Below are 57671 nucleotides of genomic sequence, written 5' to 3'. Positions count from 1 at the left end.
GGTGACCTCGATGCCGCCCTTGCGCAGCCGGGCCCGCATGTTGTTGCCCATCTTGCCGAGACCGACGAGACCGATGTGGCTGACCATGCTGACTCCTTGCGTGCGACGTGCTGTGGTGACGGCCGGGCGACGACCCGACCGGTTCCCGCCCCGGTCGGGGGCGGTGCGGGCTCGTGGTGCCCGCGGGAGACGCCGGGCTCAGCCGGCGAAGCGGATGGGGACCAACAGGTAGCGGTACTCCGAGGAGTCCTCGCCGTCCAGCGACTCCTGGCCGGTGAACTCGACGGGCTTGTTCGGGTGCGTGAACGACAGGCGCGTGAAGTCCGTCCCCAGGGCCGTGAGCCCGTCGAGCAGGAACTGCGGGTTGAACGCCACGGTGATGTCCTCGCCCACGAGCACGGCCTCGAGCGCCTCGGACGCCTGCGCGTCGTCGCCCTGGCCGGCGTCGAGCACCACCTGGCCGTCGGTGAAGGCGAGCCGGATGGGCGTGTTGCGCTCCGCGACCAGCGCGACGCGGCGGGCTGCGTCGATCAGCGCCTGCGTCGGCACGACGGCGTGGATCGGCGTCGCGTCGGGGAACAGGCGACGCACGGCGGGGTAGTCCCCGTCGACGAGCTGGGACGTCGTGTGGCGACCCCCCGCCTCGAAGCCGATGAGGTCCAGGCCGTTGCCCGTGGACAGGCCGATGTTGACCAGGCCGCCGCCGCTGCCGAGCGACTTGGCGACGTCCGTGAGGGTGCGGGCCTTGACCAGCGCGACCGCGGAGAAGTCCGGCGTCGTGGGCGTCCAGGTCAGCTCGCGCAGCGCGAGGCGGTAGCGGTCGGTCGACAGGAGCGTGATGCGCTCCCCCTCGATCTCCATGCGGACACCGGTCAGCAGCGGGAGCGTCTCGTCGCGGCTGGCAGCCACGGACACCTGCGCGACGGCGTGGGTCAGGGCGTCGCCCGAGACGGTGCCCGACAGCTCGGGCATCTGCGGCAGCGTCGGGTAGTCCTCGACGGGCATCGTCAGCAGCGTGAACCGCGAGGCACCGCAGGTCACCACGACCTTGGTGCCCTCCAGCGTGACGTCCACAGGCTTGTGGGGGAGCGCACGGGCGATCTCCGCGAGGAGGCGGCCCGAGACGAGGACCGTGCCGGGCTCGGCGACCTCTGCCGGGATCTCCGAGCGTGCGGAGACCTCGTAGTCGAAGCTCGAGAGGCCGATGACTCCTGACGGGTCCGCCTCGATCCGGACGCCGGCGAGGACGGGAGCTGGCGGGCGCGTGGGGAGGGTGCGTGCGGTCCAGGTCACGGCATCGGCCAGGACGTCACGCTCAACCCGGAACTTCATCCCACTCCCTCAGGTCTCAAGGCACGTCGGACGACGGCGGACAGACCGAACCCTACGCGAGTCGAGCGTGAGGCGGCACGTCGACTCGGCTGTCCACATCTCGGCTCACATCTGAGCGTGGTCAGGGCGGACGGAGCGAGCGGGAGAGCGTCTGGGCTCGGGGTGCGCACCGCAGCGGCCGGTCGGCCTGATGAAGGTGTGTGAATTCCCTTCTTCGAGATCAGTCGTCATCTTCTTCGGTGCTGTGGAACATGGGGAAATCGGGTGTTCGTGCAGGTCAGAGCCCAATTCCGCATGTGGATGCGCTGGGGGTGAGGTTGTGGGTGAGCTGGGGACCTCTGTGGACGGGGCTCGTCGTGCCCACAGCCGTCCACCGTCTGTACACCTGCAGTCCACAGAGATGGGCAGGTGTGTCCACACCTGTCCACAGGGTTGTCCACATGTGTGTACGGCGACCGCGTCGCGGGGCTCTGAGATTTCCACATCTGCTGTCCACACCTGTGGGGACAGCGTCGAGGGATCGGCGCACTGACGTGGTTCGGCAGGCTCCTCGTTGTGTACAAGGGTGTGGATCGGCACTTGTGCACAGATGTCCGCACCGCGCCGGGCGTCCCCACAGGGCGCTCCAGGGAGGGCAAAGCCCCCGTCGGAAGGTCTCCGGCGGGGGCTTCACGGGTCGCACGATCAGCCGCGGTGCTGCTGCCGGATACGGCTCGTCAGCTCCGTGACCTGGTTGTAGGTCGACCGGCGCTCGGCCATCTGACCGGCGATCTTCTTGTTGGCGTGCATCACCGTGGTGTGGTCACGACCACCGAACTGCTGCCCGATCTTCGGCAACGACAGGTCCGTCAGCTCGCGGCACAGGTACATCGCGATCTGCCGCGCGGTCACCAGCACCCTCGAGCGAGAGGTGCCGCACAGGTCCTCGATCGTGAGGCCGAAGTACGCCGCCGTCTGGGCGATCACCATGGCCGGTGTCACCTCGGTCGTGTCGTCGTCCGTGATGAGGTCGCGCAGCACGATCTCCGCCAGCGGCAGGTCTACCTGCTGCCGGTTGAGGTTCGCGAACGCCGTCACGCGGATCAGGGCGCCCTCGAGCTCACGGATGTTCGTCGAGATGCGTGACCCGATGTAGCTGAGCACCTCGTTCGGGGCGTCGAGCCGCTCGCTGGCCGCCTTCTTGCGGAGGATCGCGATGCGCGTCTCCAGGTCCGGCGGCTGGACGTCGGTGATCAGTCCCCACTCGAAGCGCGACCGTAGCCGGTCCTCGAACCCGTTGAGCTGCTTGGGCGGGACGTCGGAGGTGATCACCACCTGCTTGTTCGCGTTGTGGAGCGCGTTGAAGGTGTGGAAGAACTCCTCCATCGTCTGTTCCTTGCCCTGGAGGAACTGGATGTCGTCGATGAGGAGCACGTCGACGTCGCGGTAGCGGCGCTGGAACGCGCCCGCCTTGCCCTCGCCGATGCTGTTGATGAAGTCGTTGGTGAACTCCTCGGAGTTCACGTAGCGCACACGCACGTGCGGGTACAGGTTGTGGGCGTAGTGCCCGATGGCGTGCAGCAGGTGCGTCTTGCCCAGGCCCGAGTCGCCGTAGATGAACAGCGGGTTGTAGGCCTTGGCGGGCGCCTCGGCCACGGCGACCGCGGCGGCGTGCGCGAACCGGTTGGACGAACCGATGACGAAGGTCTCGAAGATGTACTTCGGGTTGAGCCGGGTGGGCTCGGCCGACGGGCGGGGCTGGCGAGGGAGGACGGGCGCGGGGATCTCCGCGACGACGTCGTCCTCGTCCTCCTCCGGCTCGATGTAGTCCTGCGACGGGCCGGTGAGGCTCTCCGCGCTGAGCTCCGGGTCCACGGTGATACCGAACCGGACGTCCCTGCCGAGCACCGAGGACATCGCCGAGATGAGCTGCTCGCGCACGCTCGTCTCCAGGTACGTGCGGGTCTGCTCGTGGGGGACGGCGATGAAGGCGTTGCCGTCCACCACCGCCATCGGCTTGGCGAGACGGATGAAGGCGAGCTGGCGGGCCGTCATGTCGGGCCGTTGCTCCAGCACCTCGAGGGTCTGGGCCCAGACCTTGTTGATGTCCTCGTCCGCCACCGCCGGCGCTCCTTCGTCTCGCTGTGTGCTCGTCTGGTCGTCCTGCGCCGTGGTCCGGTGGCCGGCCCGGGGCTCGGGTGCGCACGGCAGGTGAGACTGGGAGTGTGTCACGCCGGGCAGCTACCCGACATCTTCGTCCACAAAGTTCTCCACAACCTGTGGAATCTGCCGATCAGGAGAGTGACGTGCATCCTCTTCTGCGGCGGGGGCCCCGCGGACACGCCGCGGCGGCTGCGACGTGGCGCGTCCGGTGCGTGCCATCGTAGGCAGACTCGACCGGGTTTGACCTCACGGCCTCCCATCGCGTAACGTCATACAGCCGTTCCAGGTACTTTCGCGCGCCCTCGACCGGGCGCCGGAAACCTCGGAGCGCACGGCCGGTCCTCCGCTCGGGCGCCAAGCTCAGGAAGCCGGTCACCAGGACCTGCACAGTCGACCCGCGTCGGGCGGCGTGCCCCCCGACCCGACGTTTCTTGGAGCACCTCGTGAGCAAGCGGACCTTCCAGCCGAACAACCGCCGTCGTGCGAAGACCCACGGCTTCCGGCTGCGCATGCGCACCCGCGCCGGCCGCGCCATCCTGGCGGCCCGCCGCCGCAAGGGTCGCGTCGAGCTGTCGGCCTGACGCAGCCACCTGACTGACACGTGCTGCCAGCGGCGCACCGTCTGCGTCGTCCCGTCGAGTTCGAACGGACGGTGCGCCGCGGCGCGCGTGCAGGACGATCGACCGTGGTGGTCCACCTTCTCGTCGACGACGAGGGGGATGCGCCACCGCAGGTCGGTCTTGTCGTATCCAAGGCCGTGGGGAATGCCGTGCAGCGGAACCTGGTGAAGCGTCGCCTGCGGGCGCTGGTGCGCTCGCACGTGCTCGACGCCGCAGGATCCCTGCCGCCCCGCACCCGCGTCGTCGTGCGTGCGCTGCCGCCCGCGGCGTCCGCCACCTACGCGGAGCTCGGCCGCGACGTCTCCGGTGCGCTCGGCAAGGCCGCGCGCCGCGCGGCTGGCGACAGCACCTCCCCGCGCACCGCGAGCCCGGTATGAGGCTCGAGACCATCCGCGAGATCCCCGCCAGCGTGCTGGTGGGGATCATCCGCGTCTACCAGGTCGTGGTCTCCCCGATGACGGGCCCCACCTGCAAGTACTACCCCTCCTGCTCCCACTACGCCGTGCAGGCGCTGCGCACCCACGGTGCGCTGCGAGGGACGGGCCTGGCGCTCTGGCGCATCCTCCGCTGCAACCCCTGGAGCCTCGGCGGCGTGGACGACGTCCCGCCAGCCAGGCCGCGCACCCGCGGCGCCGACGACGGCGCGTCGCGGGCGACCGCGGCCGCTCAGGGCGCCGGCGACGACGTGCGCGACCACGCGCACCAGCACTGACCTCCCGGCCCGCGCCACCGGGTCCCCTGCAGACTTCCCTACCGAGGAGCCAAACCTGATGGACGGCGGGATCTTCGCACTTCTGTATCCGATCGAGTGGGCCGTGGCATGGGTCATGACCGGCTCGCACGCCCTCTTCACCACGCTCGGCCTGCCCGACGGCCCGGGGATCGCCTGGGTGCTGTCGATCGTCGCCCTGGTGATCGTCATCCGTATCGTCCTGATCCCGCTGTTCTTCAAGCAGATCAAGGCGTCCCGAGGCATGCAGCTCATGCAGCCCGAGATGCAGGCGATCCAGAAGAAGTACAAGGGCAAGACCGACCCGGCGTCCCGCGAGGCGATGACCCGCGAGACGATGGAGCTCTACCGCAAGCACGGGACGAACCCGTTCGCCTCCTGCCTGCCGATCCTGCTGCAGTCGCCGATCTTCTTCGCGCTGTTCCGGGTGCTCAACAACCTCGAGCGGATCTCGACGGGCGCGCACGCGCCCATCGGCCCCATCGACCAGCACGTCGCCGCCGACATCGAGTCCTCGACCCTGTTCGGCGCCCAGCTCTCCGACGTCTTCCGCACCACGGACTCGACCGTGTCCCGCCTCGTGGTGATCGGCCTGATCATCGCGATGTCCGCGACCACGTTCTTCACGCAGCGTCAGCTCACGATGAAGAACATGCCGAAGGCCGCGCTCGAAGGCCCGATGGCCAGCACGCAGAAGATGATGCTGTACATGCTGCCGCTGATCTTCGCGATCTCGGGCGTGAACTTCCCGGTGGGTGTGCTCATCTACTGGACGGTCACCAACATCTGGTCGATGGGGCAGCAGTTCTACACGATCAAGCGCATGCCGGCCCCCGGCTCCGAGGCCGAGCGCGTCCTCAACGAGAAGCGTGCCCGCAAGGCTGCTGCCAAGGGGATCGTCGCCGAGGAGACGCCGGACGAGCAGCCGGAGCAGCCGCGCGGCCAGCGCGTGCAGCCGCAGCGCAAGAACCGCAAGAAGAAGGGCTGAGCCATGACTGTGCACGAGGGTGACGTCAACCCGACCACGCAGCTCGAGGAAGAGGGCGAGGTCGCGGCCGACTACCTCGAGGAGCTCCTCGACATCGCCGACCTCGACGGCGACATCGACATCGACGTACGGCACGGCCGGGCGGCCGTCGAGATCGTTGCCGAGGAGGAGGCGTCCCTCGACCACCTCGTCGGTGATGACGGCGAGGTGCTGGAGGCGCTCCAGGACCTGACCAGGCTCGCTGTCCAGGCCCGCACCGGTGAGCGCAGCCGGCTCATGCTCGACATCGCCGGGTTCCGTGCCCAGCGGCGCGTGGAGCTGACCGAGATCGCCGAGGCAGCCGTGGCGAAGGTCAAGGAGTCGGGTACCGAGGTGGAGCTCGAACCGCTCAACGCGTTCGAGCGCAAGGTGGTGCACGACGTCGTCGCTGCCGCAGGTCTTGCGAGCGACTCGCGCGGTGTCGAGCCTGAGCGGTACGTCGTGGTGCAGCCGGTGGCCGGCTGAGGTCGCAGCTCAGGACAGCGCAGTCTGACGGTGGCGGGTGTCGGCAGGGCCGGCACCCGCCACCTGCATGACCGGGGTGCTGCAGCACCACCAGTCGGCCGGTGACATGCTGTGCCCCAGGACGACGATGTGTGGAAGCGCCCCGAGGGGCGAGCAGTGCGGCGAGAGGCTCGCCGTCTCACGGAGAACGAAGGACTGACAGGTGGCAGACCAGCGCAGCGCGATCTCGAGCGACGCCCAGGATCCCGCAGGCGGCGGTGCCGACGAGATCGTCGACGACACCGCTGACCGTGCGCTCGGCGAGAGCGAGCAGGTCCGAGCCTTCCTGGGCGACGCGTACGAGCGGGTCGCAGGGTTCGGGGACCTCCTCCGTGAGCAGGGCGAGCTGCGCGGTCTCATCGGCCCCCGTGAGGTCGGCCGGTTGTGGGAGCGCCACCTCCTCAACTCCGCGGCCGTGGTGCCCTACCTGCCGGCCAGGGGGACGCTGGTCGACGTGGGTTCCGGCGCCGGACTGCCCGGCATCGTGGTCGCGATGATGCGGCCCGAGCTCGACGTCCTCCTGATCGAGCCGATGGAGCGGCGCACCACCTGGCTGTCCGAGGTGGTGGAGCGCTTCGGACTCGGCAACGTCCAGGTGAAGCGTGGGCGGGCCGAGGAGTACCACGGTGCCTTCGAGGCCGACGTTCTCACTGCCCGTGCGGTCGCAAACCTCGCAAAGCTCGCTCGCCTGAGCATGCCGCTGCTGCGTCACGGTGGCGAGATGGTGATCCTCAAGGGCCGAAACGTGGCTCAGGAGATCGACCCCGCGCGCAAGGTGCTGCGGGCCTACAAGGCGTCTGAGCCGGAGATCCTCTCTGGCACGACCGTGGCAGGCGTCGAACCGACGACGATCCTGCGGGTCCGGCGCGGCTGACGGGTGTTCTGAGGGCGCGGTCCGAGCGTCGCTGGTCTGTCGCGGGCTGGTTGTGATGCTCGTGCGGGCGCCCGGGATCGACAGTTCCCCCCACCCGACGTTTCACGTGAAACAGGGCGTCCTCAAGGTGGCGGGCGCCCCACACTGAGGCAGGGTCCGGCAGCACGGCAGCACGGCGGCACGGCGGCGTGCCGGGGTGCGCTGCGTTCGGGGGGCCTCGGGGTACCGGCCGCAGCCGCCCGTAGTGCGGGCGCGCCGGTGTTTCACGTGAAACGGCCTTCCGTCCGCGCCCTCCGGCTGCCCTGGAGTGTTGTCGCGTGACATCACGATGCTGTGTGGCGTCGCGGGCTCGGCGCGGCGAGGCCGTAGGCTGTGGCTGGTCGTGTGCGGCGCCGTCTACCGGTCCCATCCGCAGCATCGGGCGCGTGCGCGACGCCAGGGAGACGTCGTCGACGAGAGGGACGTGAGCATGGCAACGGACGAGCGCAGGTGGCCGTGGAACCGCGTGGCCGCGCCGGCCGCCGATGACGCGCAGTCCGTGCCGGAGCCCGGCCCCACCAGCGGGTTCGCCGGAGCCGAGGGCACGTCTGTCCCACCTCAGGCTCGTCCCTCCGGCCCCTCCCCGGAGCCAGCACGAGTGACGTGGGTTGCGGAGGACGCGCAGCGCGCCGCGCTCATGGACAGCATCCCCGAGGTCGACGAGGACACGCCCCTCGCCGCCCAGCTTGCCTTCGATGCTCGGCGGCGCATCGAGCTGCAGGGTCGCCGATTCCCCAAGCCGGCCTCGACCCGCATCCTGACGGTGGCGAACCAGAAGGGTGGCGTCGGCAAGACGACGACCACCGTGAACCTCGCCGCAGGGCTGGCGCTCGCCGGGCTCAACGTGCTCGTCATCGACAACGACCCGCAGGGCAACGCATCGACAGCGCTCGGTCTGGAGCATCGTGCGGGCACGCAGTCGATCTATGAGGTGCTCGTCGAGGACGCGCCGCTCTCCAGCGCGATCCAGGCGTGCCCCGACATCCCCAGGCTGTGGGGCGTTCCCGCGACCATCGATCTGTCGGGGGCCGAGATCGAGCTCGTCTCCCTCGTTTCACGTGAAACACGCCTTCGGCGCGCGGTGGACGCGTACCTGCAGGAGCGGGTGGAGAAGGGGGAGGAGCCGATCGACTACGTGCTGGTCGACTGCCCGCCCAGTCTCGGTCTCCTCACCGTGAACGCCTTCGTGGTCGGCCGCGAGGTTCTCATCCCGATCCAGTGCGAGTACTACGCGCTCGAAGGCCTGACGCAGCTCCTCAAGACCATCGACCTGATCCGGGCACACCTGAACCCAGGCTTGTCGGTGTCCACGATCCTCCTGACGATGTACGACGGCCGTACCAACCTCGCGCAGCAGGTCGCCCAGGAGGTGCGATCTCACTTCCCGGAGCAGACCCTGCGGACCACCGTCCCGCGCTCCGTGCGCATCTCCGAAGCTCCGAGCCACGGCCAGTCGGTGATGACGTACGACCCGACCTCCACCGGTGCGCTCGCCTATCTTGAGGCTGCACGGGAGCTGGCCGAGCGCGCTTTCCAACGCGCTGACCTGCGGTGATGCGCGTAGTCTCGAACAGAGACGTCCGGGGGGCGGCGGTGCCGCGACCCGCTGAGACCCGCGTCGGAGGGCCCGACGAGCCTGCCGACAGACCACGACGATCACGAACACGAGTGTTGGAGCGAGGCGAGGAGGCGCGATGAGTGCTCAGAAGAGGCGCGGCCTCGGGCGGGGGCTGGGTGCACTGATCCCCTCCGGTCCGGAGGGGGAACGGCCTGTCGACGTGTTCTTCCCCGCAGGGGAGAAGGCGCCTGCGGGCGAGGAGCCGGCAGAGGAGAAGGAGGCGACGGAGCCGTCCGGTGCGGCTGCCTCGGGCAGCGCGCGGTCGACGTCATGGGACGCGGCGATGTCCAGCGGCCGGCTGGCCATCCGGTCGAGCGCTGCGCGAGGTGCGGACCGCACGGCTGCCAACGAGGCGTCGACGGACAGCCTCGAGCTCCCGCAGGTCGACGCGAGCGAGAGCCCGTCAGCGATCGACGGTCTCACCAGCGGCCCGAGCGACCTGGCCACCGTCACACCGATCGGTGGGGTACGGGTGCCGCACGATGCGCTCGCGAGCAAGGGTGCGGCGAACGCGGTGGTCGACGCAGCGTTCGCGGGCATCGGCGATGGCACGCCCGCGGGGGAGGCCGGGGCCTCGACCGGGAGCTCGGGCGGTTCCGACACGGACCTGGTGCCCGTCCCCGGCGCCAGCTTTGCGGAGATCCCCGTCTCGTCCATCCGGCCGAACACCTGGCAGCCACGCACCGTCTTCGACGAGGCGGACCTGGACGAGCTCGTGGAGTCGATCAAGGAGATCGGCGTCCTGCAGCCGATCGTCGTCCGGCCGGATCGCTCTGAGACAGGACGTTTCGAGCTGATCATGGGCGAGCGACGCTGGCGTGCGTCGCAGCTCGCCGAGATGGAGACCATTCCCGCGATCATCCGGGAGACCGACGACGCGGACATGCTCCGCGACGCGCTTCTGGAGAACCTGCATCGGGCTCAGCTCAACCCCCTCGAGGAGGCTGCCGCCTATCGTCAGCTCCTCGACGACTTCGGCTGCACGCACGAAGAGCTTGCGGCACGGATCGCCCGGAGCCGTCCGCAGATCTCGAACACGCTGCGGCTCCTGAAGTTGCCGCCCCTGGTCCAGCGCCGAGTGGCGGCAGGCATTCTCTCCGCAGGACATGCGCGCGCGCTCCTCGGCCTCACGGACGGCGCCGAGATCGAGCGGCTCGCGCAGCGCATCGTCTCCGAAGGACTTTCGGTGCGCGCCACCGAGGAGATCGTCACGATGATGACGGCGGGTGGCGAGGAGAGCAAGCGTCGTGCACCCCGGGCGGGGCAGAGGAGTGCCGCTGCGGACGAGCTCGCGGGGCGGCTCTCCGACCGGTTCGAGACGCGTGTGAAGATCCAGGTGGGTAAGTCGAAGGGGCGGCTCACGGTCGAGTTCGCCTCCGTCGAGGACCTCAACCGGATCCTCGCTGTCATGGCTCCGGACGACCCAGGGCTGCTCAAGTCCTGATCCGTGCCTCCCACGGGCCCCTGTTTCACGTGAAACAGGGGCCCGTGGTCGTTGGCGGCATGACACTCCGGTGGGGCGGCGCCGTGGTCACCGACCTGCGCGGAGTCCTGCGGTTGCCCTCTCACGAGGGCTCGGTCATACCTCCCGCTGGAGCACGACCGGGAGCGAGGCGACGCGCGGCGACGAACTGTGGCGGCCGGTGACGCACCGGATTGGTTCAGGGCGCCTGCCAGGGGGCGTCCGCGGGCGTCGGAGCTGATGTGACGGCTTCACGTGACAGGCGGACGACACGGATCAAGGGCCAGGGCATGTCGTGCTCACGTGCGAGGCGCAGCACCGGAGGGGGAGCGCGCGTCGGGATACCGGATGCGCAGGGGGCGCGGTGCTGTGAGGTAGCACTGACGGCGGCCGGGCACTGCGCCGTCCGTCAGGAGGTTCGCCTGGCCGTAGGGAGCAGGGGCCATGGGCATGGGACGGGAGGCGGGCCTCAGATGACGGCATCGAGGCATCGCGGATGGTCCGGTGCTTCCTGGGTACTCCTTGGCGGCTCGGCGCCGGCCCGTAGAGGGCACTGCGTGCGCTGAGGACGGATGGACGGGCGCGGCGAACGGCGTCAGGTCCGGGCGGGGGCAGTGCAGGTAGCCGAGCGCGGCACCCCACGACTCTGGTGCTGGACGACCCGGTGGGAGCCGCACCACGACGCTGCGGTACCGGTGTCCCGTGTAGTTGCACGTGGTCGCCTGTGCAATCAGTCGCGGTACGAAGGAACCGCGTCGTTTCACGTGAAACGCAACTGGCTTCACCGAGGGATGGATACGGAGCGAGCCTCGGGAATCAGGCAGGGAGACAGGTCTGACTGCACGAGGCGGTTGCCGCAGGGCGGGTGGCCGCACGATCGGACATCCTCTCAGCCAGCGGGGGATCCGAGGAGAGAGCCGGAGGAGCACTCGTCCGGCCCGGGCGACGCCCTCGCGGGGGCCGGGCTCGCGCACCCGAAGCGCCAGGGCCGAGTGGTTGACCTGCCGCCGGGGCAGAACCGGTCGGCCGAGCGGAACAGGCCCCGCAGCGGTGTTTCACGTGAAACGAGACCGCCCGACAAGACGGGTGTCGTGTCAGGTCTCGCAGGCGACGGCACGGCCTGCTCGGGCAGCGGCGTGAAGGCGCCACCTCGATGCGGGACGTGGCGGGGCAGCCGTCCGTCGACGGAGGGGCGCCTCCACTGGCACTGCACGACCCACCAGGAGAGGCCGTCGGTGTGATCGCGCTGCCAGAGTCGGACTCGGGAGACAGGGCTGGATATGGGTGCGTGGATGGGGGCATCGGAACTGCCGCGGTTCGGGTGTAGCCAGCCTGAGGGACGTACAGCACCTCCAGACGAGCGGTCGATGCCGGATGCGGCCCGAGCTGCCGACCGAACATGAGCGCCGGGCTCGGCACTGAACCCGGCCCAGGTACTGGTCCGGGCGGGGTTGTTTCACGTGCAACAACCAGCCATAGCGAGCCCCGTCGGCTCAGCCCCCACCAAGAGCACCGTGCCTGACAAGGAGTGGTGGGCTCGCAGTGAGGCGTCGCCTCCGACCGTTCGTCTGGCGGGTGACCTACCTGGAACCCTTCACCTCGGCCCTGCACCGCTCGGATCCCTCCTGGGGACGGCCATTCGCCGGTTCTCGGGAGACAGATGGTCGGGCCACCAAGGGCACCGACAGGTGGGCCAGAGACCAGCCAGAGACCAGCCAGAGCGAGCGATGACAGCGCCGCAGTGCCGCACCGGGCCCCGACCGTTTCACGTGAAACGACCACACCCAGAGCTCCGTCAGGGCCTGCCCGCCATCAACGGCGATCCGGGGCGGGTAGGGCCGTGAGTACCGCACCGACCCACCATGCCGGCACGGGGAGGCCGCGGTCGTTTCACGTGAAACGACCCTCAAGGTCGACCCGAACGCAGTGCCCCGGACGCCTAGCGACGCACGGAGGTCAGCGCCTGCTCCGCGATGGAGCGATACAGCGCCGGGACGTCGTGCCCAGCAGCGACGACGGCCTGGGGGAACAGCGAGGTCTCGGTCATGCCGGGAGCGACGTTCACCTCCAGCACGGTGGGTGCGCCGTCGGGTCGAACGATCATGTCCGTGCGGGACAGGTGCCGCAGGTCGAGCGCTCGGTGAGCGGCGACGGCGTCGGTCGCCACCTGCCTGGCGACGTGGTCGTCGAGGCGGGCAGGGGCGAAGTACTCGACTCGACCGGCGTTGTAGCGGGCGTCGTAGTCGTAGGTGCCGTCGACGACGATCTCGACAGGGGGGAGGGCTGTGGGGCCGGTGGGGCTGTCGATGACGGAGACGGCGACCTCGATGCCGTCGACAGCCTGCTCGATGAGCGCGCTGCCGCCGTACGCGAAGCAGTCGACCATCGCTCGGGCGAGGTCTTCCCGGCGCTGCACGCGGGTGACCCCGAGCGCGGACCCGCCCCGGGTGGGCTTGACCACGACGGGAAGGCCGAAGCGCTCGACCACCGCGTCGAGGACGGCGGCGGCTCCAAGGTCGCGGAAGAGCTCCTGGGGGAGCGTGAGCCATTCGGGCGTCGTGAGGCCGGCCTGCTGGAGTCGCTCCTTGGCGATGGGCTTGTCCCAGGCGGCACGGCTCGCGCGAGGGCCGGTACCCACATAGGGGACGCCGGCGAGCTCGAGCACGTCGCGCAGCGACCCGTCCTCACCCCCGGCGCCGTGGAGGAGCGGCCAGACCACGTCGGGACGGGTGGTGCGCAGGAAGCCGAGGAGATCGGCGTCGACGTCGTGCAACCGCACGTCGACGCCGGCGGCGCGCAGGGCTTCGGCGACGCGACGCCCGGAGCGGAGCGACACGTCACGCTCGTGGGAGAGGCCGCCGGCGAGCACGGCCACGGAGAGGTCGGTGCCGTGAGCGGGTGCGGTGCTGGAGGTGCCCGTGAGGCCGGGGGCGACGACGTCGGGCGCCGCAGGCGTGGTGGCGGGGGTGGGAGGAGTCATGGGTGCGTCACCTGTCGCGAGGGCTGGCGGTCTCAGGCCAGGTTGGGGGAGGGGTGCTCGGCGTCGCGGGGGTCGTCGTCGGGCTCGGCGTGCGTGCCGAAGAGCCGCACGAGATCGGCCTCGCTGTTGACGACGGAGGCGAGGCGGCGCACGCCTTCGCGGATGCGTTCCGGCGTGGGGTAGCAGAAGGAGAGGCGCATGTGGTCGGCGCCTTGACCGTCGTAGAAGAACGCGGTCCCGGGCACGTAGGCGACGCGTTCGGTCACGGCACGCGGCAGCATGGAACGGGCGTCGAGGCCGTCGGGCAGCCGGACCCAGACGTAGAAGCCGCCGTCCGGCACGTTCCAGCTGGCGGAGGGCAGGTGCTCGGACAGCGCCCCGACCATGGCGTCGCGACGCTCGCGGTACATCTCCCGGTACGCCTTGATCTGGCCACGCCAGTCGCAGGTGGCCAGGTAGGTGGTGATGGCCATCTGCGAGGCGTTCGACGGCGAGAGGATTGACGACTCGCTGGCGAGCACGAGCTTCTCCCGCACGGCGTGGGGAGCGATGACCCAGCCGACGCGGTACCCGGGGGCGAACGTCTTGGAGAACGAGCCGAGGTAGACGACGCCCTCGTCGTCGAAGGCGCGCAGGGCGGGGAGCGGCTCGCGGTCGAACCCGAGCAGGCCGTACGGGTTGTCCTCGATGATGAGCACGCCGTGCCGCTTGCAGATCTCCAGGACCCGCTGGCGGCGCTCGAGGCTGAGCGTCACACCGGCGGGGTTGTGGTAGTTGGGGATGGTGTAGAGGAACTTGACGCGCTGCCCGGCTGAGCGCGCCTGGACGATGGCCCTCTCGAGGGCCTCGGGCACCAGGCCGTCGGCGTCGAGGGGGACGTGCTGCACCTGTGCCTCGTAGGAGCGGAACACACCGAGCGCGCCCACGTACGAGGGCGCCTCGGCGAGGACGACGTCACCAGGGTCGACGAAGATCCGTGTCACGAGGTCGAGACCCTGCTGGGATCCGGTGGTGACGACGACGTCGTCGGGGTGGGCGTCGGTGATGCCCTCGAGGGCGACGATCTCGAGGATGCGCTCGCGCAGCTCCTCGTCGCCCTGGCCGGAGCCGTACTGGAGGGCGGTGGTGCCCTTGGTGGCGATGAGACGCTGCACGGCCTCGCCGATCACGTCCAGGGGGAGGCCCTCGATGAACGGCATGCCGCCGGCGAGCGAGACGACCTCGGGCCGGTTGGCGACGGCGAAGAGCGCGCGGATCTCTGAGGCGCGCATGCCGTGGGCGCGGGCGGCGTACGAGCCGAACCAGGGGTCGAGACGCGTGCCCGCGCCGCCCGCGGCTGTTGCCGAGGCCGCAGGGCCGCCGGGCGGGGCGGGCGCGGCGGCCGCGCTGGGCGCCGGAGTCGTGGCGGGCTGCGTGGGCGTCGTGTCGTGCGTCATCGAGGCCTCCGGCTCTCGGACGATCCCGGTGTCGACTCCGGGGCGGGCGGGGACGAGCAGCCAGCCTTGCGCGGGCTGGTAGTCGATGACCTGGCCGGCCTCGCGCAGCGTGCGCTCGACGTGCTCGAGGTTGCGGCGTTCCTCGCCGGTGAGGGTGCGGCCCTGGGCGCGCCGGTGGTAGGCGAGGATGGCGCGCCGGTATCCGCTGGAGCGGTGCTCCGGGCGCACGTCCCAGGGGACGACGCGCCGGGTGGAGTGCTGGGGCGGGACGTCGGTGTGGCGCTGGCGGAAGGTGGAGATGGCCTGGGGCGAGACCTCGATGCCTTCGTGCTCTCGCAGGTGCTCCACGATGGCGCGCGGACCCATGCCTTCGCGGAGGAGGCGGGTGACGAGCTCGGCGGGCAGCTTGCGCGGCATGCGAGGCACGCTACACCACACAGATCAGTCACAAGAAGAACGTGACACGCCCCAGCGCCGTACGTGATTGTGCTGTGAACCATGTGCGTGGGTCCATGCCGGGCCATCGCCGCAGGTCAGCGCGTCGGAGAGCGCAAGAGGCCGGCAACCCTCCGCGGGCTGCCGGCCTCCGGCGACACGGCGTGCGCGACGGCACGCCGTCCCAGCTGTCAGGACAGGACGGGCTCGATCTCCTCGAGCAGCGCCTTCTTCGGGCGGGCGCCCACGATGGACTTCACGAGCTCGCCGCCCTTGTAGATGTTGAGCGTCGGGATCGACACGATGCCGTACGCCATGGTCGTCGCCTGGTTGGCGTCCGTGTCGAGCTTGGCCACCTTGAGACGCCCGGCGTACTCGTCGGCGATCTCCTCGAGGATCGGGGCCACCATGCGGCACGGGCCGCACCAGGTGGCCCAGAAGTCGACCACGACGGGGATGTCGGAGTCGAGCACCTCGGCCTTGAACGTGTCGTCCGTGACGGCGACCGTGCTGCGCGTGGTCTCGTCGGTCATGCGGTTGCTCCTTCGCGGGGACGACGTCGGGACGGGCCCGTCGTCAGGAACGGGACGGGTGGCGATCAGCCGACCTGCTCGAGAGCGGCCGGCAGCCCGTCGGGGTTGGGCACCTGCGGCGTGCCGGCGAGGTCTGCCTCGCCCTCGTCGTCGGCCAGCGCCGTCAGGTAGTGCTGGGCGTCGAGCGCGGCCGAGCAGCCCGAGCCGGCGGCGGTGATCGCCTGCCGGTAGGTGTGGTCGACGACGTCACCGCAGGCGAACACGCCGGGCAGGTTGGTACGGGTCGAACGACCCTCGACCACGATGTAGCCCTCGTCGTCGAGCTCCACCTGACCCTTGACGAGCGCGGTGCGCGGCTCGTGGCCGATCGCCACGAACAGCCCGGTCACGGGCAGCTCGCGGGTCTCGCCCGTCACGGTGTCGCGCAGCGTGATCGCCGAGACCTGGTTCTCGCCCGTGATGCCGGCGACCTCGCTGTTCCAGGCCATCTCGATCTTCGGGTTCGACAGGGCGCGCTCAGCCATGATCTTCGACGCACGCAGCGAGTCGCGGCGGTGCACCAGGGTCACCTTGGAGGCGAACCGCGTGAGGAACGTGGCCTCCTCCATGGCGGAGTCCCCGCCACCGACGACGGCGATGTGCTGGTCGCGGAAGAAGAACCCGTCGCAGGTGGCGCACCAGGAGACACCGCGGCCCGACAGCCGCTTCTCGTCCTCCAGGCCCAGCTCGCGGTAGGCGGAGCCGGTGGCGAGGATGACGGCGCGGGCGCGGTACGTCTCGCCGCCGCCCGTGACGATCGTCTTGACGTCGCCCGCGAGCTCGACCTGCTCGGCGTCGTCCCACACGACCTGGGCACCGAACTTCTCGGCCTGCTCCCGCATCTTGTCCATGAGGTCGGGCCCCATGACGGCGTCGGGGAACCCGGGGAAGTTCTCCACCTCGGTCGTGTTCATCAGGGAGCCGCCCGCGGTGACCGAGCCGGCGAGCACGACGGGCGCGAGGCCGGCGCGTGCGGCGTAGACCGCTGCGGTGTAGCCCGCGGGGCCCGAGCCGATGATGACGACGTCGTGCACGGTGGTCACTGCGGTGTCAGCGGCCTGGTCAGTCACGTTCTCTCCTTCTCGCACGGCTCACCGGCTCGTCGTCAGGCCGACGACGGCTGCGGTGCACCGCCTGCGTAACACGTACGGTGGCGTCGATGTTCCGCCCTGGAGCCGTGCGGTGGCGCCAGGGCGGTGGGGGTGTCACTGGGGCAGGATCTCGTTCAGCTCGAGCCGGAACCTGCCCTGGGTGCTGGGCAGCTCGCTGATCCACAGGACGAACTGGTCGCCCACGACCGGCTCGTCGAAGGTGAGCTCGGTGGTGGGGCTGAACGCACCCGAGGCGAGGACGGGGCCCTCGGTGGGGTTGTCCGGCGTGGTCTGGCGGACCTCGACGTGGCCACCCTCGCTGTTGGTCGTGAGGGTGATCGCGGTGACGGGGGCCGGCTCGCGCAGCGTGATGGCGTAGCCGACGCCCGGCTTGAGCCGGCCGAACTCCGCGCTGTTGTAGGTGAAGGTGTACCAGAACGTGGACGGGTCGCCGTCGACGGCCAGCGCCTCGAACTCCGGCTTCTCGGGCTGCCCGGTGGGGCTGACCTGCTGGCCGCTCGCGATGACGGGTCGCGCCTCGGGCGTGGGCTGCTCTTCCGGCGTGGGGGCGCTGTCGCCGCCCGACGCGGCCCCGCCATCACCCTCGGCGGGCGCGCTGGCCGTGGGGCTGGCGTCGACGATCGCCGGCTCGAGCGGTGAGAACGCCTTCGACACGGCCCACCCGGCGCCCAGGACGACGCCCAGCACCACGATGGTCAGCACGATGGGCGTGGGGTTGACCCCGCGCCGCGGGGACGGCTCGGACGCGAACCCCTGCGGGGCGGCGCCGGGCGGAGCGGGAGGTGGCACCGCGGGGCCCTGGGGCACCTGCCCCTGCGGGTAGCCCTGGGGCTGCCCCTGCTGCCCGAAGCCGTACGCGTACTGCGCGGTCGCCTGCGGGTCCTGCGGGACGGGGTTCTGCGCGGCAGGCGCTCCCTGCCACCCGTTGTCCCAGCCCGCCTGTGGTGCCGGTGCGGGGTAGGCCTGGGTCGGTGCGCCGTAACCGTACGGCGTGGCGGGCGGGGGCGGTGGCGGGACCGCCGCGGTCTGGGCGGCGGCGCTGCCCGCGCCGGCGCCCACGGCGCCCGCACCGACGGCGCCGACGCTGCCAGCCCGCGCGATGCGACCGGTGGTGCGCCGCACGGGTGCGCCGGGAGCCGCCTGCGCAGCCGCGCCGCGCACCGACTGGCGCACGGGCGCGCCGCCGACGGCCGTGCGCTGTGCCGTCTCCGCGGTCGCTGCCGTGAGCGAGACCTCGTCCCACGGCTTGAGCGCGTCGGCCACGGCCGCCGGCGAAGCGGGTGCGTCGTCGTCACCGCCGAGGGTGCGGCGCACCAGCTGGTCGAGCACCGGGTCGACGTGCGGCACGAGCATCGCGAGCGGCACGACGTCGCCGTGCTCGTCCTGCTGCGCCGGTAGCGGCAGCACGGTGTGCGGGGCGATCCACGGCTCGTCGAGGCTGTCGCCCGCCCAGCGCGCGGTGAGGGCGTAGTAGGCGAGCGCGGCGAGGTCGCGCGCGTCGGAGGCCGCGCCGTCCTCCCCGGTGGCGTCGACGCCCGCGAGACCGGCGTCCAGCCCCAGCCCGGTGACGACGACGCGGCGGCCGTCCACGCGCACGGCGTCCGGACGCAGGGCCAGGTGGTGCACGCCGCGGCCAGCGGCGGCGTCGAGCGCCGTGGCAGCCTCCCCGACGACGGCGCGGACCTGCTGGGCGTCGACCAGCCCGTTCGAGACGATCTCCGTCAGCGTGGAGCCGGTGTACGGCTCCGTGATGACGTACGGCAGCTCGACACCGCGCAGCGTGGTCCGGCCGACGTCGAGCACCCGCGCCAGGCGCGGGTCCGACACCAGGGCGGCCCGGCGGGCCGCGTCGAGCGCCTGGGAGGCGTGCACGCCGCCCAGGAACGTCACCCGGACCGGCTTGTCCAGGATCTGGTCGCGCGCCTGCCAGACGACGGCGTCGGCGAGGTCGCTCGTGGTGGGGTGCTCGAGGCGGTATCGGTCGACCAGCACGGCCCCCGCCTCCATGACTGCAGGCACGGGGCCCTCGGCAGCGGGCGTCGTGCCGCCGGGCGGTACGGTGCTCACCAGGCCTCCTCGTTCGCGTGTCGGTGGGCGTGAGCCCTGACGGGTCCATTCAACCGGACGTCGGGCGGACCCTCGGTCTCTCGTCGCAGTCCGTTCATCGTAGGGGTGCGGCACCTGGCCGGTCCCGCACCGGGGGCGCGGCACCGGGCGACGGCCACGGCACCTTCACCCGTCGTGCACCTCTCGTCGCGCTCCGCCGGTCCGTGCGCACCGCCACGGCAGGGCGCTACCGCCGCCGCACCCGGCGCAGCACCGGGCCCAGGGCGTCGTCGAGCTCCCGCACCCGCAGCGCCTTGAGCAGCACCCCGTAGACGGCGACCATGACCACCCCGACCACGGCGGTGACGAGCACCGCGTGCCCCCAGGTCAGGGCGGCGTCTGCACCGAGGAGGCGCATCGTCCCCCACCCCGCCAGGCCGGCCACGGTGGCCGAGATCCCGGCGCGGACGTACAGGCGCAGCACGCGGGCGCCGTCGATCCCGTGGAGCTTGCGCCGCATGCCGCGCACGCGCAGCAGCACCGAGATCCACGTCGACAGCGCGTACGCGCCGCCCGCGGCCACGGCCCAGCGCTCCACCGGCAGCAGCACGGTCGCCGCCCACAGCGCCAGCACCATGCTCACCGTGGCGAAGATCTGGATGACGAAGATGCTGCGCCCGTCCTCGAACGCGAAGTACATGCGCCGCACCATGACCGTCGCGCCCAGCGCCACCAGGCCCAGCGCCATCGCCCGCAGCACCGGCGCACCGGCGTCGACCATCTCGGGGCTCGCCGTCGGCAGCAGCGCCTTGGTGAGCGGTGCGGCCAGCACCAGCATCACCGCCGCGGAGAACACGGAGAAGACGCCCGCGGACCTCAGCCCCAGGGACATGTCGCGGCGCACGCCGTCCAGGTCGCCCTCGGCCACCGCCGCGCTCATGCGGGGGAACAGCGCGGTGATGATCGAGACCACCACGAGGGAGTGCGGCAGCAGGTAGATCGTCATCGCGTTCGTGTAGGCCGCGTTGCCCGCCGCGAACTCGCCGGCCGCGGCGGCCGCCTGGCCCGCCGCACCCGTGACGTTCTTGAGGTACGTGACCCCCACCTGCTCGAGGACCACCGCGCCGAGCGTCCAGCCCACCACCTTGCCGGCCGAGCGCAGCCCGATGCCCCGCAGGCCGAGCCGGAAGCGCCAGCGGAACCCCGACCGGCGCAGCGGGACGATCAGCAGGAGCGCCTGGGCGGCGATGCCCAGCGTCGCCGTCCCCGCCAGCACGGCGGTCTGCGCCGTCGTCCACCCCGCGACGTCGCTGATGCCGCGGTCGGGAGCCGTGCCCCACACCAGGAGGAAGACGCCGAAGCCGACCAGGGAGACGACGTTGTTCGCCACGGGCGCCCATCCGTACGCCCCGAACTGGCCGCGGGCGTTGAGCACCTGGCCCAGCAGCGTGAACAGGCCGTAGAAGAAGACCTGCGGCACGCACCACAGGGCGAAGACGAGGGCGAGGTGGCGGTTCTGGTCCGTCCACTGGTCGCTGAGCGTCATCAGGTGGACGATCCACGGCATCAGCGCCGCCAGCACCACCGTGACCGCCAGGATGCCCAGCCCGGAGAGCGTCAGGAGCTTGTCCAGCCGCTCCTGGGCGTTCTCCGCCTTCATCGCACGGAGGATCTGCGGCACGAGCACCGCCTGGAGCACCCCGGCCGCGATGAGGGCGAAGAGGATGTTGGGCAGCGTGTTGCCGATGTCGAACGCGTCGGCGACCACGCCGCCCGTGCCGATCGCGCCGACCAGCAGCATGGTGCGCACCTGGCCCGAGGCGCGCGACGCCGCGGTGCCGAGCGTCATGAGGATCGAGCCGCGGCGCAGGTTCGCGCTCTTCGCCCCCGGCGCCCCCTGGCCCGTACCGGGCCCGCCGGCAGACCCGGGGCTGGTACGGGCGCCCGTGGTGTCGGGCGCGACGGCGGGGTCGGGGACCCCAGGGGTGCCCGGGGGCCGCGCCGCCCCCGGGACGGCCCCGGTGACGTCCTCGGCGGGGACCCCCGGCGTGGTGCTGTCGCTCATGCCTGCCTCTCGGCGTCGGTGGACCCCACCGCCTGGGCGTCGGCGGGGTTGACGGGTGCGGGGACGTCGGTGGTGGTGCGCCGTGGGGAGCGGCCCCGCCGCACGGTGCGCCAGATGCCCACCAGGAACAGCAGCCCCACGCCCGCGGCGACGACGACGGTGCCCGCCGTCTCCCAGCCCGCCCGCACGCGCACCTCGAGCGACGCGGGCTCCGCGGCCTGGAACCCCGTGGGGGTGAGCACCTGGATCTCGATCTCGACGTCGCCCGAGGCGATGGCGCGCACCGGCACGTTGACGGTGGCCGCGCCGTTCGCGGGCACGGTGGCGGTAGGCCACGCGTCGACCACGAGCCGTGGGTCGTCCGGCCGCAGCACCACCGTCACCGTGGCGTCCGTGGGCAGGTCGTTGCGGACCACCACGGGCAGGTCGCCAGCGGCGCTGATCAGGGAGAGCACCGTGCGGGGCACCACCGTGACGGAGCGGCGCTGGGCCGCCGCGACGTCGAGCGCCACGGTCACCGCGGCGTCGCGGGCCTGCGGCACCGACCGCCACGCCACCGACAGCGGAGCGACGACGGAGGGCAGCGTCTGGGACGTCACCGCCTGCGGGTCGGGGGAGACGGTCGCCAGCTCCGTCAGCTCGGCCCGTGCCGCGTCCAGGCGCCGGACGGCGTCGGGGGACAGCTCGGCGGGCTGCGGTGCCAGGTCGTCGATCCCCGCCCGGACGACGTCCGCCGTGGGCGTCGAGAGCAGCTCGTTCAGGGGCACGACGCTCACCCAGCCGGACGCCGTCAGAGCGCTCAGCTCGTTGCGCAGCGCGGTCAGGTCCGGCGTCCAGCCCCGCGGCAGCGCGACGACGAGGTGCGCCTCCTCGGTGGACTGCGTCGCCACCACGGCGGTCTCGGCCAGCAGCCGCTGCACCGCCTCCGCCGTGGTCAGCGGCTCGTCCGTGGCCGCAGCACGCCGGTCTGTGCCCGCGGCCAGCACCTGCCCGAGCGCCTCGTCGCCCACGAGGGCCGTCACCTCCCCGGTGGCCGTCTCCACCCGCGCGAGACCAGGCGACGTGCGCGCCGTCGACAGGCCGGTCGGCAGGACGACGGTCTCCAGCCCGGCACCGCGCGCACCGTCCAGGGTGGCGAGGTCGGCATCGGCACCCCCGGCCGGCCACGCCAGCGGCGACCCCCACGTCTCGGGGACGCTCCACCCGCCCCGCAACGGCGTGGTGACGGTGGCCGCCAGGGCGTGCGGGGGAAGGTCGGCGTGGGCGAGGGCGGCGAGGTCCGGGTCGTACGGTGGCAGCGGGTGCACGTCGGTGTGCTCCGCCATCGAGCCCACGCGCGCGGCCCACGCCGAGAGCGCCGAGTCCTCCGAGGCCGAGGCGTCCGCGACCACCGCCGGGTCCACCGCGAGGGCCAGCGCCCCCCGCGTCCCGGTCGCCTGCGCGGCCGCCTCGACGGCGTCGAGCACCCGCGAGAGGGAGCCTTCGCCGGCCGTCGCCTCGGCGAGGTCGTCCTCGGCCAGCGTGTCGGCCGGGTCGAGAGCCGGGCCCGTCACGGGTGCGAGCAGGCTCAGCCGGACCTGGTCGTCCGGATCGAGCCTCGCGGCGTCCTCGGCCGGGTCCGGGTCCCACAGCAGGAACGTGTGCAGCGACGCCACGACCGACCCCGACGCGTCACGGAGCGCCACGGACATCTCGCGCGGGCCGCGTGCCGCCGTCCCCAGGGCGAGGCGGTCGACCGGGAGCTCGATGCGCACGTCCGTGCTCGCGCCGGGGGCGACGGACGCCACCGGCGCGCTGGTCATCGGGGTGGCGAGCCGTGAGGTGCTCTCCGTCCACCCCGCGAGCTCGGTGCGCGACTGGATCGCCTTCCACCCCGCACCGAGGTCAAGGCTCGCGTCGTCGAGCGTGCGAGCACCCGGGTTCGTCACGCGGACCGTGACCGCGAGCGTGTCCCCCGGGCGAGCCACCTGCGGGGTCACCTGCTGGAGCTGCAGCGTGGGGGCGCCGTCGTCCGCCACCGCCCGGGCGGGGCCACCGGCCCGGCTCCCTGCCTCGCCCCCTCGGGAGAGCGCCGACGGCGCAGCCGGGGCTGCCGCGGAAGCACCCGTCGTCGGACCCGCCAGAGCCGGCGCCAGACCGGCCCCGACCACCAGGGCGGCTGCGGCCAGGGCACGGACGAGCCGACGTCGGACGGGCGCTCGGGGCGCTCTGGGCGCTCGGGTCACTGCGCCGACCCCGGCAGCGTCAGGCCAGGGGTGCGGGCGAGCAGCTGCCGCGCCACCACGGCGAGCTTCTGCTCGTTGGGGTACGACAGGCGCTCGGCGAGCTCGTCCACCGGCACCCAGAACGCGTCCTCCGCCTCGCCGTCGGGATCGCCCTCGACCGTGAGCGTGCCGCCCGTCATGCGCAGCAGGTAGTGGTGCACCACCTTGTGGACGCGGCGCGTCTCACCGCTGAACCAGTAGTCGATGACGCCGAGGGTGGTGCGGATCTCGCCGACGATGCCGGTCTCCTCGTGCACCTCGCGCACCGCCGCCTGCTGCGGGGTCTCCTCGCCCTCGAGATGCCCCTTGGGCAGGCACCACTCCAGCCGGCCGGCACGGTTGCGCCGCACGATCACCGCGGCCTGCGGGCCTGTCTCGCCGTCAGCGGCAGGCCGCACCACCACGCCGCCCGCCGACGTCTCCTCAACCACCGGCAGGTGCTGCTGCGGAGGGGTCGACGGCGGCAGCGGGCCCAGGCCGCCCGAGCCCGGCGCGGCGCCCGGCGCCGGCCGCAGCGTGGACGGGTCGACCCGCAGCGGGCTGCCTCCGGGAGGAGCCGGGACCCCACGCCCCGGAGGTCCGGGCACGGGGCGTGCGGGGTGCTGCCCACCGTTCGCCTGTGCCGCAGAAGACATGGCGCCAACCCTACCGAGTGCCCGCAGGCGTCCCGACCGGCGCTGCGCGGCCGCTGTGCGCGGCCGCCCTGCGCAGCATCGCCGCCGATCGGGAAGAATGGGGCGCCGTGTCGACCCCTGAGCAGGAACTGCTGCGCCGCGCCCTCGCCGTGCTGACCTCCATGGCCCCCGCGGCGATCGAGCTCGGGGAGGTGTTCAAGGCCGCCGGGCACGAGCTCGCGCTCGTCGGCGGGCCGGTCCGTGACGCGTTCCTGGGCCGCACCAGCAACGACCTCGACTTCGCGACGTCCGCCACGCCCGACGAGACGCAGGAGCTCCTCGCGCGCTGGGGCGACGCCCACTGGGACATCGGCAAGGAGTTCGGCACCATCGGCGCCCGCCGCTTCGCGCGCGGGACCGGGGCCCAGGGCGCCGACGTCGTCGTCGAGGTCACCACCTACCGGTCCGACCAGTACGACCCCGCCTCCCGCAAGCCGGTGGTCGCGTTCGGCGACACCCTCGACGGCGACCTGTCCCGCCGCGACTTCACGGTCAACGCGATGGCCGTGCGGCTGCCCGACCTCACCTTCGTGGACCCGTTCGACGGGCTCACCGACCTCGCGCGCGGCCTGCTGCGCACACCCATCGCCCCCGAGCGCTCGTTCGACGACGACCCGCTGCGCATGATGCGTGCCGCCCGCTTCGCCGCACAGCTCGGGTTCGACGTCGACGCCGGCACGCTGGCCGCCGTCGTCGCCATGGCCGGGCGGATCGACATCGTCTCCGCCGAGCGGGTCCAGGCCGAGCTCACCAAGCTGCTGCTCGCCGACAAGCCCCGCAAGGGGCTCGAGGTGCTCGTGGACACCGGCCTGGCCGACCACGTGCTGCCCGAGCTGCCCGCCCTCCAGCTCGAGATCGACGAGCACCACCGCCACAAGGACGTCTACCAGCACTCCCTGACCGTGCTCGAGCAGGCCATCGCCCAGGAGACCGGCCCCGACGGCCCCGTCCCCGCCCCGGACCTGGTGCTGCGCCTCGCGGCCCTGCTGCACGACGTCGGCAAGCCCGCCACGCGCCGGTTCGAGCCCGGCGGCGGCGTCTCGTTCCACCACCACGAGGTGGTGGGAGCCAAGCTCGCCGCCAAGCGGCTCAAGGCGCTCAAGTACGAGAAGCAGGTCGTCAAGGACGTCTCGCGCCTCGTGGAGCTGCACCTGCGGTTCCACGGGTACGGCGACGGCGCCTGGACCGACTCGGCGGTGCGCCGCTACGTCACCGACGCCGGGCCCCTGCTCGAGCGGCTGCACCGCCTCACCCGCGCCGACTCCACCACCCGCAACCGCCGCAAGGCCCAGCGGCTCTCCGACGCGTACACGGACCTGGAGGAGCGGATCGAGGCGCTGCGTGCCCAGGAGGAGATCGACGCCATCCGGCCCGACCTCGACGGCACCCAGATCATGCAGATCCTCGGTATCCGCCCCGGCCCCGAGGTGGGGCAGGCGTACAAGCACCTGCTCGGCCTGCGGATGGAGCACGGGCCCCTCGGCCCGGAGCGGGCCGAGGAGGAGCTGCGCGCCTGGTGGGCCGCCCGCCGGTAGCCGCCGGCTGCCGCCCGACTGCTGCTGCTGCCACCCGCCGTCGGCGGCTACGGCATGTCACGCAACCACCGCTGGTTGCATGACATGCCGTAGCCACCGACGCCGGAGCCCGACGCCCGTCGCCCGCTGGGCGACGGCGTGGCGTCAGTGCGCCATCGGCGCGCCCGGCGCCGTCGCCGGCTTGCGCAGCGTGACACCCAGCGCCAGCACCACCAGCATCACTGCGCCGCCCACGAGGAACGCGATGCGCGCCCCACCGGTCAGCGCCTCTGCCCCGGACGCCCCGCCACCGAGCAGCGACGCCTCCCGCGCCGTCACGACGGCGATGAACATCGCCGTGCCGGCGGCTCCGGCGAGCTGCTGCACCGTGCCGATGGCGGCCGAGCCGTGCGAGTAGAAGCGCGGCGTGAGGGACCCGAGCGCCGTGGTGAACAGCGGCGTGAACACGAAGGCCAGGCCGAGGCTGAGCACCACGTGCGCGGCCAGCACGAACCACCACGTCGTCTGCGGGGTCACGGTGGCGAACCCGGCGAACGCCACGACCACCAGGAGGGTGCCCGGCACGATGAGCGGGCGCGGCCCCACCCGGTCGTAGAGGTTGCCGACCACGGGGCCGAGGAGGCCCATCGCCAGACCGCCGGGCAGCAGCATCAGGCCGGTGGCCAGCGGCTCCAGGCCGAGGGCGCGCTGCAGGATGAGCGGCAGCACGATGAACGCGCCGAACATGGCGAGCATGCTGGCGGCCATCGCGCCGAGACCGGTGGAGAACCCGCGGGAGAGGAACACGCGCAGGTCCAGCAGGGCGTCGTCCGAGCGGGCGAGCACGAGCTGGCGCCACACGAACAGGGCCAGGAACGCGGCGCCGCCCACGATGGGGAGCGCCGGGTTGACGGGGACGTGACCGCCGGCGGCCTCACCGAGGCTGGACAGGCCGTAGACGAGCCCGCCGAACCCGAGGGCGGCGAGCAGCAGGGAGAGCACGTCGAGCGGCTTGTGCGCCCGCTCGGCGAAGTCGCGGACCATGATGCCGCCCACCACGAGCGCGGCCACGGCGATGGGCAGCACCACGCCGAACACGCCGCGCCAGCCGAGCGGGCCGAGCACCGCGCCGGAGAGCGTGGGGCCGAGGGCCGGGGCGGCGGCGATGACGAGGGAGACGTTGCCCATGACCTTGCCGCGGTGGTGCGGCGGCACGAGGTTCATCACGGTGGTCATGAGCAGCGGCATCATGATCGCGGTGCCGCTGGCCTGGACGGCACGGGCGACCAGGAGCACGGTGAACCCGGGGGCGAGGGCGGCGAGCAGGGTGCCGGCGGTGAACAGCGACATCGCCAGCAGGAACGACACCCGCGTGCCGAACCGCTGCAGCAGGAACCCGGTGGCCGGGATGACCACGGCCATGGTGAGCATGAAGATCGTGGTGAGCCACTGGCCGGTGGAGGCCGTGACGTGCATGTCCTCCATGATCTGCGGCAGCGCCACACCCATGGTGGTCTCGTTGAGGATGACCACGAACGCCGAGGCGATGAGCAGGGCGATCACGGTGAGGTGCTCGCGGGGCAGGCGGTCCGACGGCGCCGCCGTGGGCGCGCTGCCGGGCGTGGCGGTCGGGGGCTGCGGGGGGCCCGCCTGCGGTGCAGGCGTGGGCGGGGCGGACGCGGCGTCCATGGGGGTCCTCCTGGTGGCTTCACGGGTGACCGCGGCGACGCTGCTCACGACCTTGGGTGACTACGTCTGATCAGGCTGCGGTATTCCCTGCGAGGGGGTCGACTCCTTTTCCCGGCGGGACTCATCGGTGCCGGCACCGGGCACGGCGAGCGTCGGGGACACGTCGGCGGGCACCCGCGCCCCACGCGTCCACAGCAGCACGGCGGCGACGACGTAGGCGGCAGCGAGGACGCCGAACAGCTCGCGCGACCACCCCGTGTCCGGCACGGCGAACGCCGCCAGCGCGGCGGCGCCCACGAACGCGGCGTTGTACAGCACGTCGTAGAACGCGAAGGCCCGCCCGCGCACGTCGTCGTGGGTGTCGCGCTGCACCACGGTGTCGACGGCGATCTTGGCGCCCTGGGCGGCAAGACCCAGCAGAGCGGCGCCGGTGAGGACGACGGCGCGCTCCGGCGTCGTCATCAGCAGCACCTGGGAGGCGGCCGCGAGCAGCAGCATGAGAGCGATCCACACCTGCGGGCCGGTGTACCGGGACAGGGTGGGCGTCAGGAGGACGGCGCCGGCGCCGCCCACGCCCGTCATCCCGATGACGAGCCCGAAGGTGGCCAGCCCCGCGGCGGTGTCGCCGGGGGAGGTGAGCAGGTTGCGCGCGATGAGGATCGACGCGATGAACACGATGCCGTACAGGAAGCGGTGCGCCGCCATCGCCATCAGCGCCTGCCCCGGGGTGCGCCGAGCGGCGAGGTAGCGGGCTCCGCCCGCCAGGTTGCGGACGACGGCGGCCAGCTCGCCGCGCAGGTCGCCGCGCGCCGGGTGCTCGGGCCCGAGCTGGTCCGGGGCCAGCCGCAGCGCCAGCAGGGAGGCGGCACCGAAGACGACGGCGGCGCACAGCAGCGCCGAGGCGTCGTGCACCCGGCCCTCCGGCAGGGCGAGACTCAGCACGAACCCGACGCCGCCGCCCACGAACGCCGCGCCCGCGCCGAGCGTCGGGGTGAGGGAGTTGGCCGTCAGCAGCAGCGGCCCGTCGACGACGCGGGGCAGCCCGGCGGACAGGCCCGCCAGCAGGAACCGGTTGACGGAGAGGGCGGCGAGGCCCAGCACGATCACCCAGGCCGACCCGCCGCCCACCGAGAGCATCACGGTACCCATCGCGAGCGTCACCACCAGGCGCACGGCGTTGCCCCACACCAGCACCTGCCGTCGTCGCCACCGGTCCAGCAGCACGCCCGCGAACGGCCCGACGACCGTGAAGGGCGCGAGCATCACGGCGAACGCCCCGGCGATGCCCGCGGCCGAGCCCTGCGACTCCGGGGAGAAGAAGAGGAGCGAGGCGAGCCCCACCTGGAACATGCCGTCGCCCGCCTGGGAGACGAGCCGGACGGCGAAGAGCTTGCGGAAGCCGGACAGGCGCAGGAGGGCCCGCAGCTCGGAGAGGACACCCACGCCGCCCACCCTATGCGTGGGGCGTGCGGTCGGCCGGGACGCCCCGCACCGCCGTCGGCGCCGGACGGTTCCCGGTACGGCACGACCGCGGCCGGCCAGCAGGTGCTGGCCGGCCGCGGTCGGTCGGAGAGCTACGGGCGGGTGCCTCGTTCCTCGGCCCCCACCCTGCGCTGCGCTCCGGTCAGCGCGCACACCCTGTGGTCGCGCCGACCTGCGCTCCGCTACGGGCGGGTGCCTCGTTCCTCGGCCCCCACCCTGCGCTGCGCTCCGGTCAGCGCTCACACCCTGTGGTCGCGCCGACCTGCGCTCCGCTACGGGCGGGTGCCTCGTTCCCCGGCCCCCACCCTGCGCTGCGCTCCGGTCAGCGCTCACACCCTGTGGTCGCGCCGACCTGCGCTCCGCTACGGGCGGGTGCCTCGTTCCCCGGCCCCCACCCTGCGCTGCGCTCCGGTCAGCGCTCACACCCTGTGGTCGCGCCGACCTGCGCTCCGCTACGGGCGGGTGCCTCGTTCCTCGGCCCCCACCCTGCGCTGCGCTCCGGTCAGCGCTCGACCTCGCCGCGGATGAAGGCCTCCAGCTGGGCGCGGCCCTTCTGGTCCTCCATCTGCACGGGCGGGGACTTCATGAAGTACGTCGAGGCCGACAGGATCGGGCCGCCGACGCCGCGGTCCTTGGCGATCTTCGCGGCACGGACGGCGTCGATGATGATGCCGGCCGAGTTGGGGGAGTCCCACACCTCGAGCTTGTACTCCAGGTTCAGCGGCACCTCGCCGAACGCCCGGCCCTCGAGGCGCACGTACGCCCACTTGCGGTCGTCGAGCCAGGCGACGTAGTCCGACGGGCCGATGTGGACGTTGCGGTCCTCCGTCTTGCCGGCCAGCGCCCCGGTGAGGTTGGAGGTCACGGACTGGGTCTTGGAGACCTTCTTCGACTGCAGGCGGTCACGCTGCAGCATGTTCTTGAAGTCCATGTTGCCGCCGACGTTGAGCTGGTACGTGCGGTCGAGCACGACGCCGCGGTCCTCGAAGAGCTTCGCGAGCACGCGGTGCGTGATCGTGGCACCGATCTGCGACTTGATGTCGTCGCCGACGATCGGCACGCCGGCGTCCTCGAACTTCTTGGCCCACTCGGGGTCGGAGGCGATGAAGACGGGCAGGGCGTTGACGAAGGCCACCCCGGCGTCGATGGCAGCCTGCGCGTAGAACTTGGCGGCAGCCTCGGAACCGACGGGCAGGTAGCAGACGAGGACGTCGGCCTGCGCGTCCTTGAGGGCCTGGACGACGTCGACGGGCTCGGCGTCCGACTCCTCGATGGTGGCGGCGTAGTAGTCGCCCAGGCCGTCGAGGGTGTGGCCGCGCTGGACGGTGACGCCGGTGGGCGGCACGTCGGCGATCTTGATGGTGTTGTTCTCGGACGCGTTGATCGCCTCGGCGAGGTCGAAGCCGACCTTCTTCGCGTCGACGTCGAACGCCGCCACGAACTCGAGGTCACGCACGTGGTAGTCGCCGAACTGCACGTGCATCAGGCCCGGGACGGTGCTGGCGGGGTCGGCGTCGCGGTAGAACTGCACGCCCTGGACCAGGGACGATGCGCAGTTGCCGACACCGACGATGGCGACGCGGATGGAGGTCATCCTCGCTCCTTGTACTCGATGGATTCCGGGGTGGCGTCGGGACGCCGCCCCTGGTTCTCGGACTGGGGGCCGCGCCGGGAGGCGCGGTCCCGCTCGGTGGTGATGAGGCCGTCGAGCCAGCGCACCTCGCGCTCGACCTGCTCGAGCCCGTGACGCTGCAGCTCGAGGGTGTACTCGTCGAGCCGCTCGCGGGTGCGAGCAGCGGACTCCCGGACCGCCTCCAGGCGCTCGGTGAGCCGGGATCGCCGGCCCTCGAGGATCCGGAGGCGGGTGTCGGCGTCGGTCTGCGCGAAGAGCGCAAAGCGGACGTCGAAGTTCTCGTCCTCCCAGGCCGCGGGACCTGAGGAGGCGAGCACGGTCTGGAGGTGCTCCTTGCCCTCCGCCGTGAGCTCGTACACGATGCGCCCGCGGCGCCCCGTCAGCGGCGGCTTGGTGCCGCCGTCGTGCGCGACGGCGGCACGCCGCGCGGCGCGTGCGGCGCCCTTCGCCCGGGGGGCGGGGGCCGACGGCGCGGGCTCGGCGGTGTCGATCAGGCCGCGGGCCTGGAGGGACTTGAGCGCCGGGTAGAGGGTGCCGTAGGAGAACGCGCGGAAGGGGCCCAGCAGGAGGGCCAGCCGCTTGCGCAGCTCGTAGCCGTGCAGGGGCGCGGAGGAGAGCAGGCCGAGGATGGCCGTCTCGAGCACGGTGGAACGGCTGCGCACGGGTCCTCCTCGTCTCTCTCCGGGGCGTCCGCTGGTGGCGTGCGGCACTCGATGTGATGCGTTGACGTATCGAGTCGATACATCGCGTGCTGGGTGGCGACGATATGCCCGATTCCCTGTCCGTGCAACGGATCAACGCGCGCCAAGGCTCCCCGCAGATGTGAAGGTTCGGCGGAGCGCGTCGGGTCCGCCAGGGGAGAGGCCGGGCGAAGGGGACGTCTCGCCCGCGCGGTCCCTCCTGCGCCGGGGAGACATCGCCTAGTGTTTCTCGGCGGAGCACACCCCCGAAGGAAGGCAGGACGTTGGCGAGCACGCGGAGCAAGGCGCGCCCGGCGACCCGCCGTCGCCGGTTCTGGAACTACCCGCGCCCCGGCAAGGGTCCCATCCGGCGGTGGCTGCCGTCGTGGCGATTCATCCTGGGGACGATCCTCGGGTTCGTCGCGCTGGGGTCCGGGGCGTTCGTCGCGGCGTACGCGACCACGACCATCCCCAAGAACCTCGACTCGGTGAACGACCAGACCACCACGGTCTACTACGCCGACGGCACCCCCATCGGCGAGTTCTTCGTGCAGAAGCGCGAGCTCGTCCCGTACGAGGAGCTGCCGAAGTACGTGGGCGACGCCGTCGTCGCCTCCGAGGACGCCAAGTTCTGGGACCACAACGGCATCGACATCCGCGGCATGGGCCGTGCCCTGATCAACAACCTCACGGGCGGCTCCCGGCAGGGCGCCTCCACGCTGACGCAGCAGTACGTCGAGCGCTACTACACCGACACCGTCACCTCCTACACCGGCAAGGCGAAGGAGGCGATCCTCGCGGTCAAGATCACGCAGGCCCAGTCGAAGGAAGAGGTGCTGGGCAAGTACCTCAACACCATCTACTGGGGTCGTGGCGCCTACGGCATCGAGGCTGCCTCCCAGGCGTACTTCGGGCACAGCGCCAAGGAGCTCACCTACTCCGAGGCCGCCCTGCTCTCCGGCATCATCCCCTCGCCCAGCCGCTGGGACCCGGCGCTGAACGAGGACCAGGCCAAGGCCCGCTGGCAGCGCAGCATCAACCGCATGGCCGCCGACGGCTACATCACGGCCGAGGAGAAGGCCGCCGCCGAGTTCCCGGCGTACCTGCCTCGCCAGGAGGCCACCAACTCCAAGGGCGGCCAGGCCGGCTTCCTCCTCAACGAGGTGCGCCGCGAGCTGCTCCGCACGGGCCAGTTCGACGAGCAGACGCTCGACACCAAGGGCCTGAAGATCTACACGACGATCGACCCTCGCCTGCAGAGCGCAGCGGAAGCCGTGGCGGAGTCCGCCTACAACGCCGACCCGCCGGCGCTGGAGCGGATGCAGATCGGTCTGGTGTCGATGGACCCGCGGACCGGCGAGCTGCGCGCGCTGTACGGCGGCCGGGACTACGTGACGAACTCCTTCAACTTCGCCACGGACGGCCGTGCCCAGGCAGGCTCGACGTTCAAGCCGTTCACCCTCATCGGCGCGCTTGAGGAGGGGCACCAGCTCAGCGAGCGGTACGACGGCCAGAGCGAGGCAAGGATCCAGGGTTGGGGCGAGAACAACATCGGCCCACGCAACTTCGGTGGTGACAACTTCGGGAACATCGACCTGGTCGAGGCCACCGCCAAGTCGGTCAACACCGTCTACGCTCGGCTTAACCTCGAGATCGGTCCGGAGAAGACTGCCGAGGTGGCGCACCGGCTGGGTCTGCCCAAGATCGAGGAGGGCAAGCCGGGCTTCGTCGGGAACAACGCCGCGAACGTGCTCGGCGACTCGAGCGTGCGGCCCATCGACATGGCCACCGCCTACTCCACGATCGCCGGTGGTGGCTACCGCGTACAGCCCCACCTGGTGCGCGAGGTCAAGAACTCCGACGACTCGGTGCGCTACACCGGTCCGACCGAGCGCGTGCAGGAGTTCGACCCCGACGTCATCGCCGCGGCGACGTACGCGATGACCAAGGTGGTCGAGGACGGCTCCGGCTCGACGGCGCAGGAGTTGCGGGGCCCGAACCGGGAGAAGCGTCCGGTCGCCGGCAAGACAGGTACGTCCAACAGCAACAGGTCCGCGTGGTTCGCGGGCTTCGTGCCCCAGCTCGTCACTGTGGTGGGCCTACACCAGGACACGGAGGACGGGGCCGGTGAGGAGAAGATCACCCCGTTCGGACGCTGGCACGGCCTCAGCGGGATGACGGGATCGACGTTCCCGGTTCGGGCCTGGACGGACTACATGGAGGTCGCGCTCCAGGACGTTCCGGTGGAACAGTTCCCCCCGTACGTGCCCCCGCGCCCGACGGCGTCCCCGACGCCCAGCGAGGAGCCCAGCGAGGAGCCGAGCGAGGAGCCGCTGCCGGAGGAGCCCGCTGAGGAGTGGGTGACCGTGCCCGGCGGCCTGGTGGGCAGGGAGTTCAACGAGCTCCAGCGCCAGTTCGCCGAGCTGGGCCTCGTCGCCGTGCCGCGCGCCCAGGACGACCCCTCGCCGAAGAACACGGTGCTGTCGTACGACGCGTCGGGCAACCAGGTGCCGCCAGGCTCCCGGATCCCCGTGGTGGTCTCGACGGGCAGCCAGGGCCGGCCCACACCGGACCCGGCGCCGTCGACCGCGCCGCCGGCACCGGAGCCGAGCCAGCCCCCGGCGACCGAGCCTGCGCCCGGTCCGTCGCGTGAGCCCGGCCCTGGCGGCGGCACCGGTGGCGGTGGTACCGGTGACGGCGGTGGCGGTGGCGGTGACGGCGGCACCGGCGGCGGCGGAGCCGGCGCGGGCGGCGGCATCCTCCCCGGCGTCGGTTCCGGGGGGAGCGGCGGCTGACCTCCGCCCGGCCTGAGTCCGGCGGGACGGCTGTGGACGGTGCGGGTCGAGCGACCTGCGCCGCCCACAGCCCGTCGCCCAAGACCCTGTTCGTCAGGTATCCTGGACGACTGTCTGTGCCCGCGCGTGCACCGCACCGCAGGCACAGCGACGCACAAGACCCTCCTGTCACGGATGGACCGTGACCGCACAGACCAGAGGAGGTGGGTTACTCATGCGTCAGTACGAAATGATGGTGATCCTGGACCCGGAGGTCGAGGAGCGCACTGTCGCCCCGTCGCTCGAGAAGTACCTGTCGGTGATCTCGGCCGAGGGCGGGTCCGTCGACAAGGTGGACATCTGGGGTCGTCGCCGTATGGCTTACGACATCGCCAAGAAGTCCGAGGGCATCTACGCCGTCGTGGACTTCACCGCCACGTCGGACACCGCGAAGGAGCTTGACCGTCAGCTGGGCCTCAACGAGGCCGTGCTGCGCACCAAGATCCTGCGCACGGACGCTCGCTGAGACAGAACCGATCAATCCCCCACACCCCGTCGGGAACCGGCACGCACTGGCGTGTCAGAGCCGCCTGATGGGATCCTCCCCGAACGTGTCTCGGACGAACGAAGGAGCTTGGCATGGCTGGTGAGACCGTCATCACGGTGGTCGGAAACCTCGTCGCGGACCCGGAGCTGCGGTTCACGCCGTCCGGCGCCGCGGTCGCGAACTTCCGCATCGCGTCCACGCCCCGCACCTTCGACCGGCAGACCAACGAGTGGAAGGACGGCGAGAGCCTGTTCCTGTCCTGCTCGGTCTGGCGGGAGGCGGCGGAGAACGTCGCCGAGTCGCTGACGAAGGGCATGCGCGTGATCGTGCAGGGCCGTCTGACGCAGCGCTCGTACGAGACCCGTGAGGGTGAGAAGCGCACCGTCGTCGAGCTGCAGGTGGACGAGGTCGGCCCGTCGCTGAGGAACGCCTCGGCGAAGGTCACCCGGACGCAGCGCTCGGGTGGCGGCGGTGGCTTCGGTGGTGGCGGCAACCAGGGCGGCTTCGGCGGCTCCGGTGGCGGCTACAGCCAGGGTGGCGGGGGCTTCGGTTCCTCCGGTGGCGGTCAGCAGCAGAACGACCCGTGGGCCACGGCTGGCCCCGCGTCGTCGGGCGGCTCGTTCAGCGACGAGCCTCCGTTCTGACCGGCACCACCTCCCGGACCACACCCTGTCCGTGACGGCCTCCGCGCCGCCCGGACTCGCACCTGTGAAGGAGCAACACCATGGCGAAGCCTGTGGTGCGCAAGCCCAAGAAGAAGTCGAACCCGCTCAAGACGGCCAAGATCGAGACCGTCGACTACAAGGACACCGCGCTGCTGCGCAAGTTCATCTCCGACCGCGGCAAGATCCGCGCGCGTCGCGTGACCGGCGTCTCCGTCCAGGAGCAGCGCCAGATCGCCCGTGCCGTGAAGAACGCCCGCGAGATGGCGCTGCTGCCCTACTCGTCCTCGGCCCGCTGACGGAAAGGATCACTGAATCATGTCTGTGAGCAAGCTGATCCTGACGCACGAGGTCACCGGTCTCGGTGAGCCCGGCGACGTCGTCGAGGTGAAGAGCGGCTACGCCCGCAACTACCTCATCCCGCGCAACCTGGCCACCCCGTGGACCAAGGGTTACGAGTCGCAGGTCGCCGCCATCCGCAAGGCCCGCAAGGCCCGCGAGATCGCGACGCTGGACGAGGCGAAGGCGACCGCCGAGGCTCTGGCCTCGACCGCCGTCGTCGTGAAGGCCAAGGCTGGTGAGGGCGGTCGCCTGTTCGGCGCCGTCACCACCGCGGACATCGCCGGTGCGGTGGCCGAGGCCGGCGGCCCGTCCGTCGACAAGCGCAAGATCGAGATCGAGCGCACGATCAAGTCGACCGGTGAGTACACCGTGTCGCTGCGCCTGCACCCCGAGGTGTCGGCCAAGATCGCCGTCAAGGTCGTCGCCGCCTGAGGCTGACTGCCTGACCGAAGGGCCCCGTCCCTCCCGCTGGTTCTCCGGCGGTGAGGGACGGGGCCCTTCGTCGTGCCCGGTGCGGGCGGCTACGGTCAGGGCCGGTGCGCGGGTCCGAGGAACGTCACGGCGGGCGAGCCGGTGTGCGGCGAGAGGTCGACGACGGCCTCGACGGCGTAGACCTGGCGCACGAGGGCGTCGGTGACGACGTCGGCCGGCGATCCTGCGGCGGCTACCCGGCCCTGCTGCAGCACCACGAGCTGGTCGCAGAAGCGGGCTGCGAGGTTGAGGTCGTGCAGGGCGGTCACCACGGTCAGGCCGGAGCCGCGCAGCAGCGCCAGCAGCTCGAGCTGGTACCGGACGTCGAGGTGGTTGGTCGGCTCGTCGAGGACGATGACCTCGGGCTGCTGCGCCAGCGCCCGGGCGAGCTGGGCACGCTGCTGCTCGCCGCCGGACAGCGTGCTCCAGAGCCGGTCCTCCCAGCCGGTGAGGCCGGTCGCGGCGAGCGCGTCGGTGACGGCCGCCTGGTCCTCGGCACCGAGGGCGGAGAAGGTGCCCCGGTGCGGGGTCCTGCCGAGAGACACGACGTCGTGGACGCTGACGTCCGTGTGGGCCTCGGGGCTCTGCTCGACGATGGCGAGCCGCCGGGCGACCTCGCGGCGGCGGAGCTGGCCGATCGGTGTGCCGTCGAGGAGTACCCGGCCACGGCCGGGGCGCCGCAGCCCTGCGAGGATGCGCAGCAGCGACGTCTTCCCGGCACCGTTGGGCCCGAGGAGCCCCAGCACCTCGCCGGGCCGGGCGTCGAGGTCGACGCCGTCGAGGATCGGTGCTCGGCCGGCCGTCCAGGTGATGTCACGGGCGCTCAGCGAGGTCATCGGCGGGCCGCCTTCCGGAGGACGACCGCGAAGGCCGGGGCCCCGAGCAGGGCCGTGATGACACCGACGGGTACCTCGTGCGGTGCGAACGCGGACCGGGCGAAGGCGTCCACCCAGACGAGGAAGATCGCACCGCCCAGCCCGCACAGGGGCAGGAGGGACCGGTGGCTCCCTCCGGCGAGGAGGCGCACCACGTGAGGCACCAGCAGCCCGATGAAGCCGATCGCGCCGGAGGCCGCGACGGCCGCTGCGGTCATGAGGGCGGCGAGGGCCATGAGGACGACGCGTGCCCGGGTGACGTCGATCCCGAGGGAGGCCGCGGTGTCCCAGCCGAAGGTGAACGCGTCGAGCGCCGGTGCGAACAGCAGGCAGCACGCCGCCCCGAGGACGATGAGCGCGGCGGCGACCGCCAGGGGCTCCCAGCGGGCCCCGCCGAGGGACCCGAGCAGCCAGTACGTGAACGCCCGGGTCGCGTCGGCGTCGCCGTCGAGCATCAGCACGAGCGAGGTGATCGCGGAGAAGAACTGCGAGACGAGCACGCCGGTGAGCACCACGCGTGCGGGGTTGGACACCTTGCCTCCGCCGATGAGGGCGAGCACGAGCCCGAAGGCGACGAGGGCACCGACGAACGCGCCTGTCGACAGGGTGACCGCCCCGGCCCCGAGCCCGAGGACCATGACGCCGACCGCCCCGGCGGACGCGCCGGACGACACGCCGAGGAGGTACGGCTCGGCCAGGGGGTTGCGCGTGACCGACTGGAGCACCGCGCCGGAGACGGAGAGACCGAGGCCGACCACCGCGGCGAGCAGCACGCGGGGCAGGCGGGACTCCCAGACGAGCGCCTCGATCAGCGGCGGTGCCGGTGGGACCGGGGCCAGGGAGCCGGCGCCGAGCCGGCGGAGCACGACACCGAGCACGTCGAGGGGGCCGATCGCCGCGGTGCCGATGAAGGTCGCCCCGACGACGGAGGCGCACAGCACCGCGGCGAAGAGCGGGACGAGCAGGGCCGTCGAGCCGTGCCGCACCCGGCGCCGCTGTCGGCCGGTCCTCATCGGCGGGCGAGGACCACGACGTCGTCGTAGTACCGCCAGACGGTCCCGGTCTCGCGGAACCCCCCGGTGCGCAGCGCGTCGAGGTGCAGCTCGAGGGGGGCGTGGGGGGTGGGAGGCCGGTCGGCGAAGCGTCGTTCCCGTTCCGGGAGGTGGTGCGCCAGCTCGGGGAGCTGGGTGGCCTCGGCCCACCACTCGTCCCAGGTGGGCACGCCCTGGCCGTGGGCGGTGCGCTGGGTGCGGGCGTCGTCCGCCGCCGCAACCTGGGTCATGAACGGCTGGGTGTGCGTGTCGTAGCGCAGGTGGTCGGCGTTCATGAGCACGCCGTCGGAGGGCAGCAGGTCACCGAGGGCCATGTACACGTCGACGAGCTGTGCGGGCTCGAGCCAGTGCAGGGCCGTCGAGGAGACGGCGACGTGCACCGGGCCGGGCGGCAGCGCCGTCTCCCACCCCTTCGTGGCGAGGTCGGCGTCCAGACCTGTGAAGCGGTCGCCGTGACGGTCGCCGAGCCAGCGCCTGGCCAGGGTGAGCAGCACGGGGTCGTAGTCGAGGCCGACGACGCGCGCGCCGGGGAACCGGTCGAGCACCCGTCCGGAGAGGCTTCCCGGTCCGCAGGCCAGATCGAGAACGGTCAGGCCGGTGCCATCGGCGGCGAACGTGTCCGTGGTGGTGCACAGGTGGGCGATCACGTCGAGCATGACGGCGAATCGCTGCTCGCGGTGGGTGATGTAGGCGGCCTGCTGCTCGTCCCAGCGCTCGATCAGGCGCTCGACGGCGTCGGACGGCGTGACGGCGCTCATCGCTGGTCCGCCAGGGAGACGAGGCCCTGTGCGACGGTCGGGACCGCCTGGACGCTGTGGACTGAGGGATCCATGTACTGGCCGGGCACGACGATGAAGCGGTCCTCGCGCACCGCGTCCATGGTCGAGGTGAGCGGGTCGTTCTTGAGGAAGTCGATCTTCTCCTGGGCCGTGTCGCCGGGGTAGCCGCGGGTGAGGTCGGCCAGGACGATGACGTCGGGGTCGCGGACCGCGACCTCGTCCCAGCTCACCTCCGGCCACTTGGTGGAGGCGTCGGCGAAGACGTTCTCCGCGCCGAGCATCTCGGTGACGGTCTGGGGGAGGCCGCCCGGGCCGGCGACGGACGGCGTCGCGGAGGACGCGGCGGTCGAGTAGAACCAGACGATGCGGGGCGTGCCCTCGATGTTCTCGGCCGTCTCGAGCCCGGCCTCGATGATGCTGCGCTGCTCCTCGACGAGCCGTTCGGCGGCGGCCTCGACGTCGAAGATGCGGCCGATGTCCGTGATCTCGTCGAAGAGCATGTCGAAGGTGGCTCCGCCTTCGACGGCCTCGTGGTACGTGCAGTCGAACTCGGTCAGGTAGGTGGGGATGCCGAGCCGGTGCAGCTCGTCGCGAGACCCGGCGTTCTCGGTGGTGAGGAAGGAGGCGAAGGAGGAGTAGACGAAGTCCGGCTGGGCCTCGAGGAGGGTCTCGTGCTTGAGGAGCCCGTCGGTCAGCAGGTCGATGCCGGCGTACTCGTCCGCGATGTCCTCGGGGACGGGGTCGGTCTCGTAGGCGGTCCCGGCGATGCGGTCGGCCAGGCCGAGGCGCAGCATGATCTCCGTCGCGGACTGGTTGAGCGAGACGGCGCGCTGGGGCGGGCCGTCCACGGTGACCTCGGTGCCGCAGCTGGTGTAGGTGAGGGGGTATCCCTGCGCGTCGGCGGCGGTCTGGGGGGCGCTGCCCTGTGCTGCTCCGCACCCGGCGAGAGCGGTCGTCAGCATGGCAGTGGTGAAAATGATTCTCAGTCGCACACGCCGATGCTAACCGAGCGCTCGACCCCGCCTCACCGCCCAGCGGGTGAATGACGTGCCGCTCACGCGCCCGTGACCATCCACCGGGTCCCGCGGGCGCGGAGCCCGGTGGTGAGGGCGCGAGCGGCCATGAAGACGCCGGTGAACGCGGCCCAGAGCCAGGCGAGGCCGGCGGCGCCCCCAGGCGCCCAGGCGGCCACGGCCAGCGCGGCGGGCACGTAGACGACGAGGGTGAGCATCCCCGCCCAGGCCAGGTAGCGGCCGTCGCCGGCGCCGATGAGGACCCCGTCGAGCACGAACACCCAGCCGGCCATGGGCATGAGCAGGCCGCAGACGACGAGGCCGGTGGCGACGGCGGTGCGCACGCCGTCGTCGGAGGTGAACAGGGGAGCGATCCACCATCCGGCCCCGGCGAGCACGACGCCGATCACGGCGCCCGCGCCGACGCCCCACCGCAGGCAGCGGGAGAGGACGGCACGGACCCGGGCGATGTCGCCAGAGCCGAGGCCGTGGCCCACCAGCGCCTGGGCGGCGATGGCGAGGGCGTCGAGGGCGAAGGCGGCGAGCCCCCACAGGCTGTTGACGACCTGGTGCCCGGCCAGGGCGACGTCGCCGAGGCGGGTGGCGACGGCGACGGTGAGCAGGATGGCGAGCCGCAGCGAGACGGTGCGGACGAACAGCGGGAGGCCGGCCACCGCGTTGGCCCAGATGCCGCCTGCCGCGGGGCGCAGCGAGGCGCCGTGCCGGCGGGCGCCACGCACGACGACGGCGACGAGCGTGGCGCCCATCGCGAGCTGCACGAGAGCGGTGCCGAGGCCGGAGCCGGCGATGCCCATGCCGGCGCCGTACACGAGGAGCACGTTGACGATCCCGTTGACGACAGCCCCGGTCGAGGCGACGACCAGGGGCGTGCGGGTGTCCTTGAGGCCGCGCAGCACGCCGGTGGCGGCGAGCACGAGGAGCATGCCGGGCAGGCCGGGCGCGGACCAGCGCAGGTAGGTGACGGCGTGGGTGGCGACGTCGCCGGTGCCGCCGAGCGCGGCGGTGGCCCAGGGCGCCGCTGCCCACAGGAGGGCGGCGAGCGCGACGCCCAGGCCGAGCGCGAGCCACATGCCGTCGACGCCCGACTGGAGCGCTTCGCGGAGGCGTCCGGCGCCGGTGAGGCGAGCGACGGCAGCCGTGGTGGCGTACGCGAGGAACACGCACAGGCCCACGATCAGGAGCAGCAGGTTCGAGGCGAGCGAGAGCCCGGCGAGCTGCGGTGTGCCCAGGTGCCCGACGACGGCGGAGTCGACGAGCACGAACAGCGGCTCGGCCACCAGGGCACCCAGCGCCGGCAGGGCGAGGGCGAGGATCTCCCGGTCGATCGAGGAGCGACGACCGGGTTGTGCACCCCCTGTGGACGGAGCCTGTGGACGACGAGCCGGGGCGGTGTCGCCGCCGGTGCTCGGAGCGGCATCCTCCGGTGTGCTGCCGGGCGTGCGGCGCATCTCACCCACCTTCTTTTCCTCCACAGGCTGAGGGCAGTATTTCCCCAGGTCACGGCCCTGAAAGGGGCTTGTACACAGGGGATGTCCCCAGTTGTGCACATGGTTGTCCACGTACTGTGCACAGCCATCGCGGGGCCGTCCACATCGTTGTCCACACCCCTGTCCACAAGACGCGTTGACCAGGTCGGTGAGCGCGCCTAGCGTCGTCGCGGGTGTCGGTGGTCCACGGTAGAACGAGGCCACGACGAACAGGGCGGACGGCACAGACGGGGGCGGGGCACAGGATGTCGGTCGAAGAGCTCGAGACCTCATACAACGGGGGGTCTGGTGCCGCGTTCGACCGTACCCCGCCACAGGACGTCAACGCCGAGATGAGCGTGCTCGGCGGCATGCTGCTGAGCAAGGACGCGATCGCCGACGTCGTCGAGGTCATCCGTGGCAACGACTTCTACCGGCCGGCGCACGAGACGATCTACGACGCGATCATCGACCTCTACGGTCGGGGCGAGCCGGCCGACGCCATCACCGTGGCCGCCGAGCTGCAGAAGCGCGGCGAGCTGGGGCGCATCGGCGGCGCGCCCTACCTCCACGACCTCATGGCCGGTGTCCCCACCGCCGCCAACGCCGGCTACTACGCCCGCATCGTGCGCGAGCGCGCCGTGCTGCGCCGCCTGGTCGAGGCCGGCACCCGCATCGTGCAGCTCGGGTACGCCACCGAGGGCGGCGACGTCGACGACATCGTCAACAACGCGCAGGCCGAGATCTACGCCGTCACCGAGCGGCGCACCACCGAGGACTACCTGCCGCTGTCCGAGATCATCGGCGGCACGATGGACGAGATCGAGGCCGCGGGGCACCGCGGCGAGGGCATGACGGGTGTGCCCACCGGGTTCGCGGACCTCGACCGGCTGACGAACGGCCTCCACCCCGGCCAGATGATCGTCATCGCCGCCCGCCCGGCCATCGGCAAGGCGCTGGCCCTCGACACCGCGCTGCCCACCCCGTCGGGGTGGACGACGATGGGTGAGGTCGCAGCAGGGGACCGGCTGCTCGGCGCCGACGGCCGCCCCACGACAGTGACTGCCGTGACCGAGGTCATGCACGGCCGCCCCTGCTACGAGGTGGTGTTCGACGACGGCACCACGATCGTCGCCGACGCGGAGCACCAGTGGGTCACGAGCACCAGTGGGTCGCGCCTCGACGCGGAGGTCCGCACGACGGCTGACATCGTGCGATCGATGGATGCTGGCGTCGCTCACACCGTCTCGACCGATTCCGCTGTGTGGAAGATCGTCGATGTGCGCCCCATCGACTCGGTGCCCGTCCGGTGCGTCCAGGTCGACAACGACGAGCACCTGTATCTGGCGAGCCGGGCGATGATCCCGACGCACAACTCGACCTTCGCCATCGACATCGCACGTGCGGCGGCCGTCAGGCACGGGCAGACGGCCGTCGTCTTCTCCCTGGAGATGAGCCGCAACGAGATCACCATGCGACTCCTCTCGGCCGAGGCGCGCGTGCACCTGCAGAAGCTGCGCAACGGCAACATGGCCGAGGACGACTGGCAGAAGCTCGCCAAGGTGATGGGCAAGATCTCCGAGGCGCCGCTGTTCATCGACGACTCGCCCAACATGTCGCTCATGGAGATCCGCGCGAAGGCGCGACGCCTCAAGCAGCGGCACGACCTCAAGCTGATCGTCATCGACTACCTCCAGCTCATGTCCTCCGGAAAGCGCGTCGAGTCGCGTCAGCAGGAGGTCTCGGAGTTCTCGCGTGCGCTCAAGCTGCTCGCCAAGGAGCTCGAGGTTCCCGTCATCGCGCTGTCGCAGCTGAACCGTGGCCCGGAGCAGCGCGGCGACAAGAAGCCGGCGATGTCGGACCTCCGTGAATCGGGCTCCATCGAGCAGGACGCGGACATGGTCATCCTGCTGCACCGTGAGGACGCCTACGAGAAGGAGTCCCCGCGCGCGGGCGAGGCCGACCTCATCGTGGCCAAGCACCGTAACGGTCCTACCGACACCATCACCGTCGCGTTCCAGGGTCACTATTCGCGCTTCGTCGACATGCAGGCCTGACGCCCCGGCCGGTGAGGGTGGACGTCGGCTCGTCGTCGATGTGCCGCGGGCACGTCCTGGCGCCGACGTCGCGATGAAGCGGTGCCGTGTCGGACAGAGCCCGTGCACCGCGTGCGTGACCGGCAGCCTGCCGAGCGGCCGCCCTGCTCAGCGTCGGGGGGTGCTGCTCCCGGCCAGCCCGCACTCGTACGCGATGATCACGGCCTGCACCCGGTCCCGGGCGCCCAGCTTCAGGAACACGTTGCCCACGTGCGTCTTCACCGTGGTCTCCGACACCACCAGCTCGGCCGCGATCTCGGAGTTCGACGCCCCTTCCGCGATGAGCCGCAGGACGTCGAGCTCACGCGGCGTGAGCGTGCTCAGCCGAGGGTCCAGGCCGTCGGGGGAGGCATGGCGGGCAGCCGGCAGGTGAGGTGCGAAGAGGTCGAGCATGCGTCGCAGCACCCGGGGAGCGACGACCGCGGTGCCGGCGGCGACCGTGCGGATCGCGTCCACCAGCTCGTCGGGACGGGAGGACTTCAGCAGGAAGCCGCTCGCCCCGGCGCGCAGCGCGGCGAAGGCGAGGTCGTCGACGTCGAACGTGGTGAGCACCAGCACGCGTGACCCGGGGTGGTCGGCGACGATGCGACGGGTCGCCTCGATGCCGTCCATGCCGGGCATGCGGATGTCCATGACGACGACGTCGGGGCGCAGGGCGGCCACCTGGTCGAGCGCGACCCGCCCGTCGGCGGCCTCGCCGACCACTTCGAGGTCTGGCTCGGACTCGATGACGAGCCGGAAGCCGACACGCATCAGGGTCTGGTCGTCCACCAGGAGCACCGTCGTCATCGTCCTTCACCCTCCTCCTGCGACCACGGCAGCACCGCACGCACCCGCCACCCGCCGCCCTCGCGCGGCCCGGCCTCGACGTGGCCGCCGAGCAGCGCCGCACGCTCACGCATGCCGACGATGCCGCGGCCGGTCCCGGGGCCGTCGCCGGTGCGCGTGCCGCCGCTGTCGACGACATCCACCTCGACCGTCCTCGGCGTACGGCGCACCGCGACCTCGACCGACGACGCGCCGGGAGCGTGCCGGAGCACGTTCGTCAGCGCCTCGCCGAGGATGCGTGTGACGGCGAGCCGGACCGCCGTGTCGTCGGGCAGCGCGGTGTCGAGGCCCGTCGCGGTCACCGGCATGCCGGCGGTCCCGAACCGTTCGACGACGGTGCCGAGGTCGACCTCCGTGGGCACCGCGCGGTGGTCGTCGTCCCCCGCCCCCGTGCCGAGCGCGCCCAGCACGCGTTGCATGTCCGCCAGCGCTGAGCGCCCGGTGCTCGCGACCTGGCGCACGGCGTCCCGGGAACGGTCTGGCGCACGCTCGAACGCGGCGTCGGCGCCGTCGGCCAGCGCCACCATGACGGAGAGGTTGTGGGCGACGACGTCGTGCATCTCGCGGGCGATGTGCGCCCGCTCGGCGGCGCGTGCGAGCGCGGCGCTCTGGTCGCGCTCGCGGGCCAGCGCACGGTAGCGCTCGACGAGATCGAGCGCGTGCAGGCGGCGGGCGCGCGCGGCGGAGCCCACCGCGAGCCCCAGCAGCAGCAGCGCCAGCAGCAGCAGGACCGACCCCATGCGGCGCCCCGGCGAGAACAGGGGCTCGGGCAGGATGCGCGTCGGCTCCCGCACGGGCCCTGTTCCGGCGCCGGACCACACGATCATCTCGATGAGGCCGATGTCCTGCCACCGCCACAGCGTGAGGGTCAGCGTCGTCAGCACGACGCCGAAGGCGATCCAGGTGGTGCGCGTGCCGTGGGCTTTGGCGACGCTGTAGAGGGCGCACGCCGCGCACGCGCCGAGCACGCCGAGCACGCCGGCGGCGAGAAGCGAGAGCACGGCCACGACGGTCAGCGCCGCCGTGACGGCGAGCGGTGCGGCACGGCGCAGCAGGAGCAGCGCGGCACCGACCGCGGCACCGACCAACCACGTGACGTTGATCCTGCTCGCCACGTCGACGTCCGGCGGGTACAGGCCGAGCGCCTGGGCGCCGCCCGCGGTCTCCCAGGCGAACATCGAACCGACCAGCCCCACCAGCAGCATCGTGCCGGCGACGGTGACGTCCATGACCCAGGGGTGGGCGTGGACCAGGCGGGCGACCGGGCTGCCCCCGCTGACCTGCGCCTCCGTCAGCACGGTCTCCGGCGGGGCGTCGGTCGCACCGTTCCGCAGGAGCACACGTCGGGTCGGCACCCTCCCATGCTCCCACCCCGGTCCCGGTCGGGGACCCGCGGCGCACGCCGGCTCCCGGGCGGCCGGTGGCCCGACCGCCCGGGAGGAGGTGCCGTCAGCGGACGTCATGACGCCGCAGCCGGTACGCCGCCGCGGCGAGCACCACGAGGACCCAGGCCCCGACGACCACCCCGCCGCCCCACACGCCGAGCTGCGGGCCGCGCGTCGCCGCGTCCAGCGCCGCGAGCGCGGCGTCGTCCTGCGTGAGCCGTGCGCCCGCCGACGGCAGGAGGGATCGCACGGTGTCGGTGAACCGGCTGGGATTCGCGGCGAGGAGCTGGTCGCTGACGATCGCGAGGACGACGCCGGTGACGAGCGCAGCCGCGGGGCGCCGCAGCAGCGCGCCGAGGCCCAGGCCCAGCAGGGTGACCGCGACGGAGGCGAGCGCGAACCCCAGGAGCGCACGCGACGCACCCGGCACGGACAGGTCGAGCGCGGGGGCGTCCGCCAGAGGGGCGACCGCCGTCGCGACGTACGAGGCACCCAGCGCGAGGACCGCCGTCACGAGAGCGGTCGTCGCGGCGACCAGGGCCTGCGCGCCGAGCACGGGGAGCCGCCGGGGCACGGCGGTGAACGTCGTGCGCGCCGTCCCGGTCGTGTGCTCCGCCGTCCCGACGAGCGCCCCGAGGACGAGGAAGCCGAGCTGAGCGAGCACGAACCCGGAGGTCACGACCCAGGACCCCGAGCGGCCGTCGTCTGGCCGGACGAACATGCCCAGCCCGTACGCGGTGCCCGCCGCGGCGACGACCGTGCCGAGCACCAGCCAGGTGTTCGCCCGCACGCTCGTGAGCTTCGTCCGCTCCGCGGCGAGCACGCGCCACAGGGTCGGTCCGGTGCGTCTGGGAGCGCCGCGCGAGGCTCGCTGCGGTGCGCGGGACTCCGGGAGGACGGTCGTCATCGCACGTCCCGGGCGCGCAGCCGCACGGCCGCTGCCACGAGCACGACGAGGACCCACGCAGCGAAGACGAGGCCGCCGCCCACCGGACCCAGGTCGGGCGTGCCCGACATCGGCCCGGCGGAGGCGGACGTCGTCATCAGCTGGGCCGCGCCGCCGGGGCTCAGCACCGCGAGCGTGCCGAGGACGGTGGTCGGCGGGCCGGCGAGCCCCGTCGACGCCGGGTCGGCGCCGCTGACGAGCGGGTCGCCCGCCGTCGTCAGCACGACCGGCAGGATCACGACGACGAGCAGCCCCGTCACCAGGGCGGGGACCGTCCGGCGCAGCAGCGCTCCCAGCGCCAGCCCGAACAGCGCCAGCGCGACGAGGAACAGCACCATGCCCAGGACGAGCCCGGGGGTGTCGTCGCTCGTGAGGTCGACCGTGATGCCACGCGACGCCGCCGAGGGCAGGATCCCCAGCACGCTCGCCGCCGTCGCCAGCACGGCCGTGCCCAGCGCGAACGCTGCCGTGACGAGCACCTGGGCGGCGAGCACCGGCCATCGTCGCGGGACCAGCGTGAAGGTCGTCCGGGACGCGCCCGTGCGGAACTCGCCCGCGCCGACCAGGACGCCGAGCACGAGGGGTCCGAGGTGCGCCAGCGCCAGGCCGGTGGACAGGGAGTCGAGCGGCTCGAACCCGGGGTCCACCGAGGACGCCTCCGCGGACAGGTAGGTGATCACGCCGGCCACCACCACCGTCACGGCGGCGGCCCACCACGGCGAGCGCAGCGAGAGGAGCTTGGTCCCCTCGGCCGCGACGACGCGCCCGAAGGCGGGGCCGGGGCGCGCGGTCGTCGCGCGGGCCCCGTGCGGGGTCGCGGTCGCGGCGCTCATCGCGCACCGCCCCGGGCGTCGGCCGCGCGGTACTCGACCGCGTCACCCGTCAGCTGCAGGTACGCCTCCTCCAGCGACCCGGACTCCGTGCCGAGCTCGAGCACGGTCGCCCCGCACCGTCGTGCGGCGGTCCCGACGTCGTCGACCGACGCGCCGCGCACGTGCAGCACCCCGCCCTCCTGCGGGGTGACCTGAGCACCGGAAGCGACCAGCTCGCGGGTGAGCGGCTCGGGGTCGGGCGTGCGCACCCGCACGGTGCCGGCACGCTCGGAGCGCTCGACGATCTCCTTGACGGGGGCGTCGGCGAGCAGCCGCCCGCGGCCGATGATGACGACCCGGTCGGCGCACAGGGCGAGCTCGTGCATGAGGTGGGAGGAGAGCAGCACCGTGCGCCCCTCCGCGGCGAGGTCACGGACGAGGCGGCGCACCCACAGCACACCGTCGGGGTCCAGGCCGTTGACCGGCTCGTCGAGGATGAGCGTGGCCGGGTCGCCCAGCAGCGCCCCGGCGATGCCGAGCCGCTGACCCATGCCGAGCGAGAAGGTGCCGGCACGGCGGTGAGCGGCCGGCTCCAGACCTGTCTGCGCGATGACCTCACGGACCCGGGCCTTGCTGATGCCGTGCGTCTGCGCCATCGCCAGCAGGTGCTTGTACGCCGTGCGGCCCGGGTGCACCGAGCGGGCGTCGAGCATGACGCCCACAGCGTGCAGCGGCGCGGGCAGGTCGGCGTACCGCCGCCCGTGGATCGTCGCGGTGCCCGACGTCGGGCGCTCGAGCCCCACGACGACGCGCATGGTCGTGGACTTGCCGGCGCCGTTGGGCCCCAGGAACCCCGTGACCGTCCCGGGCGGGGCGGTGAACGTGAGCCCGTCCACCGCTGTCGTGCTTCCGTAGCGCTTGGTCAGCGCCTCCACCTCGATCATCACGTCTCCTCGTCGTCGGCTCGGCGCCCTGCGGGGCGTCCGTCAGCGACGCTACGGAGCCTGACCTGGCGCCCAGCACCTGCTGCCGGAGGAGAAGCGACGGGCTGCGGCCTCCTCCCGTGGGAGGAGGCCGCAGCCCGGCCGACCGGGTGGTCACCGAGCTCCTGGAGCGTGCCCGACGCAGGCTGCGGAACCCTTGACAACGTTTGCAGAGCGGATAAGTTCAGTGGCGCGACCTTTCGACGGTGAGAGTCGCCCCACCCGAGACGGCTGCGCACCGTGGCGCGGCAGGGCAACCAGGAGGAATCCAGTGCCGGATTCAGGACGACGGCTCGCGGCCACCGGACCAGGCCGCTCCCCGCGGAGCGGCCGGCAGGGCAGAGGAGCAGCCCGCGCTGTCGCGGCCGCTGCGCTCGCGGGGCTCATGACGGTCCCCGCGATCGGACCAGGAGACCCGGCAACGGCCGCCGAGCCGGAGCTTCCGCCCAGCGGGCTGACGTTCGAGCACTACCCGGCGATGAAGGACGTCTACGAGGACCACTTCTCGTTCGGCATCTTCGGCCGCGGTGAGATGAACGGGCTGATCTACAACTACGCGTCCTACACGCCGGGCAACGAGATGAAGCCCGAGAGCACCCAGCGGGACAAGGGTGTGTTCACGTTCGACGCGGCGGACGGGGCGTTCGAGGAGCACGCGGCCCAGAACCCGGACCTCCTGTTCTACGGGCACACCCTGGCCTGGCACTCCCAGACGCCGACGTGGATGTGGGACGCGCCCCCAGCGCGGTTCGGCCAGCCGGGCACGTTCGACAGCGACGTCGCCCTGGAGAACCTGAACACCCACATCGAGGCCGTGCTCGGGCACTTCGGGGACCGCCTGGTGGCGATCGACGTCGTGAACGAGGCGGTCGGCACCGCTGACCCGGCCGACTGGCGTGCCTCCCTGGCCAAGGGCGAGGGCTGGTACCAGGCGCTCGGTTCCGACTGGGTAGAGCTCGCCTTCCTCAAGGCTGCCGAGGTGGTCGACGCCCACGGCTGGGACGTGAAGCTGACCTACAACGACTTCGGGCTCGACTCCCCGGCGAAGGCCCGCGTGGTCTACGAGATGGTCAAGGACATCAACGAGCGCTACACCGGCGTGCGCCCGAGCGGCAAGCCGTTGATCGAGGTCATCGGCATGCAAGGCCACTACAACCTGTCCACGGACGTGTCCGCCGTCGAGGACAACATCAGGCTCTTCGCCTCGCTGGGGAACGTCGAGGTCAACGTCACGGAGATGGACGTCGCCCTGCCGCCCGGCGAGCTGACGCCGGAGAACGAGAACAACCAGGGCATGAAGTACGCCGAGCTGTTCAAGGTCTACCGCGACCACGCGGCCGGCCCGGCGAACACGACGGGAAACCCCCGGGTGATCACCGCCGTGAAGCTGGCGGGCGTCCGCGACGTGCGCACCGGCTGGAAGGGCGGAGAGTTCGCCATGCCGTACGACTACGACGGCAAGGCGAAGCTGGCGCTGCTGGGCATCCTGTACCCGGACGAGTTCCTCGCCACGCACGAGTACATCGACACCTCCGGCGGCGAGGATCGCGCCCCGGTCCCCGGCGTCCACGTGTTCGACACCTCGGCCGGCGACTCCTGGAGCGGTGCGAACATCGTCCTGGGCGACGACGCGTCGGCGTGGCCATGGTCCACCACCGACGACGGCGAGGTGGCGTTCCGGCCCGAGCCGGGCGCGACCTACCGGTTCAGCGTGAACTACACGGCCAAGGGCACGACGGCGATCCGCGTGCGGTGGCTCAAGGACAACACCAACGACGGCTACACGAGCGCCGACGGCGCGGCGGTCAACGACCACCAGTACTCCGCCAGCCAGGTGGCCACCCACGTCCCCGCGTACTTCAACAGCGGGATGGTCAACATGGGCAGCTACACCCTGGTCAGCGAGATCACGCTGGACGGGTCGCAGCCCGCTGACGGGCTGATCGGCAACATCGGCGTCCGCGGCGGCGGGGGAGGCAACGCGTTCTCCATCAACACCCTCACGGTGGAGAAGGTCACCGCCGTAGGCGACGAGCTCCTCGTGAGCTGGCCCGGAGCCGTCGCGGAGCCCGTGGCACCGCCGACGACCACGCTGACCTACCGGGGGAACAACTGGGTCACCGTCACCCTGGACGCCGAGGCCACGGCACCTGCCGCGCTGGCGCGCACCGAGTACCGGATCGACGGCGGCGACTGGGTCACCTACGAGGGGCCGTTCACGCTCAAGCGCTCCGACCGGCAGGGCCTGAGCTTCCGCAGCGTCGACTCCGCGGGCGCCGTCGAGGAGGAGCGGTGCGTCCGTCTCGCGCCCGGCGGCGGCAGGGTGGACGTCGTGGTCGGGCCAGGCACGGAAAGCACCTGCACCTGAGCAGCCGGGCATGCGGGGGCGCCGAGACCCGTCGCGTGACGACGCAGGATGCCCAGCTCTCGGTCATGGACACGGGTGGGGACGGCCCCGTGGTCGTCTTGCTGCACGGGCTGGCCGGCAGCGGCCGGGAGCTGCTGCCCACGGCCGAGGCCCTCTCGCCGGAGCTCCGGGTCCTCGTCGTCGACCAGCGAGGGCACGGGGCGAGCACGCGCCGGCCCGCGGACGTGTCGCGTGCTGCCTTCGTGGCCGATGTCGTCACGGTCGTGGAGTCGCTCGCCCCGGGCCGGAAGGTCTGCCTCGTGGGGCAGTCGATGGGGGCGCACACGGCGTTCCTGGTGGCGCACGCCCGCCCCGACCTGGTCGACCGGCTCGTGATGCTGGAGGGTCACGTCCGGGGTGGCGAGCCGGGGGAGGCGGCGCGGCTGGGAGCGTGGTTCGCGAGCTGGCCCCTCCCGTTCGCGCACGAGCAGACGGCGCGGGCGTTTCTCGGCCCTTCGCCGTTGACCGAGGCGTGGGTGGCCGACCTCGAGCGCACGCCGGCAGGGCTTCGTCCACGGTTCGACGCGGACGTGATGGAGGCGGTGCTGGCGGCCGTCCACGAACCGCGCTGGGAGGAGTGGCGCTCGCTGACGGTCCCCACTCTCGCGGTGTTCGCGGAGAACGGCATGTTCACGGTGGAGCAGCAGGATGAGCTTGTCGCGGCTCGCGCGGCCACGGAGCGTGCCGTGCTGCGGGGTGCGGGCCACGACGCCCACCTCGACGTCCCGGACGCGTGGACGGACCTGCTGCGCCGCTACCTGCTCACTGCCCGCGGGCGGCCCTCGCCCGCGCCTTGATCTCGACGATGACGTCGGTCTTGGCGGCGGCGTAGTCGTTCATGTCGTCCCACTGCCGGCCGAGCAGGGCCCGCTTGGTGCTCTCGTACAGCGCACGGTCGTCCGGGTGGGTGCGCAGGTGGTCGCGCAGGAGGAGGTACTCGTCCACGGCGGTGTCGCCCCGCTCGTACACGTGCACGTGGACGTCACGCTCGGGCGTGCGCACGAGGCGGTGCCCGGGCTCGCGGACGCGCAGCCGGTACCCGGCGTCGAGGAGGGCGTCGAGGTAGTCCTCCTCGGCGGTGATGTCCTCGACGGCCACGACGATGTCGACGATCGGCTTGGCAGCGAGCCCGGGCACCGACGTCGAGCCGATGTGCTCGATGTCGACGTCGGCGGGGGCGAGGGCGTCACGGATGCGCCGCTCGTGGTCGCGGTAGGTGGCCGCCCAGCGGTCGTCGTGGTCGTGGAGCGGGACCTCGATCCGCTCGGGGCCGCCGACGATCTCGACCGTCGTGACGTCGGGGCGGCGGGGCCTGCGGTTCTTCGTCACGGCCGCATCCTCCCACCCGTGGTCGACTGCGCCGTGCTGCGCCGTCGGCCGTACCGCTGGGTGGTCACGCGCCCGGGGCGAGCCCGCCCACGAGCGCCTCGCCGAACAGGCCGAACGCGAGGCCCCACAGCACGATCGAGATGCTCTGCCAGAGGATGACCTGGTTGCGGCGCGCGCCGAGGGCCACGAGCACCGTCGCGGTGACCTGGCTGGGCAGGGTGAGGGGCCCGAGGAGGGACGCGCCGGGGACGCCGTAGCGCTCGGCGGCGCGGGCCACGCGGCGGCGGAACCACGTGTCGTCCTTCTCCTTGCGGAGGCGGCCGCGGGTGGCGGCGGCCCGCACCCGGGAGGTGACGAGCACCAGCCCGATGGTGCAGACGAGGTTGCCGAGGACGGCGGCCGGCACGGCCACCCAGGCCGGCACGCCGAACGCGATGCCGAGGAACGAGCCGAGGTAGGACTCGATGAGGGGGATGACGCCGGCGAGCGCGAGCAGCAGCGCCTGCTCCCACAGCTCTGCCCCGCCGAGGCGCTCCGAGATCCAGGTGAGCGCGTTCGTGACACCGAGGTCGTGGAGGAGGTCGGAGTTCATCGGGTGGGTCCTTCCGGGGGCCGGGCTGCCCCGTCCCGGGGGCGTCGTCGTGATGGCTCAAGCCTCGCCCGGGATCCGGCGTCGGCCTCGTGCCCGCCGTCACCGGCTTCTCTGCACTCCTCACCGGTGGGCCATGACGGATGTCACGGCTGCCCGCCGGACCCCTGTCGGCGCGCGGCCGACGCTCGACGGCAATAGCGTCGGGCTCGTCCGGCGTCTGCCAGCACCGAGCCCCAGGAGGACAGGCGATGCGTCTCTTCGGCCGCCGCAAACCGCTCCGCCCCGCGCCGTCCGGTGAGGTGACCGTGGTCGAGGAACGGCCGCCTGCCGACGAGACGCACGTCGAGAGCAGCACCTCCCGCCTGTGGTCGGACGGCTTCGGCCGGGTGGGCACGCGCGCGCTGCAGGTCCTCGCCGTCGTCACGGTGATCGGCGTCTTCGGGTTCGTGGGCACACGCCTGACCCTCGTGGTGATCCCGGTGCTCATCGCGCTCGTGCTGGCAGCCGCGATCTCCCCGCTGGTCTCGCTCCTGCGCCGCCGGGGCCTGCCGTCGATCGTCGCCACGTGGATTGCGCTCCTGACGCTGGTGGCCCTGCTGGTGGGGATCATGTGGCTCGTGGTGCGAGCCGTGGTGAACCAGTGGGGCGAGCTGCAGAGCCAGGCGATCGAGGGCCTGGAGTCCCTGCAGAGCTACGTGCAGGGTCTGCCGTTCGAGATCACCGAGGAGCAGATCGCGTCGGTGCGCGACTCGGCCGTGAACCTGCTGCAGTCCGACGCCGTGGGGTCGGGCGCCGTCGCCGGCGTCTCCCAGACCGCCGACTTCGTCGCGGGCTTCGTCATCATGATCGTGGTCCTGTTCTTCTTCCTGAAGGACGGCCCGATGATGTGGGAGGTGCTGCTGCGGCCCTTCGAGGGGCGCCAGTACGAGCGTGCGCAGCGCGTCGGGGAGGCCACCATCCGCACCCTCGGCGGTTACGTGCGCGGGACGGCGATCGTGGCGCTCGTCGACGCCGTCGGCATCGGCATCGGTCTGGCGATCGTGGGCGTGCCGCTCGTGCTGCCGCTCACCGTGCTCGTCTTCCTGCTCGCCTTCATCCCGCTGGTCGGCGCCACCCTCGCGGGCATCCTCGCGGCACTGGTGACGCTCGTCGCCGTCGGGCCGGTGGAGGCGCTCGTCGTCGTCGCGATCGTGGTGGGCGTGAACCAGCTCGAGGGGAACTTCCTCCAGCCGATCGTCATGGGCCGCACCCTGCGGCTGCACCCGCTGATCATCCTGTTCGCGCTGACCGCGGGCACGGTGCTCGTCGGCATCACCGGTGCCGTGCTCGCCGTGCCCATCGCCGCGTCGATCTGGCGCGCCATCCAGGTGTGGGACGGACCCGATCTCGCCGCACGGTTCGCCCGGAAGAAGCGCCCCGAGACCGTCTGAGGACGAGCGGCCGCCCGCGCGGCGGCCGCGGGAGGGCCGACCCTAGAGGCTGTCGTCGTACCGCCGCCGTGCCTCCTCGACGTCGGGCATGTTCCGGGCCGCCCAGTCGAGCAGCACGTCGACGGGCCGGCGGAGCGTCTTGCCGAGCGGGGTGATCCGGTACTCCACGGCCACGGGCCGGGTGCTCAGCAGGGTGCGCTCCACGATGCCGTTGCGCTCCAGGCGCCGGAGCGTCGCGGTGAGCGACTTCTGGGTGACCGCGGGGATGGCGCGGCGCAGGTCGTTGAAGCGGCACGGGCGCTCGCAGAGCTCGTTGAGGACCTCGAGGGACCACTTGTCGAGCACCTGGTCGAGCAGGTCGCGGTGCGGTGCGCCGATGGCGAGGCGCTCGTGGGCGGTATCGGTCATGGAACCTAGTCTCGTTGAGGTGGCCTGAGAACACCAGGTATCACAGGGGTACCTGATCACCGTTACCCCAGGAGGTTCCCGTGACCGTGCGCCGCTTCACCCCCGACGGCCTGCTGCAGCCCACCCCGTACCACCACGTCGCCGTCGGCACGGGCAGCCGCCACGTGCACGTGAGCGGCCAGATCGCCCGGCTGGCAGACGGCACGCCCGTCGCTCCGGGCGACCTCGCCGGCCAGGTGGCCCAGGCGCTGCGCAACACCGCCACCGGACTCGCGGCAGCGGGTGCGACGTTCGACGACGTCCTGCGCCTGACCTTCTACGTGACCCGCTGGACGCCCGACCAGATCACCGGCTTCATGGCCGGCGTCGAGCAGGTGGCAGCCGAGATCGGGCTGCCGCTGCCCCTGCCACCCGCCTCTCTCATCGGCGTCGAGGTGCTGTTCGAGCCCGACGTCCTCGTGGAGGTGGAGGCCACGGCGATCGTCGACTGACGACGCGCTGGTCCGCGCGCCGGCCTCACCCGGGCAGCCGGCTCATCGCAAGGTTGAGCACGGCGGTCTGCGCAGGGTTGAGGCCGGCGTTGACCGCTTCCAGGAGCGCCTCTGTCAGGTGCGCCCGGCTCGGAGCAGGGGCCTCGGCGAGCTCGGGGCGCGCTGCGACCAGCGCGCCGATCTCCTCGACGACTCGCGAGGCGAGCGCCGCGATCTCCTCGATGCTGGAGTCGCCGTCCAGCGCGGCGAACTCGTCATGGAGGTCACCGAGCTCGCGGGCCGCGTCGGCCATGACCGCAGCAGCCAGATCGAGGTCCTGCTCGGGGAGGACGTGGGTGAGCACGACGGCGACGTCCCGGCTGTAGCGGTCGTGCCCGAGGGTGTCCATCAGCGTGTGCGTCTGCACGCCGATGTCCGGCGTCACGTCCAGCCTGCGGAGGGCGGCGATCTCGGTGCGCGCCCGCTGCAGACGGGCGATCGTGGCCTCGAGCTCGGCGTCGAGGTCTCGCAGGACGGCGTCCGCGTCGTGCGGCGCGTCCAGCATCGCGCCGATCTGCTCCAGCGAGAACCCGAGCGTCGACATGCGCCTGATGCGCAGCACCGTGACCAGGTGGCTGACGTCGTACTCCTTGTAGCCGTTGGAGCGGCGCACGGGCTCGGGCAGCAGTCCCATGTCGTGGTAGTGCCGCACGGTGCGCAGGCTCACGCCGGCCAGGTCGGCCAGGCGCCGGGTGCTCCACGGCATCTCACACCTCCTGCTCGCCGCGACCCACGGGGGCACCAGCATGCAGCACGCGGAAGGCCGGCACGAGGAGCGCGACGACGGCCGTCGCGGCGACCACCGCGGCGAGCGCCAGGCCGGCGGCCGGAAGGCCCCACGTCGTCGCGACGGCGGCGACCGGTGCGGTGCTCACCGCCGGCGCAGCCATCATCAGGGCGTTCTGCGCCCCGAGCACCCGCCCACGCATCGCGTCGGGGGTGGCCTCGATGGTGGCCACGCCCAGCACGGCCGAGACGGGACCGTTGGTGAGCCCGATGAGCACGGCAGCGGCCAGGACCACCCAAGGCGCGGCCAGGGTGCCGATGGCCGTGAAGCCGACGATCATCCCCACCATCCCGACGACGAACCACGCCCGGCGCGCCACCCTGCCCGCCGTCGCGGCGTAGAGGCCGGCGCCCAGGAGCGCCCCGAGCGAGAAGCCGCTCAGCACCAGCCCGGTCAGGCCGGGAGCGTCCGCGGCGGTGAAGTAGGCGGGCATCACCGTGGTCTGCAGGGCCGCGACCACCGCCACCAGCGAAGCGGACAGGAACGTCGTCCCCCGCACCAGGCGGTGGGTCAGCACGAACCGCCAGGCCGCCCCCAGATCGGTCAGCACCTGCCGCACGCCGGTGCCGAGACCACGTGCCTGCTCGGTACCACCAGGCCGAGGAGCGATCGAGACGGCCCCGGCCTCCCGCTGGACCAGCAACGTCAGGAGCGCCGCAGCGACGCTCGCGCCCGCGGTGACGAGCAGCACCGCCGACCCCACCCCGAGCACCGCCACCAGGAGCCCACCGAGGCCCGGCCCGGCGAGCAGGACCGCTCCGGCCAGCGCCTCACGGATGCCTACGAGGCGGTCGAGCGAGCCGGGACGGTCACCGGAGAGGCGCACGAGGCCGGGCAGCAGCGTCTCCCGCGCCGTCATCCCGGGGGCGTCACCGAGAGCCCCGACCACCGCCAGGACCAGGAACCACGTCATGTCCAGGCCCCACAGGGCGTCGACCACCGGCAGGGCGGCGACCGACGCGGCCGAGAGCACGTCGCTCACGATCGAGACCGTCCTGCGGTTGACCCGGTCGACGACGACGCCGGCCAGCAGCCCCACCACCGCGGCCGCCGCGGCGCTCGCTCCCGCCACGACGCCCGCCGCCAGCACGTCGCCCGTCCGTGCCAGCACGAGCAGCGGGAAGACCACCGACGCGATCCCGTTCCCCAGGAGGGACAGGCAGTACGACCCCAGGTACACCCATGTGCTTCGACCCATGCGGCCACCCAAGACCGTGCCGCAACGGCATGGTCAAGCGGCGTTGAGCGACATGAGCCGCCTGGCGTGCTGAGCCCCCGGTCAGAACACGTTCCACCGGGGAGCGAGCGGGTCGCACCCCTCCGGGGAGTGGACGTCGACGGCCTGTCCCTGGCCACCCTGTCCCTGGCCGCCCCCGAGCTGGACGACGTCGCCGAGGCGGTAGGTGGCGTCACCGGCACGGATCTCGTCGTCGGAGGCCCAGACGGGTTCGCCGGGGAAGACGGGCACGTACACGGTGCCGTTCTCGGTGCGCAGGTAGAGGCAGCCGTCGCCCTCTTCGAGGCGGCCTTCGAGCAGGGCCGTGGGGCCTCCGGCCCCAGGGTGGGGCGAGGGCCGCCAGGCCGCCGACCCGACCGGCTCGGCGGCGGGACCGCACGCGGCCAGGCAGAGGAGAGCCACCGCCGTGGTCGCTGCCGCCAGCTCCCGCCTCATGCCAGCACGCTACCGGCCACCGGGGTCACTGGCCGGGTGAGCGGTGCCCCGCCCCCACGGCCCGGAGGCCGCGGGGCGAGGCACCGCCGTCGTCATCACGGTCGCGCGGTCACCCCCGGCCAGGGAACTGGAAGTACGCGCGGAGCTGCTCGCCGTCGTCGAGGGTGAGCACCAGCTCCCGGCAGGTTCCGGCCCAGGCGCGGTCCGTCTTCCAGGGGAACTGGTAGCGGCCCTGGGCGTTGACGGTGAGCCGGCTGTTGCCGGGCGTCTCGGCCACGACGGGCACGGGGCGCGGCGTCACGGTGGGCGACGCCGGATCCACCGTGGCCAGCGTCTCGCAGCTCACCTGCCGCGAGTACGGCGAGCCGGAAGCCAGCACGTCGACCCCGCGGCCGGGCTCGAGCCGGAACTGGAGCGGCACCGTGGAACCGGCGTTGGCACGGTTCAGCGCCGGCCCGGGCCGCACGTTGCCCTCGAACGCGCGGGTGCACGAGGGGTGGGTGTCGAACGCCTCGCTGTTGTCGTCACGGCTGG

Annotated in this window: 50 protein-coding genes and 1 pseudogene (2 of these 51 running past the window's edge); 19 read left to right on the top strand and 32 right to left on the bottom strand. The window is 72.3% G+C overall.

What is annotated here, in order from left to right:
• The 3 genes from gnd to dnaA form a co-directional block, all read right to left on the bottom strand.
• Nucleotides 1–87 carry the start of a phosphogluconate dehydrogenase (NAD(+)-dependent, decarboxylating) gene (gene gnd / locus DNL40_RS09210; RefSeq protein ID WP_111250953.1) on the bottom strand. Its footprint begins 807 nt before the window's first position, so the window shows 87 of its 894 coding nt (coding positions 1–87); the start codon lies at nucleotides 85–87; its stop codon lies off the left edge, out of view.
• A gap of 111 nt (nucleotides 88–198) precedes the next feature.
• Nucleotides 199–1332 carry a DNA polymerase III subunit beta gene (gene dnaN / locus DNL40_RS09205; protein ID WP_111250952.1) on the bottom strand — a complete coding sequence of 378 codons (1134 nt, stop codon included), beginning with the start codon at nucleotides 1330–1332 and terminating at the stop codon, nucleotides 199–201.
• A gap of 684 nt (nucleotides 1333–2016) precedes the next feature.
• On the bottom strand, nucleotides 2017–3432 hold the full coding sequence (gene dnaA / locus DNL40_RS09200) for a chromosomal replication initiator protein DnaA (RefSeq protein WP_111250951.1): 1416 nt from the start codon (nucleotides 3430–3432) through the stop codon (nucleotides 2017–2019).
• A gap of 485 nt (nucleotides 3433–3917) precedes the next feature.
• Between dnaA and rpmH the strand changes: the two genes are divergently transcribed.
• From rpmH to DNL40_RS09160, 8 genes are all read left to right on the top strand, one after another.
• Nucleotides 3918–4055 (top strand): 50S ribosomal protein L34, encoded by a 138-nt coding sequence (rpmH, locus tag DNL40_RS09195; RefSeq protein ID WP_012895733.1) that lies wholly within the window; start codon nucleotides 3918–3920, stop codon nucleotides 4053–4055.
• 20 nt (nucleotides 4056–4075) lie between these two features.
• Complete coding sequence (gene rnpA, locus DNL40_RS09190) at nucleotides 4076–4471, top strand: ribonuclease P protein component (RefSeq protein WP_111250950.1); 396 nt, start codon at nucleotides 4076–4078, stop codon at nucleotides 4469–4471.
• Nucleotides 4468–4806, top strand: a complete 339-nt coding sequence (gene yidD / locus DNL40_RS09185; RefSeq protein WP_111250949.1) for a membrane protein insertion efficiency factor YidD — start codon at nucleotides 4468–4470, stop codon at nucleotides 4804–4806. The genes rnpA and yidD overlap by 4 nt, the downstream gene beginning before the upstream one ends.
• 58 nt (nucleotides 4807–4864) lie before the next feature.
• A complete protein-coding gene (yidC, locus tag DNL40_RS09180; protein ID WP_111250948.1) occupies nucleotides 4865–5812 on the top strand; it encodes a membrane protein insertase YidC in 948 nt (315 codons plus the stop codon).
• A gap of 3 nt (nucleotides 5813–5815) precedes the next feature.
• On the top strand, nucleotides 5816–6316 hold the full coding sequence (locus DNL40_RS09175) for a Jag family protein (RefSeq protein WP_111250947.1): 501 nt from the start codon (nucleotides 5816–5818) through the stop codon (nucleotides 6314–6316).
• 202 nt (nucleotides 6317–6518) lie between these two features.
• Nucleotides 6519–7229 carry a 16S rRNA (guanine(527)-N(7))-methyltransferase RsmG gene (rsmG, locus tag DNL40_RS09170; RefSeq protein WP_245885798.1) on the top strand — a complete coding sequence of 237 codons (711 nt, stop codon included), beginning with the start codon at nucleotides 6519–6521 and terminating at the stop codon, nucleotides 7227–7229.
• A 676-nt stretch (nucleotides 7230–7905) separates the two neighbouring features.
• On the top strand, nucleotides 7906–8823 hold the full coding sequence (locus DNL40_RS09165; RefSeq protein WP_111251013.1) for a ParA family protein: 918 nt from the start codon (nucleotides 7906–7908) through the stop codon (nucleotides 8821–8823).
• Nucleotides 8824–9169: 346 nt separating this feature from the next.
• The gene (locus tag DNL40_RS09160) at nucleotides 9170–10330 is read left to right on the top strand and encodes a ParB/RepB/Spo0J family partition protein (protein ID WP_425450770.1); all 1161 of its coding nucleotides are present in this window, start codon (nucleotides 9170–9172) and stop codon (nucleotides 10328–10330) included.
• Nucleotides 10331–12287: 1957 nt separating this feature from the next.
• Here the strand turns inward: DNL40_RS09160 and DNL40_RS09155 are convergent.
• The 8 genes and pseudogenes from DNL40_RS09155 to DNL40_RS09120 form a co-directional block, all read right to left on the bottom strand.
• The gene (locus DNL40_RS09155; RefSeq protein WP_111250945.1) at nucleotides 12288–13328 is read right to left on the bottom strand and encodes a D-alanine--D-alanine ligase family protein; all 1041 of its coding nucleotides are present in this window, start codon (nucleotides 13326–13328) and stop codon (nucleotides 12288–12290) included.
• Nucleotides 13329–13360: 32 nt separating this feature from the next.
• A pseudogene (locus tag DNL40_RS09150) lies at nucleotides 13361–14677 on the bottom strand (aminotransferase-like domain-containing protein); the annotation flags it as partial.
• Nucleotides 14678–15390: 713 nt separating this feature from the next.
• Complete coding sequence (gene trxA, locus DNL40_RS09145) at nucleotides 15391–15732, bottom strand: thioredoxin (RefSeq protein WP_111250944.1); 342 nt, start codon at nucleotides 15730–15732, stop codon at nucleotides 15391–15393.
• Between the two features lie 65 nt (nucleotides 15733–15797).
• Nucleotides 15798–16841, bottom strand: a complete 1044-nt coding sequence (trxB, locus tag DNL40_RS09140) for a thioredoxin-disulfide reductase (RefSeq protein WP_111250943.1) — start codon at nucleotides 16839–16841, stop codon at nucleotides 15798–15800.
• A 135-nt stretch (nucleotides 16842–16976) separates the two neighbouring features.
• A complete protein-coding gene (locus tag DNL40_RS09135) occupies nucleotides 16977–18950 on the bottom strand; it encodes a protein kinase family protein (protein ID WP_111250942.1) in 1974 nt (657 codons plus the stop codon).
• A 226-nt stretch (nucleotides 18951–19176) separates the two neighbouring features.
• Entirely contained in the window at nucleotides 19177–20994 is a 1818-nt protein-coding gene (locus DNL40_RS09130; protein WP_245885797.1) for a lipid II flippase MurJ, read from the bottom strand.
• A complete protein-coding gene (locus DNL40_RS09125; protein WP_111250941.1) occupies nucleotides 20991–23219 on the bottom strand; it encodes a DUF6049 family protein in 2229 nt (742 codons plus the stop codon). Before DNL40_RS09125 ends, DNL40_RS09130 begins: the two co-directional genes overlap by 4 nt.
• A complete protein-coding gene (locus DNL40_RS09120) occupies nucleotides 23216–23893 on the bottom strand; it encodes an NUDIX hydrolase (protein WP_111250940.1) in 678 nt (225 codons plus the stop codon). The genes DNL40_RS09125 and DNL40_RS09120 overlap by 4 nt, the downstream gene beginning before the upstream one ends.
• Before the next feature lie 107 nt (nucleotides 23894–24000).
• Between DNL40_RS09120 and DNL40_RS09115 the strand changes: the two genes are divergently transcribed.
• Entirely contained in the window at nucleotides 24001–25467 is a 1467-nt protein-coding gene (locus DNL40_RS09115; protein ID WP_111250939.1) for a CCA tRNA nucleotidyltransferase, read from the top strand.
• 144 nt (nucleotides 25468–25611) lie between these two features.
• On the opposite strand, the gene DNL40_RS09110 is transcribed toward DNL40_RS09115, so the two are convergent.
• The 4 genes from DNL40_RS09110 to DNL40_RS09095 form a co-directional block, all read right to left on the bottom strand.
• The gene (locus tag DNL40_RS09110) at nucleotides 25612–27135 is read right to left on the bottom strand and encodes a DHA2 family efflux MFS transporter permease subunit (protein ID WP_111250938.1); all 1524 of its coding nucleotides are present in this window, start codon (nucleotides 27133–27135) and stop codon (nucleotides 25612–25614) included.
• 60 nt (nucleotides 27136–27195) lie between these two features.
• A complete protein-coding gene (locus DNL40_RS09105; RefSeq protein ID WP_111250937.1) occupies nucleotides 27196–28578 on the bottom strand; it encodes an MFS transporter in 1383 nt (460 codons plus the stop codon).
• A gap of 541 nt (nucleotides 28579–29119) precedes the next feature.
• Nucleotides 29120–30211: an inositol-3-phosphate synthase gene (locus tag DNL40_RS09100; protein WP_111250936.1), complete on the bottom strand. Its 1092-nt coding sequence runs from the start codon at nucleotides 30209–30211 to the stop codon at nucleotides 29120–29122.
• Entirely contained in the window at nucleotides 30208–30912 is a 705-nt protein-coding gene (locus tag DNL40_RS09095; RefSeq protein ID WP_111250935.1) for a PadR family transcriptional regulator, read from the bottom strand. Before DNL40_RS09095 ends, DNL40_RS09100 begins: the two co-directional genes overlap by 4 nt.
• Before the next feature lie 302 nt (nucleotides 30913–31214).
• On the opposite strand from DNL40_RS09095, the gene DNL40_RS16900 reads away from it, so the two are divergent.
• From DNL40_RS16900 to rplI, 5 genes are all read left to right on the top strand, one after another.
• Nucleotides 31215–33725, top strand: a complete 2511-nt coding sequence (locus DNL40_RS16900; RefSeq protein WP_111250934.1) for a penicillin-binding protein — start codon at nucleotides 31215–31217, stop codon at nucleotides 33723–33725.
• 214 nt (nucleotides 33726–33939) lie between these two features.
• Nucleotides 33940–34230 (top strand): 30S ribosomal protein S6, encoded by a 291-nt coding sequence (rpsF, locus tag DNL40_RS09085; protein WP_111250933.1) that lies wholly within the window; start codon nucleotides 33940–33942, stop codon nucleotides 34228–34230.
• Between the two features lie 113 nt (nucleotides 34231–34343).
• A complete protein-coding gene (locus DNL40_RS09080; RefSeq protein WP_111250932.1) occupies nucleotides 34344–34895 on the top strand; it encodes a single-stranded DNA-binding protein in 552 nt (183 codons plus the stop codon).
• 80 nt (nucleotides 34896–34975) lie between these two features.
• Nucleotides 34976–35212, top strand: coding sequence for a 30S ribosomal protein S18 (gene rpsR, locus DNL40_RS09075; RefSeq protein WP_066134109.1), 237 nt, complete (start codon nucleotides 34976–34978; stop codon nucleotides 35210–35212).
• A gap of 25 nt (nucleotides 35213–35237) precedes the next feature.
• On the top strand, nucleotides 35238–35687 hold the full coding sequence (rplI, locus tag DNL40_RS09070; RefSeq protein ID WP_111250931.1) for a 50S ribosomal protein L9: 450 nt from the start codon (nucleotides 35238–35240) through the stop codon (nucleotides 35685–35687).
• Nucleotides 35688–35782: 95 nt separating this feature from the next.
• Here rplI and DNL40_RS09065 read toward each other — a convergent pair whose 3' ends face one another.
• The 5 genes from DNL40_RS09065 to DNL40_RS09045 form a co-directional block, all read right to left on the bottom strand.
• Complete coding sequence (locus DNL40_RS09065; RefSeq protein ID WP_111250930.1) at nucleotides 35783–36562, bottom strand: ABC transporter ATP-binding protein; 780 nt, start codon at nucleotides 36560–36562, stop codon at nucleotides 35783–35785.
• Entirely contained in the window at nucleotides 36559–37614 is a 1056-nt protein-coding gene (locus tag DNL40_RS09060; RefSeq protein ID WP_111250929.1) for a FecCD family ABC transporter permease, read from the bottom strand. Before DNL40_RS09060 ends, DNL40_RS09065 begins: the two co-directional genes overlap by 4 nt.
• Nucleotides 37611–38411 (bottom strand): class I SAM-dependent methyltransferase, encoded by an 801-nt coding sequence (locus tag DNL40_RS09055; protein WP_111250928.1) that lies wholly within the window; start codon nucleotides 38409–38411, stop codon nucleotides 37611–37613. Before DNL40_RS09055 ends, DNL40_RS09060 begins: the two co-directional genes overlap by 4 nt.
• Nucleotides 38408–39394: an ABC transporter substrate-binding protein gene (locus tag DNL40_RS09050; RefSeq protein ID WP_111250927.1), complete on the bottom strand. Its 987-nt coding sequence runs from the start codon at nucleotides 39392–39394 to the stop codon at nucleotides 38408–38410. Before DNL40_RS09050 ends, DNL40_RS09055 begins: the two co-directional genes overlap by 4 nt.
• Nucleotides 39395–39486: 92 nt before the next feature.
• Nucleotides 39487–40914 (bottom strand): MATE family efflux transporter, encoded by a 1428-nt coding sequence (locus DNL40_RS09045; protein ID WP_111251010.1) that lies wholly within the window; start codon nucleotides 40912–40914, stop codon nucleotides 39487–39489.
• A gap of 284 nt (nucleotides 40915–41198) precedes the next feature.
• Between DNL40_RS09045 and dnaB the strand changes: the two genes are divergently transcribed.
• On the top strand, nucleotides 41199–42989 hold the full coding sequence (dnaB, locus tag DNL40_RS09040) for a replicative DNA helicase (RefSeq protein ID WP_111250926.1): 1791 nt from the start codon (nucleotides 41199–41201) through the stop codon (nucleotides 42987–42989).
• A 147-nt stretch (nucleotides 42990–43136) separates the two neighbouring features.
• Here the strand turns inward: dnaB and DNL40_RS09035 are convergent, their stop codons facing one another.
• The 5 genes from DNL40_RS09035 to DNL40_RS09015 all read right to left on the bottom strand — a co-directional run bounded on the left by DNL40_RS09035 (nucleotide 43137) and on the right by DNL40_RS09015 (nucleotide 47943).
• On the bottom strand, nucleotides 43137–43817 hold the full coding sequence (locus tag DNL40_RS09035) for a response regulator (RefSeq protein ID WP_111250925.1): 681 nt from the start codon (nucleotides 43815–43817) through the stop codon (nucleotides 43137–43139).
• On the bottom strand, nucleotides 43814–45211 hold the full coding sequence (locus tag DNL40_RS09030) for a sensor histidine kinase (RefSeq protein WP_245885795.1): 1398 nt from the start codon (nucleotides 45209–45211) through the stop codon (nucleotides 43814–43816). The genes DNL40_RS09035 and DNL40_RS09030 overlap by 4 nt, the downstream gene beginning before the upstream one ends.
• Nucleotides 45212–45305: 94 nt before the next feature.
• Nucleotides 45306–46064, bottom strand: a complete 759-nt coding sequence (locus DNL40_RS09025; RefSeq protein ID WP_245885794.1) for a hypothetical protein — start codon at nucleotides 46062–46064, stop codon at nucleotides 45306–45308.
• A gap of 80 nt (nucleotides 46065–46144) precedes the next feature.
• On the bottom strand, nucleotides 46145–47020 hold the full coding sequence (locus DNL40_RS09020; RefSeq protein WP_111250922.1) for a hypothetical protein: 876 nt from the start codon (nucleotides 47018–47020) through the stop codon (nucleotides 46145–46147).
• On the bottom strand, nucleotides 47017–47943 hold the full coding sequence (locus DNL40_RS09015) for an ABC transporter ATP-binding protein (RefSeq protein WP_111250921.1): 927 nt from the start codon (nucleotides 47941–47943) through the stop codon (nucleotides 47017–47019). Before DNL40_RS09015 ends, DNL40_RS09020 begins: the two co-directional genes overlap by 4 nt.
• Nucleotides 47944–48367: 424 nt before the next feature.
• On the opposite strand from DNL40_RS09015, the gene DNL40_RS09010 reads away from it, so the two are divergent.
• Entirely contained in the window at nucleotides 48368–50350 is a 1983-nt protein-coding gene (locus DNL40_RS09010; RefSeq protein ID WP_111250920.1) for an endo-1,4-beta-xylanase, read from the top strand.
• Nucleotides 50351–50385: 35 nt separating this feature from the next.
• Complete coding sequence (locus DNL40_RS09005) at nucleotides 50386–51186, top strand: alpha/beta fold hydrolase (protein ID WP_245885793.1); 801 nt, start codon at nucleotides 50386–50388, stop codon at nucleotides 51184–51186.
• On the opposite strand, the gene DNL40_RS09000 is transcribed toward DNL40_RS09005, so the two are convergent.
• Nucleotides 51152–51718 carry a GrpB family protein gene (locus tag DNL40_RS09000; RefSeq protein WP_111250919.1) on the bottom strand — a complete coding sequence of 189 codons (567 nt, stop codon included), beginning with the start codon at nucleotides 51716–51718 and terminating at the stop codon, nucleotides 51152–51154. The two genes, DNL40_RS09005 and DNL40_RS09000, sit on opposite strands and share 35 nt — an antisense overlap.
• A gap of 64 nt (nucleotides 51719–51782) precedes the next feature.
• Nucleotides 51783–52310, bottom strand: coding sequence for a hypothetical protein (locus tag DNL40_RS08995; RefSeq protein ID WP_245885792.1), 528 nt, complete (start codon nucleotides 52308–52310; stop codon nucleotides 51783–51785).
• A 248-nt stretch (nucleotides 52311–52558) separates the two neighbouring features.
• Between DNL40_RS08995 and DNL40_RS08990 the strand changes: the two genes are divergently transcribed.
• Complete coding sequence (locus DNL40_RS08990; RefSeq protein ID WP_111250918.1) at nucleotides 52559–53740, top strand: AI-2E family transporter; 1182 nt, start codon at nucleotides 52559–52561, stop codon at nucleotides 53738–53740.
• 42 nt (nucleotides 53741–53782) lie between these two features.
• On the opposite strand, the gene DNL40_RS08985 is transcribed toward DNL40_RS08990, so the two are convergent.
• On the bottom strand, nucleotides 53783–54148 hold the full coding sequence (locus tag DNL40_RS08985; RefSeq protein WP_111250917.1) for a winged helix-turn-helix transcriptional regulator: 366 nt from the start codon (nucleotides 54146–54148) through the stop codon (nucleotides 53783–53785).
• Between the two features lie 80 nt (nucleotides 54149–54228).
• Here DNL40_RS08985 and DNL40_RS08980 point away from each other — a divergent pair, with 80 nt between their 5' ends.
• Nucleotides 54229–54639, top strand: coding sequence for a Rid family hydrolase (locus DNL40_RS08980; RefSeq protein WP_111250916.1), 411 nt, complete (start codon nucleotides 54229–54231; stop codon nucleotides 54637–54639).
• A 25-nt stretch (nucleotides 54640–54664) separates the two neighbouring features.
• On the opposite strand, the gene DNL40_RS16595 is transcribed toward DNL40_RS08980, so the two are convergent.
• The 4 genes from DNL40_RS16595 to DNL40_RS08960 form a co-directional block, all read right to left on the bottom strand.
• Nucleotides 54665–55384 carry a MerR family transcriptional regulator gene (locus DNL40_RS16595; RefSeq protein WP_218926026.1) on the bottom strand — a complete coding sequence of 240 codons (720 nt, stop codon included), beginning with the start codon at nucleotides 55382–55384 and terminating at the stop codon, nucleotides 54665–54667.
• Between the two features lies 1 nt (nucleotide 55385).
• Nucleotides 55386–56663, bottom strand: coding sequence for an MFS transporter (locus DNL40_RS08970; protein WP_111250915.1), 1278 nt, complete (start codon nucleotides 56661–56663; stop codon nucleotides 55386–55388).
• An 81-nt stretch (nucleotides 56664–56744) separates the two neighbouring features.
• A complete protein-coding gene (locus tag DNL40_RS16185; RefSeq protein ID WP_146252059.1) occupies nucleotides 56745–57137 on the bottom strand; it encodes a hypothetical protein in 393 nt (130 codons plus the stop codon).
• Nucleotides 57138–57246: 109 nt separating this feature from the next.
• Nucleotides 57247–57671 carry the 3' portion of a M36 family metallopeptidase gene (locus DNL40_RS08960; protein ID WP_111250914.1) on the bottom strand. Its footprint extends 2380 nt past the window's final position, so 425 of the gene's 2805 nt are visible here — the last part of the coding sequence; its start codon lies off the right edge, out of view — the gene reads right to left on this strand; it ends in the stop codon at nucleotides 57247–57249.

This window comes from Xylanimonas oleitrophica, assembly GCF_003244315.1.
Taxonomy (GTDB): domain Bacteria; phylum Actinomycetota; class Actinomycetes; order Actinomycetales; family Cellulomonadaceae; genus Xylanimonas_A; species Xylanimonas_A oleitrophica.
The sequence above is the reverse complement of the archived record's forward strand: the minus strand, read 5'-3'. Positions and strand labels throughout refer to the sequence as shown.

Bases quoted from the DNA above. Each gene is read 5' to 3' on its own strand.
- dnaN (WP_111250952.1), bottom strand. From the start codon at position 1,332: ATGAAGTTCCGGGTTGAGCGTGACGTCCTGGCCGATGCCGTGACCTGG.
- yidD (WP_111250949.1), top strand. From the start codon at position 4,468: ATGAGGCTCGAGACCATCCGCGAGATCCCCGCCAGCGTGCTGGTGGGG.
- yidC (WP_111250948.1), top strand. From the start codon at position 4,865: ATGGACGGCGGGATCTTCGCACTTCTGTATCCGATCGAGTGGGCCGTG.
- DNL40_RS09175 (WP_111250947.1), top strand. From the start codon at position 5,816: ATGACTGTGCACGAGGGTGACGTCAACCCGACCACGCAGCTCGAGGAA.
- DNL40_RS09165 (WP_111251013.1), top strand. From the start codon at position 7,906: ATGGACAGCATCCCCGAGGTCGACGAGGACACGCCCCTCGCCGCCCAG.
- DNL40_RS09160 (WP_425450770.1), top strand. From the start codon at position 9,170: ATGTCCAGCGGCCGGCTGGCCATCCGGTCGAGCGCTGCGCGAGGTGCG.
- DNL40_RS09155 (WP_111250945.1), bottom strand. From the start codon at position 13,328: ATGACTCCTCCCACCCCCGCCACCACGCCTGCGGCGCCCGACGTCGTC.
- trxA (WP_111250944.1), bottom strand. From the start codon at position 15,732: ATGACCGACGAGACCACGCGCAGCACGGTCGCCGTCACGGACGACACG.
- DNL40_RS09130 (WP_245885797.1), bottom strand. From the start codon at position 20,994: ATGAGCGACAGCACCACGCCGGGGGTCCCCGCCGAGGACGTCACCGGG.
- DNL40_RS09120 (WP_111250940.1), bottom strand. From the start codon at position 23,893: ATGTCTTCTGCGGCACAGGCGAACGGTGGGCAGCACCCCGCACGCCCC.
- DNL40_RS09110 (WP_111250938.1), bottom strand. From the start codon at position 27,135: ATGGACGCCGCGTCCGCCCCGCCCACGCCTGCACCGCAGGCGGGCCCC.
- DNL40_RS09100 (WP_111250936.1), bottom strand. From the start codon at position 30,211: ATGACCTCCATCCGCGTCGCCATCGTCGGTGTCGGCAACTGCGCATCG.
- rpsF (WP_111250933.1), top strand. From the start codon at position 33,940: ATGCGTCAGTACGAAATGATGGTGATCCTGGACCCGGAGGTCGAGGAG.
- DNL40_RS09080 (WP_111250932.1), top strand. From the start codon at position 34,344: ATGGCTGGTGAGACCGTCATCACGGTGGTCGGAAACCTCGTCGCGGAC.
- rpsR (WP_066134109.1), top strand. From the start codon at position 34,976: ATGGCGAAGCCTGTGGTGCGCAAGCCCAAGAAGAAGTCGAACCCGCTC.
- DNL40_RS09065 (WP_111250930.1), bottom strand. From the start codon at position 36,562: ATGACCTCGCTGAGCGCCCGTGACATCACCTGGACGGCCGGCCGAGCA.
- DNL40_RS09060 (WP_111250929.1), bottom strand. From the start codon at position 37,614: ATGAGGACCGGCCGACAGCGGCGCCGGGTGCGGCACGGCTCGACGGCC.
- DNL40_RS09055 (WP_111250928.1), bottom strand. From the start codon at position 38,411: ATGAGCGCCGTCACGCCGTCCGACGCCGTCGAGCGCCTGATCGAGCGC.
- DNL40_RS09050 (WP_111250927.1), bottom strand. From the start codon at position 39,394: ATGCTGACGACCGCTCTCGCCGGGTGCGGAGCAGCACAGGGCAGCGCC.
- DNL40_RS09045 (WP_111251010.1), bottom strand. From the start codon at position 40,914: ATGCGCCGCACGCCCGGCAGCACACCGGAGGATGCCGCTCCGAGCACC.
- dnaB (WP_111250926.1), top strand. From the start codon at position 41,199: ATGTCGGTCGAAGAGCTCGAGACCTCATACAACGGGGGGTCTGGTGCC.
- DNL40_RS09035 (WP_111250925.1), bottom strand. From the start codon at position 43,817: ATGACGACGGTGCTCCTGGTGGACGACCAGACCCTGATGCGTGTCGGC.
- DNL40_RS09020 (WP_111250922.1), bottom strand. From the start codon at position 47,020: ATGAGCGCCGCGACCGCGACCCCGCACGGGGCCCGCGCGACGACCGCG.
- DNL40_RS09015 (WP_111250921.1), bottom strand. From the start codon at position 47,943: ATGATCGAGGTGGAGGCGCTGACCAAGCGCTACGGAAGCACGACAGCG.
- DNL40_RS09010 (WP_111250920.1), top strand. From the start codon at position 48,368: ATGACGGTCCCCGCGATCGGACCAGGAGACCCGGCAACGGCCGCCGAG.
- DNL40_RS08995 (WP_245885792.1), bottom strand. From the start codon at position 52,310: ATGAACTCCGACCTCCTCCACGACCTCGGTGTCACGAACGCGCTCACC.
- DNL40_RS08990 (WP_111250918.1), top strand. From the start codon at position 52,559: ATGCGTCTCTTCGGCCGCCGCAAACCGCTCCGCCCCGCGCCGTCCGGT.
- DNL40_RS08985 (WP_111250917.1), bottom strand. From the start codon at position 54,148: ATGACCGATACCGCCCACGAGCGCCTCGCCATCGGCGCACCGCACCGC.
- DNL40_RS16595 (WP_218926026.1), bottom strand. From the start codon at position 55,384: ATGCCGTGGAGCACCCGGCGCCTGGCCGACCTGGCCGGCGTGAGCCTG.
- DNL40_RS08970 (WP_111250915.1), bottom strand. From the start codon at position 56,663: ATGGGTCGAAGCACATGGGTGTACCTGGGGTCGTACTGCCTGTCCCTC.
- DNL40_RS16185 (WP_146252059.1), bottom strand. From the start codon at position 57,137: ATGAGGCGGGAGCTGGCGGCAGCGACCACGGCGGTGGCTCTCCTCTGC.